Source organism: Stenotrophomonas sp. YJH_SMC_110, from assembly GCF_059369255.1.
In genome coordinates this window covers 1-57,671 of the sequence record NZ_JCAFSM010000006.1, presented here as the reverse complement: position 1 = coordinate 57,671, position 57,671 = coordinate 1, and the positions used below count along the sequence as shown (strand labels likewise).

The window sequence follows — 57,671 nt, the reverse complement described above, 5'->3', positions numbered from 1 at the left end:
AGATGGTCAAGGGCATGGGCGGGGCAATGGACCTGGTCGCCGGCGTGCAGCGGGTTGTGGTGCTGATGGAGCACACTGCCAAGAACGGCGAGCACAAGATCCTGGCCGAATGCACGCTGCCGTTGACCGGCGTGGGCGTGGTCGACCGCATCATCACCGATCTGGCGGTGTTCGACGTGACTGAAAAGGGCCTGTTGCTGGTGGAGGCCGCGCCGGGTGTCAGCGATGAAGAGCTGAAGGAAAAGACCGGCGTCGCGTTCCGGCGCGGCTGAGGCTGCAAGGGCGGCCAAGCGTGCCGCCCTGCTTCTTGAGGTGCCGCCATGCTGTTCCCCCACGACCTGTCCGATGCCGATGTCCTGCACCTGCCGGGATGGCTGGCTGCGGCCGAGGCCGACCAGCTCCTGTATTCGCTGCAGGCCGAAGTGCCCTGGGAAACCCATCGCATCCGCATGTTCGGCAACTGGGTGGACTCGCCGCGGCTGAGCTGCTGGATCGGCGACCCGCAGGCCCGCTATCGCTATTCCGGTGCCGAGTTCGTGCCGCGCCCCTGGCCACCGGTGTTGCAGGCCATGCGCGGGCGCCTGGAAGCCGAAGGCCACGGCCGCTTCAACAGCGTGCTGCTGAACCGCTACCGCGGTGGCGGTGACTACATGGGCTGGCACAGCGATGACGAGCCGGAGCTGGGTCCGGCCCCGGTGATCGCGTCGCTGAGCCTGGGCGCGGCGCGCCGATTCCTGCTGCGACGCCGCGACGACCCGGCACGCAAGGCTGAATTCGTGCTGGGCCACGGCGACCTGCTGCTGATGGCCGGACAGACCCAGCGCTTCTACCAGCACGCGCTGCCGAAGATGGCGCGGGTGCACGGCGAGCGGATCAACCTGACCTTCCGTTGGATTTCGCCGCGTTGACGAAGAAGGGGTCAGGTCCCTTTCCGGCCGGAAAGGGATCTGAGCCCGTAACCACACGCCCGGCGAATGCTGCGATCAGCGCGCAACGGTCGGCTGGTCGGCCTGCCCGCTCTGCAGCGTCCAGCCCACCACGTCCTGCGCCAGCTGCTGCAGGCCACGCTCGAACGCGGCGGTCACCGCCGGTACGTCGGTGCTGCCGACCGGCTGCGCCTGGCGGAAGGTGCGGTCAGCGACCACACGCTGGTCGGCGACATGGATCAGCTTGGCGTTGACCTCGATCACCACGGTGGGCGTGGCCTGGCCCTGGTAATCCGATTCGAAGCGGCGCACATCGGTGGACAGCTTGTAGTCGGCGCGGATGCCGGCGGTGCTGCGGGCCACGCCGCGGATGCGGCCGGAATCCTCGAAGCCACGCAGCAGGGTGTCCTCGATCATGTCGGTGGCCGGCTGCGCCCAGCTGGCGCCCTTGTAGATCTCAAGCTGCGACGGTGTCGGCCGCACATTGATGCGCGGGCTGTCGACCATGCGCGCGGCGCTGGGCTTGGCCAGTACCAGCTGCCAGCTGGCCTGCGGCCACGCCGGGTCCGCCTTGACCTGCACGGACGGCGAGTACAGCGTCACCGCGGTTTTCTCGCTGCTGCCGAGGATGGAGCAGCCCCCCAGCAGGGTGACCATCGAAGCGGCCAGCAGCAGGCGCGGAAGGGTGGTCGGGCTCATTTGGGTTCGAACTCCTTCGGTGCGTCGCGGCCCAGCAGGTAGCGCGCGGGGTTGTTCTCGAGGCGGTCGCTGACCCGGCGCAGGTCGCGGATCAGGCCGCGCAGTTCGGTCAGCGTCGGGCCCAGCTGGCCGAGGCCATCGTTGGCGAAGCTGTTGATCGCGGCGCGGTTCTCGCCAAGGATCGAATCGGCGTTGCCGGCGGCCGAGTCGAGCTTGGCCAGGGTCGCGTCGAGCTTGTCGATGATGCCGGGCAGCTGCTGCACCAGGTTCCTGTCCAGGCGCTCGATGGTGCCGTTGGTGGTCTTCAGCGTGGTGTCCAGGCTGCGGGCGGCATCGCGCGCGCTGAGCAGCAGCGCCTGCGTGCCCTGGTCACGGTCGGCCAGGCCGCCGCTGATCGTCTCCAGGTTGGCCAGCGTCGCGTTGATCGAGGCCACGTTGCGGTCGCTGAGGATCTGGTCCATGCGCTCGACGATGCGGTTGGCGACGTCGGTGATGTTCTGCAGCGCAGAGGGCGTGGTCGGGATGATCGGTGCCGGGTCCTTGTTGACCGTGGTCAGCGCCGGCGACTGCGGCGTGCCGCCGCTGAGCTGGATGATCGACGGGCCGGTCAGGCTGGTGATCGCCAGCTTGGCGCGGGTATCGGTCTTGACCGGCGTGTTGGAGTTCAGGCGGATGCGCGCGACTACCTGGCGCGGGTCGTCCGGCACCAGGTTCAGTTCGGTGATCGAGCCCACCGCGATGCCGTTGTACTGCACCGGGCTGCCCACCGACAGGCCGGTCACCGCTTCGCGGAACACCACGCGGTACTCCTGCCAGGTACGGTCGGAGGAGTATTTGGCGGCCCACAGGCCGAAGGCCAGCAGGGCCAGGCCGGTGATCAGGGTGAACGCGCCGATCAGCACGTAGTTGGCTTTGGTTTCCATGGCTCAGGCACTCTCGATCTGTTCGCCACGCGCGGCGCGCGCGCGGGGTCCGTGGAAGTATTCCTGGATCCACGGATGATCCAGTTTCTCGATGTCAGGCAAGGGTGCGTTGGCCACCACCCTGCGGTCGGCGATCACCGCGACCCGGTCGCAGATCGCGTACAGCGTGTCCAGGTCGTGGGTGATCAGGAACACGGTCAGCCCCAGCGCTTCCTGCAGGGTCTTGATCAGGCGGTCGAACGCGGCCGCGCCGATCGGGTCGAGGCCGGCGGTGGGTTCGTCCAGGAACAGCAATGGCGGATCCAGCGCCAGTGCCCGGGCCAGGCCGGCGCGCTTGCGCATGCCGCCGGACAGCTGCGAGGGCAGCTTGTTGATCGCATCGGCGGGCAGGCCGGCCAGCTTCACTTTCAGCAGCGCCAGTTCGTAGTGCCAGCGCTCGGGCAGCTCGCGATGGTGTTCCTTCAGCGGCACCTGCACGTTCTCGCCCACGGTCAGCGAGGAGAACAGGGCGCCATCCTGGAACAACACGCCGGTGTTGCGCTCGATGTGCAGCCGGCTCTCGGCGTCGTCGGCCCGCGCGTCGCGGCCGAGTACTTCGATCTGCCCGGCATCGGGCACGCGCAGGCCCAGGATCGAGCGCATCAGCACCGATTTGCCGGTACCGGAGCCGCCGACCACGCCCAGGATTTCGCCGCGGCGCACATCCAGGTCCAGGTCTTCGTGCACGGTCTGGCTGCCGAAGCGGTTGACCAGACCACGCACGCGGATGGCCAGTTCGTGGCCCTGGTCGTCGCGCATGTCGATGGGGTCGGGGAGGGCGGATGTGCTCATGTCACCAGTCCATGTGCATGAACCACAACGCCGCGAAGGCGTCGATGATGATCACCAGCGAGATCGTCTGCACCACGCTGGAGGTGGTGCGCTCGCCGACCGACTGCGCGGTGCCCTCGACCTTCAGTCCTTCCAGGCAGCCGATCAGGCCGATCACCAGCGCGAACACGGGTGCCTTGGACAGGCCGACCAGCAGGTGCCGCACTTCCATCGTCTCGTGCATGCGCGCGATGTACATCTGCGGCGGGATGTCGAGGTCGAACGCGCCGACGGTGATGCCGCCGGCCAGGCCCGCGATCATCGCGATGAAGGTCAGCAAGGGCAGGGTGACCAGCAGCGCCAGCAGTCGCGGCAGCACCAGCAGGTCGACCGGGTCCAGGCCCAGCGTGCGCATTGCATCGATCTCCTCGCGTGCCTTCATCGCACCAATCTGCGCGGTGAACGCACTGGCGGTGCGGCCGGCCAGCACGATCGCGGTCAGCAGTACCGCGAACTCGCGCAGGAAGGCGATGTTGACCAGCTCGACCACGTAGATCTCGGCGCCGAAGTCGCGCAGGATGGTCGAGCCGAGGAATGCGATCACCGCACCCACCAGGTAGGACAGCAGCGCCACCAGCGGTACCGCATCCAGCCCCACCTGCTCCATCTGGTGCACGGTGGCGGTCAGCCGGAAGCGGCGGGGTTCCTTGACCAGCCGGGCCGCCTTGACCAGGTTCTCGCCGAGGAAACTGCACAGCGCCTTGATGTTGTGGCCAGTGGCGTGGACGCTGACACCCAGCCGTTCCAGCGCGGCCAGCACGCCGAAATCCCGCTTGGGCTTGGGGCGGTCGTCGGCCACTTCCTCGATGGTGCACACCAGCGCCTGGTGGTCCGCGCGGAACTGCAGTGCGTCTTCGTGCAGATCGGCACGGTGGGCCACGCGCAGCACCTGCAGCACGCCGGCCGAATCCAGCTGCTCGATGCCGGTGGCATCGATGCCGGTCAGCTTGTCGGGAACGCCGTGCAGGACCTCGGCCGCGGCCAGCGCGGTCTTCAAGGTCCAGGTGCCGGACAGGTGGATCAGGCCCGGGTCATGGGCATCCTGTTCGAGCTGGGGGGCGAGGTTCGGGGTGACGTGGGCCATTCGGGTCGCAGCATAACCGTTCTGTATCGGGCTTCGCGTCGAACTCGGGTGAATTTCTCCGGTGGGCCCCAGCGTAGGTAATACTACGGCGCATGTCCGCAGACGCTCACACGATCCCCACGCCCCAGGCCACCTACGCACAGCGCGTGGCCTTTGTTTCCGAGATCGCCGGACGCCTGCACAGCTATGGCACCACGGCCCAGCGCCTGGAAACGGCGGTGGTGGCACTGGCCCGCCAGCTCGATCTGGATTGTGAACCGTGGTCGAATCCCACCGGTATCATCCTCAGCTTCAGCGATCCGGCGCAGGCGATCGGCTCCAGCGACATCACCCGCGTGATCCGCTTGGCGCCCGGTGAGAACGACCTGCACAAGCTCAGCGTCGCCGACCATATCGCCGAAGAAGTGTCCAACGGGCGGATGAGCATCGCCCAGGGCCATACCGCGCTGCGCCAGCTGGACAAGGATCCGGGCCGGCGCGGCAAGCTGCGCACCATCCTGTCATTCACCCTCGGCGCGGCCGGCGTGGCCGGCATGTGGAAGCTGCCGTGGCTGGACATCGCCACCGCCGGTGTCATCGGCCTGATGATCGGCCTGCTCGGCATGGTCACCGACCGCCGCCCGGCCACCCGCGAAGCGGCCGAGGCGCTGGCGGCGCTGCTGGCCGGCATGGTCGCCACCCTGGTGGCGTCCTTCATTGGCGCGCTCAACCTCAATACGGTGATCATCGCCTCGCTGGTGGTGCTGCTGCCCGGCATGTCGCTGACCAATGCGGTCAATGAGCTGGCCAGCCAGCACTGGGTGTCGGGCACCGCGCGCTTTGCCGGCGCGCTGACCACCATCATGAAGCTCAGCGTCGGCGCGATGATCGCGGTGACCCTGGCCGACGTGCTCGGGCTGGATCCGGTGATCCGCGCCACGCGGCCGCAGGGGCCGTGGGTGGAGTGGGGTTCGCTGCTGACCGCGGCCTTTGCGTTCGCGATGCTGTTCAAGGCCAACCGGCGCGATTACCCGTGGGTGATCGCCGCCTCGGTGGCCGGTTATGCGATCTCCAAGTTTGGCGGCCATGCCTGGGGCGCGCCGGCCGGCATCTTCCTGTCGGCGATGCTGCTGACCGCGGGCGGCAATCTGTTCGGTCGCCTGGTCGGGCGTCCGGGCGCGATCATCCGCCTGCCCGGCATCATCATGATGGTGCCCGGCAGCACCAGCCTGCGCGGCGTGCTGACCCTGGTCCAGCAACAGGATGTCGGCGCCGGCCAGAGCGTGTTCCTCACCGTGCTCAACGTGGTGATGGCGCTGGTCGCCGGCCTGCTGTTCGGCAACCTGCTGATGCCCGCTCGCAAGACCCTGTGATGATGTCGGTGGGTGTGGACCCCGGTCCACACACCGGAGAATGAAAAACGCCGGCGTCCGCCGGCGTCTTTCATTCCAACCTGATCCCGGCCTCAGGCCTTCTTGATCAGGAAATCTTCCGGCTTCTTGTTGCCCTTGGCGGTCAGTTCAGCCATCCAGCGCGGCTGCTTGCCACGGCCGGTCCAGGTTTCCTTCGGATTGGCCGGGTTGCGGTACTTCGGTGCAACCTTGCCCAGCTTGCGGCCGGCGGTCTTCGACGGGGCCTTGGCGGCCGGGGCGGCCTTGCGGGCACGCGTGGCCGGGGCGCTGCCGAACAGTTCTTCGATGGTGTAACCCTCGGTCTTGGCCAGCTTGGTCAGCTGGGCCCGGACCTTGGTGATCGGCCGGCGCTTGGCGACGATGGTCTGCTGCTTCTTGGCGGTACGGATCAGGGCGCCCAGCTCGCGTGCTGACAGGCCGGTCAGGTCAATGCTCATTTACGGTTACTCCGGAAACTAATGTGTGGACGGGACAAGCCAGTCCATGGCGTCGGCGGACAGAATAGAGATGAATTAATCACAGCACAAATGCAGGCGGGTCATGGCGTGGCGGCATGCAGACGCCGTCGCGGTGATTTTGACCGGATTATGTCCGCTGCAATATCGGGGAAGGGCGCGGGCAAAAAAAAAGACCGGGGCAGGCCCCGGTCTTTTCCTGATCAGCCCTGCAGACGCTGCAGCAGGGAGGCCTTGTCCAGGTTCTCCGCGTCGCTGGCGCGGCGCGAGCGGTACTCGTAGGTGCCAGCGGCCAGGCCGCGTTCGCTGACCACCACGCGATGCGGAATACCGATCAGCTCCATGTCGGCGAACATCGCGCCCGGGCGCAGGCCGCGGTCGTCGAGTGCAGCGTCCAGGCCCGCCTCGCGCAGCTCCTGCAGCAGGTTGGCAGCGGCGTCGGCCACGGCCGCATCGCCCTTCGGGTTGATCACACACACCACCACCTGCCACGGCGCCATCGCGTCCGGCCAGATGATGCCGGCATCGTCATGGTTCTGTTCGATCGCGGCAGCCACCACACGCGAGATGCCGATGCCGTAGCACCCCATCGCCATCACCGCGGCCTTGCCGTTCTCGTCCAGCACGGTGGCATCCAGCGCTTCGGCGTACTTGCGGCCGAGCTGGAACACATGGCCGACTTCGATGCCACGTGCGATCTTCAGTTCACCGCCGTCCACGGCACGGTCGCCGGCCCGCACGTTGCGGATGTCGGCCACTTCCGGTTCCGGCAGGTCGCGGCCCCAGTTGACGCCGGCCAGGTGGAAACCGGCTTCGTTGGCGCCGACGACGAAGTCGGCCATCGCCGCCACTTCGCGATCGGCGACCACGCGGATGGCCTTGGCCGGGGCGACCGGGCCAAGGAAGCCCGGCACGCTGCCCAGGTGCTCGGCGATTTCCGCCTCGCTGGCGAAGCGCTGCTCGTCCAGGCCGGCGACCTTGGCCAGCTTGATCTCGTTGACCTCATGGTCGCCACGCACCAGCGCCAGCACGAACTGCTGTGCCTTGCCTTCGCCGGCGATCAGCGCCACCGACTTCACCGTGCGCTGCAGGTCGATGCCGAGCAGCGCCGCGACGTCCTCGCAGGTCTTCTGGGTGGGGGTATCCACCTTGCGCATCGTTTCGGTGGCGGCCGCACGCGGCGCCGGATCGGCGGCAATCGCCGCTTCCATGTTGGCTGCGTAGTCCGAGCCGGTGGAGAACACCAGCGCGTCCTCGCCGGAATCGGCGATGACGTGGAATTCCTGCGACGCATCACCGCCGATGGCACCGGAGTCCGCCTGCACCATGCGGAAATCCAGGCCGAGGCGGGTGAAGATGCGGCTGTAGGCCGACTTCATGTTCTCGTATTCGCGCACCAGGCACTCATCGTGCAGGTGGAACGAATAGGCGTCCTTCATCAGGAACTCGCGCGAGCGCATCACGCCGAAGCGCGGGCGGATCTCGTCGCGGAACTTGGTCTGCACCTGGTAGAAGTTCACCGGCAGCTGCTTGTAGCTGGACAGCTCGCTGCGCGCGAAGTCGCAGGCGGCTTCTTCGGCGGTCGGGCTGTAGCAGAACACCTGGTCCTTGCGGTCCTTGATCTTCAGCAGCTGCGGGCCGAACTTCTGCCAGCGGCCGGTCTGCTCCCACAGTTCCTTCGGCTGGATGGTCGGGATCTGGAATTCCACGGCACCGGCCCGGTCCATTTCCTCGCGCACGATGCGCTCGACCTTGCGCAGCACGCGCAGGCCCAGCGGCGACCAGGTGTACAGGCCCGATGCCAGCTTGCGGATCATGCCCGCGCGCAGCATCAGCCGATGGCTGGTCAGCTCGGCGTCGCTGGGGGTTTCCTTGGTGGTGTGCAGGTGGAACTGGGAGAGGCGCATCGTCGGCTTCGGATAACGGCAGAGACCTCTATTCTGCCAGCCCGGCCGGGGGGAGGGGTATCGGCAGGGCTGCGCCCTGCACCTGCGGGTAGTGCCGGCCGCTGGCCGGCAACAGCAACAGCAAAAACGGGTTTCCTGGGAGATGGCGGGGTGGGTCCGGTTACAGGGGACGCCGTAAACCCATCCATGGGGGCTTGGTCGCGGCTTGCTCGTGTGCGCTGTCCTGCGCACACGGCAAGACCGGTGTTGAGCGTCCTGCCCAACCCGCCCGAGGCATGCCTCGGGCCCATGGCGCTCACACCCCTGCCGCCGGACCCACCCCGCCTTCGACAGTTTCCTGCGAGCTGTCGGAATGGCTCCTGGGGTCAGATCCGTTTTCCGCAGGAAAACGGATCTGACCCCGAATTCAATTCGAGATCTGACAGATTTCATCCACGTATGGCGTGGATCTACCACCGTCACCGGGAAACTGTCGAAGGCGGGGCGGTGTCGGATTGCGGGGTGTCCGCGGCATGGATGCCGCGGCCAAGCCCCCATGGACGGGTTTACGGCGTCCCCGCAATCCGACACCGCCCCGCCAAACCCACAGATAGCCCAGAGCCGGCTGTTGCCCTTGCTGTTGCCCTTGCTGTTGCCTCTGCAGGTGCAGGGCGCAGCCCTGCCGATACCCTTAACCGGCCGGTGGGCAGTACGCCTTGATGGCGGCCTCCGCCAATCCCCTCTGCGCGGTGTGCTGCTCCGGAGTCAACGGGGTATCGGCCTTGCCATCACCATCGGTGTCCTGCATCACCTGGCCACCACCGTCCAGCAGGGCCAGGTTGGCCCGGGCCGTGCTGCACTGCCCAGGGACCGGCGCGGCCGGGGTCTCGGTGCTGGCTGCGGCCTGCGGGGTGCGGGCCTGCTCGCGGGTCTCGAACTTCTTGCCCGCCGGCGGGGTCTCCGAATACTGGGTTACGCCATGGGCGTCCTTCCATTTGTAGACGGGGCCGGCCACGGCGTTGGCAGTGGCCAACAGCAGCAGGCATCCAAGGCAGGACAGGGCACGCATGGCAGACTCCACGGAATGGGCGCAGAACGTCGATTGCAGCATTGGCGCCGACCGCTGGCAAGTCGATTAAACTGGATTCCATGGACCCGATCACACCGCCGCCGCGCTCGCGCACGATTTACCTGCTGCCCAACCTGTTCACCACCGCCGGCCTGTTCGCCGGTTTCTACGCGATCATCGCCGCGGCCAACGGGGATTTCGTCAATGCCAGCATCGCCGTGTTCGTGGCGGCGGTGATGGATGGACTGGACGGGCGCGTGGCGCGCCTGACCGGTACCAGCAGCGAATTCGGCGTGCAGTACGACTCGCTGGCCGACCTGGTCAGCTTCGGCATGGCTCCGGCGCTGGTGATGTACCACTGGTCGCTGTCGTGGCTGAAGTTCGACGATCCGCTGCTCGGCCGCGTCGGCTGGGCCGTGGCCTTCCTGTATGCGGCCTGCGCGGCGCTGCGCCTGGCCCGCTTCAATACCCAGGTAGCGGTGGTCGACAAGCGCTGGTTCGTCGGCCTGGCCAGCCCGGCCGCAGCGGGCCTGATGATGTCCTTCGTCTGGGCGTTCGCCGATGGCAACCTGGGCTGGGACGGCAACCAGCTGCGGTACGTGGCGCTGGCGGTGACGATCATCGCTGCGCTGCTGATGGTCAGCCGCATCCGCTTCTGGAGCTTCAAGGGTGGCGCTGCCAAGGGCACCCGTTCGGACCGCGTGCCGTTCCTGGTGCTGGCACTGGTGCCGGTGGCGATCGCGATTGCGGTCATCGACCTGCCGCGCGTGCTGTTCGCGGTCGGCATCCTGTACGCCTTGTCCGGCCCGGTGATGTGGGCCGTGCAGCGCCTGCGCAAGAAGCCCGAGGCCGCGTGAGCCAGGACCTGCCCGTGCTGTGGTCACCGGCCCAGCAGGCCTGGCTGCAGGCCATGGGCTACACCGTCTATCACGATGGCCAGCTGGCTGCCGAGCTGGATGCCGCGCTGCAGTTGAGCGTGGCCGAAGCCGAGGCCAGCGTCGCCCCGCCGGAACCGGTGCGGGCCCCCGTGCCGTCGCGCGAACAGCATGCCGGGGTGGCGCCCGCAGCCCGCCCGGAACGGCCGGCACCGCCGCGCCGCGAAACGCCGGTCAGTGCCCCGGATACCGTGCCGGCGGCTGAGCGCCCGATGCCCAGCGGCAACGCGCGCCAGCCGGTGGTCCGCCTGCCGGATCGCCTGCAGATCGCGCTGCTGCGTGCGTCCGGCTGCAACCCGAACGACCCGGCTACGCAGCGGTTGATGGACAGCTGGCCGCTGGACCAGCTGCGCCACGACCCGGCCGCCAAGCGTGCGCTGTGGCCGCAGCTGCGTGCCCTGCGCAAGCGGGGCACGCCATGAGCGCGGTCACCCGGCCCGGCCCGGTCAGCCTGCGTGCGCTGCGCGAGAGCGACCTCAATGCGGTAATGGCGATCGAACTGCGCGGCTACCCTTTTCCCTGGACCCGCGGCATCTTCATCGACTGCCTGCGTGCCGGCTATCCCGGCCTGGCGATGGAGCGCGATGGCCTGCTGGTCGGCTATGGCGTGCTCAGCATCGCCGCCGATGAAGCGCACGTGCTGAACATCTGCATCGATCCGCTGGCACAGTCGCGCGGGCTGGGCCGCCAGCTGCTGCGCGCGCTGGTGCAGCTGGCCGCCGACCGTGGCGCACAGCGCGTCTTCCTGGAAGTGCGTCCGTCCAATACGCCGGCGCTGGCGCTGTATCACAGCGAAGGATTCAACGAGATCGGCCGCCGCCCGCGCTACTACCCGGCTGCACAGGGCCGCGAGGATGCGGTCGTGATGGCGATCGAGCTGGTCGACGGCGATCTGCAGGAAATGCCGCCGCTGTAACGCAGACGGGTTGCCGGCCAGCGGCCGGCACTACCGATGCGTCGCTCACGCCAGCCGCAACGCCAGCACGCCGCCCACGATGAGCGACGCTGCCAGCCAGCGCGTGCGCGGCACCCGCTCGCGCAGCAGGAACACCGAGATCAGCAGCGCGAACAGGATCGAGGATTCGCGCAGCGCCGAGATCATTGCCACCGGCGCCTGGGTCATGGCCCACAACGCCATCGCATAGGAGGCGGTGGTGCCGACGCCACCGGCCAGTCCCAGCGGCCAATGCTGCCGCGCATAGTCCAGTACCGCGCCGCCGCGCGTATACAACGCCCACAGCGGCAGCGGGATGCCCGACAGCAGGAACAACCACAACGTGTAGCTGAGCGCGCTGCCGGACTGGCGCGCACCCTGCGCATCGACCAGCGTGTAGGTGGCGATCATCGCCGCTGTCAGCAGCGGCAGGCGCAGCTGGCCGCCGCGCGCACCCAGTGCCATGCACAGGATGCCGGTGCTCACCAGCACCACGCCCAGCCACGCTGCGGCGGGCAATGGCTCACCGAGCAGGGTGCCGGCCAGTGCGACCAGGATCGGCGCGCTGCCACGCATCAGCGGGTAGGCCAGGCTCATGTCGACCTGCTGGTAACAACGCGCGACCAGCCCGTAGTAGGTCACCTGCAGCAGCACCGACGCAGCCAGCCAGGGCCAGCTGTGCGCGGCCGGGAAGGGCAGGAAGGGCAGGGCGGCGGCCGACAGCAACGCGGCACTGCCGGTCACCAGCACGGTACCGAGGAACTTGTCCGGGCCGCGCTTGACGATCGCATTCCAGCTGGCATGCAGCGCCGCGGCAGCGAGGACGAGCAGGAAGATGGAAAGCGGCATCCGCCGATGATGCCATGCGGGACAAATGGAAACGCCGGGCATCGCCCGACGTTTCCGATTCCGCTTCGGTGGGTGCCAACCTCTCCCGCCGTGGCAGGTGCCAATCCTCCCCTGCCGTGGCAGGTGCCAACCTTGGTTGGCACGCACCAGAGCGGCGTTACAGCTTCGCGCGCTGCTCGCGCAGGCCGGCCAGCTGGGTGTTCCAGTCGACCAGGCGCACGCGCTCCTGGTCGACCACCGCCGGTGGCACCTTGTCGGTGAACCTGGCCAGCTTGGTTTCGCTCTTTTCCTGCTCGCCTTCCACGCGCTTGATCTCCTTGTCCAGGCGCGCGCGCTCGGCATCGAGATCGACCAGGCCTTCCAGCGGCACCAGCAGCTTCAGCTCACCCACGATCGCGGCGGCCGCCGGCGGTGCGCTTTCGCCCTCGGCCAGCCACTGGATGCTGTCCAGCTTCAGCAGGAACGACAGCGAGGCGCTGAAGCGTTCGATGCGCACGCGGTCCTGCTCCAGGCCGGCCTGCAGGCGCAGCGGCACCTGCCTGGACGGCGCGACGTTCAATTCGCTGCGCACGCGACGCACCGCACTGATCACCGCCTTCAGCCATTCCACGTCGGCCTCGGCCTGGGCGAAATCACCGGCGAATTCGGCGGCGGTCGGGTAAGGGCGCAGCGACAGCGTGGTTTCGGCCAGGCCCAGGCGCGGGGCCAGCTGCTGCCACAGCTGTTCGGTGATGAACGGGGTGAGCGGGTGCAGCAGGCGCAGCAGCGCTTCCAGCACGTACAGCAGGGTGTGGCGGGTGCTTTCGGCATCAGCCGCGTCGGCACCGTTCAGTGCCGGCTTGCTCAGCTCCAGGAACCAGTCGCAGAACGCGTTCCAGGCGAACTCGTACAGGCACTGCGCCAGCAGGTCGAAGCGGTACGCGGCGAAATGGCCCTGCGCTTCGGCGGTGGTGGCGGCCAGGCGCGAAAGGATCCAGCGCTCGGCATCGGTGCGCGGGGTCGGCACGCCGGTGAACGCCGCACCTTCGGTGTTCATCAGCGCGAAGCGGCTGGCGTTCCACAGCTTGTTGCAGAAGTTCTTGTAGCCCTCGGCGCGGTTCATGTCGAACTTGATGTCGCGGCCGTGGGTGGCCAGCGCGGCGATGGTGAAGCGCAGCGCATCAGCACCGTGGGCAGCAATGCCGTCCGGGAATTCCTTGCGGGTGGCCTTCTCGATCTTCTCCACCATCTTCGGCTGCATCAGGCCGCCGGTGCGCTTGGCGACCAGGTCGTCGATGGTGATGCCGTCGATGATGTCCAGCGGGTCGAGCACGTTGCCCTTGCTCTTGGACATCTTCTGGCCCTGGCCGTCGCGGATCAGGCCGGTGAAGTACACGTCCTTGAACGGGATCTTCCCGACCAGGTTGTCGGTGGCCATGATCATGCGCGCCACCCAGAAGAAGATGATGTCGAAGCCGGTGATCAACACCGACGACGGCAGGTAACGATCGAAGCCGCGCTCGGCCATGGCCTGTTCGTTCGGCCAGCCCAGGGTGGAGAACGGCCACAGCTGCGAGGAGAACCAGGTCTCCAGCACGTCGCTTTCCTGGTTCAGCACCACCTCGCTGCCCAGGTTGTGCTTGGCCCGCACTTCCTCTTCGCTGCGACCGACGTAGCAGCTGCCGGTGGCGGCATCGAACCACGCCGGGATGCGGTGGCCCCACCACAGCTGGCGGCTGATGCACCAGTCCTGGATGTTGTTCATCCAGTGGCGGTAGGTGTTGATCCAGTTCGGCGGCACGAAGGCAATGCTTCCGTCCTCGACCAGGTCCAGGCCACGCTTGGCCAGGTCGTCCATCTTCACGAACCACTGGTCGGTCAGGTACGGCTCGATCACCTGGCCGGTTCGGTCGCCACGCGGCACCTGCAGCTTGTGCGCCTTGGTCTCGACCAGGATGCCCAGGTCTTCCAGCTCGGCCAGCACGGCCTTGCGTGCTTCATAGCGGTCCAGGCCCCGGAAGCGTTCCGGCGCGTTCTCGTTCAGCGCCGCCACCGGGGTGAACAGGTTGATCATCGGCAGGCTGTGGCGCACGCCCACTTCATAGTCGTTGAAATCATGTGCAGGGGTGACCTTGACCACGCCGGTGCCGAACGCGCGGTCCACGTAGTCGTCGGCGATCACCGGCACGCGGCGCCCGGTCAGCGGCAGCACTACGTTCCTGCCGATCAGGTGCGCGTAACGCTCGTCTTCCGGGTGCACCATCACCGCGGTATCGCCCAGCAGGGTTTCCGGGCGGGTGGTGGCAACGACCAGGTAGTCGCGGGTTTCGCGCAGGGTTTCCACGCCGTCGGCATCGCGCTCGACGTGTTCGTAGCTCAGGCCGTCATCCAGCGTGTAGGCGATCGACCACAGGAAGCCGTCCTCCTCGGCGCTCTCCACTTCCAGGTCGGAAATGGCGGTCTTCAGCACCGGGTCCCAGTTGACCAGGCGCTGGCCGCGGTAGATCAGGCCCTGCTCGTACCAGCGCACGAAGGCCTCGTTGACCGCCGCCGATGGCTGCGGGTCCATGGTGAAAGTGCTGCGCGACCAGTCGGCGGAGGTGCCGAGGCGGCGCATCTGGCGTTCGATGGTGTCGCCGGACTGCTGCTTCCACTCCCAGACCTTGCCGATGAAGCCTTCGCGGCCCAGCGAATCGCGGGTCTCGCCCTTGCCTTCCAGCGCCAGGTTGCGGCTGACCACCATTTCGGTGGCGATGCCGGCATGGTCGGTACCGACCTGCCACAGCGTGTCGTAGCCGCGCATGCGGTGGTAGCGCACCAGCGCATCCATCAGGGTCTGCTGGAAGGCATGGCCCATGTGCAGGGTGCCGGTCACGTTCGGCGGTGGCAGCAGGATGGTGTACGGCTCGCCCGTGCCGGACGGCTTGAAGTGGCCGGCCTTCTCCCAGGCCTCGTAGAGGTCGGTCTCGAAGGACGTCGGGTCGTAGCTGGAGGCGAGTTGGGTCATGCGGGGGAACCGGTAATCAAGGCGGAAGGGAGATCAGCGCGACCCGAGGGCGCGGCGGATCTTCTGGTCGGTGTGGTACTGGCTGACCGCGTAGGCGGCCCAGATGGCGGCGGGCAGCCAGCCGATCAGGGTGATCTGCAGGATCAGGCAGACGATCCCGGCCAGCGGCCGGCCGATGGTGAAGAAGGACAGCCAGGGAAGAATCAGGGCGATCAGCAGGCGCATCAAGGGGTCCTCGCCGGGCTCACATGTCGTGCTTGTTGAGGTCGTAACCGGCGGCCTTGTACTGGCGCCAGCGCTCGCGCAGCGGTTCGCGCGCTTCCGGATCGGCCGGGACCACTTCCAGCACACGCTCGCACTGGCCCAGCCAGGGCTCATCGCGCAGGTTGATCACCAGCGGGCGTGCCGGCGCGTCGGTGCCGGGTACCGCGATCAGCACCAGGGCCTCTTCCTCGTCCATGTCTTCGCCGGCAATCTGGTGCGGGATGTAGGCATCGTTGTCGAACGCCCACAGCAGCTCGTCCAGTTCCTCGGCCTGGGCCTGGTCACGGGCCAGCACCAGGGTGAACAGCCCTGCGTCGTTGGCCTTGCGCGCCAGTTCGCAGACCAGGCGCAACGGCTCGGTCAGGAAGCGGGGCTTGGCGATCAGGTAGAAGTCGGCGCGGGGCATGGCAGGGTCCGGGTCAGGCAAGGGCCCGGCAGTGCCGGGCGAGGCCCCGGCCGGCGTCTGCCGGCCAGGGTCGGGTACGGCATCAGGCGCGGGCGACCTGGTCCAGCAGCCACTGGCTCAGCAGGCCGACCGGGCGGCCGGTGGCCATGCCACGCTTGCCTTCATCGCTGGCGACGCCGGCGATGTCCAGGTGGGCCCAGCGCTGGCCTTCGGTGAAGCGCGACAGGAAGCAGCCGGCGGTGATCGCGCCGGCCCAGCGGCCGCCGATGTTGTAGACGTCGGCGAAGGTCGAATCCAGCATCGGCTGGTACTCGTCCCACAGCGGCAGGCGCCAGGCGCGGTCGAACACGTGCTCGCCGGCGGCCAGCAGCTCGTTGGCCAGGTCGTCGTGCTTGCTCATCAGGCCGGCGGTCTGGTGGCCCAGGGCGACCATGCAGGCACCGGTCAGGGTGGCGACGTCGACCAGCGCGGCCGGCTCGAAGCGCTGTGCGTAGGTCAGCGCGTCGCACAGGATCAGGCGGCCTTCGGCGTCGGTGTTGCCGACTTCGATGGTCTTGCCCGACATCGAGGTGATCACGTCGGAAGGACGGTAGGCGTTGCCGTCGATGGCGTTTTCCACCGCCGGCACCACCACCACCAGGTTCAGCGGCAGCTTGGCCTTGACCGCCGCGACGAAGGTGCCGATGACGTTGGCGCCGCCGCACATGTCGTACTTCATCTCTTCGATGCCGCCCTGGGTCTTCAGGTTGACGCCACCGGTATCGAAGGTGATGCCCTTGCCGACCAGCACGTAGGGCTTGGCGTCGCCGCCATTGTTCCACTTCAGCACGACCAGGCGCGGGCGGTTGGCCGAACCGCGGGCCACGGCCAGCAGCGAGCCCATGCCCAGCGCTTCCATCTGGTGCTCGTCGAGGATCTCGGCTTCGGCACCCTCGTGCTCGCCGGCGAACTTCACGCCCACGTCGGCCAGATAGGCCGGGGTGCAATAGTTCGGCGGCAGGTTGCCCAGCTCGCGGGCGAACTCGACACCGGCGGCGATGGCCTGGCCCTGGGCCAGGGCCTGGGCGTCGTCACCGGCCACGGCCAGCTGGGCCAGGCCGGCATCGTCGGCCTTCTTCTTGCCCAGGGTGGCGGTGTAGCGGTAGGCGGCGTGATCGGCGGCGATCACTGCCTGGCGGATCGCCCAGGCCGCGTCGCGGTCCTTGATGGCCACTTCGGACAGGGTGAACAGCGCGCTGCGGACGGCGCCGGCCTTCAGCGCGCGCACCGCGTCGCCCACGGCCTTCAGGTACTGCGGCACGCCGAAGCGGGCGGCGTCGCCGAGGCCGACCACCAGCACGCGCGGCGCGGTCACGCCCGGCAGGTCGTGCAGCAGGGTGGTCGCGCCGGTCTTGCCGGACAGGTCGCCACGCTGGGCCAGGGCGGCCAGGCGGCCACCGCTGGCGGCGTCCAGGGCCTGCGCGGCCGGGGTCAGGGTATGGTCGGCATACGCGCCGACCACCAGGCAATCAACGGTGGCGGCGGCCGGAGCAACGTGGTTCAGGGTGAATTCGAGGGCCATTGAGCAGATTCCATTGGCGAGTCCGTACAATCGCAGGCCGTTTACGCCCAGACAGTAGACTGGGCGGCACCGCGAACGAACCCCAGAGTTTAAACCACCGCCCCATGCTGAAGCTCGACCGATACCTGCTGGGCGATTTCGTCCAGAGTTTCCTGGCTACCCTGATCGTCCTGCTGGTGGTCAGCGTGGGCGGCGTGCTGGTGGACATCCTCGGCAACATCGCCGACGGACGCCTGCCGGCCAAGCTGCTGTTCTCCCAGCTGGGCCTGCAGTTCATCGCCTACCTGCCGCTGATCCTGCCGCTGGCGCTGATGCTGGGCCTGCTGCTGGCCGTGGCCCGGCTCTACCGCGACTCGGAGATGGCGGTCATCACCGCCATTGGCGTGGGGCCCAAGCGGCTGCTGCGGCCACTGCTGATGCTGGTGGTGCCGGTGGTGCTGCTGGTCGGCGCCTGCTCGCTGTGGCTGGGCCCGTGGGCCGGCCGGATGGCCGAGCAGATGATCATCGAGGCCAACCGCAGCGTGCTGATGGCCGGCCTGGAGCCGGGCCGCTTCACCCCGCTGCCCAATGGCGGCGTGGTGTACCTGTCCTCGATCTCGCCCGATGGCACCCAGCTGGGCAAGGTGTTCCTGCAGCGCCAGAAGGATGACCGCCTGGAAGTGGTATCCGCCAATGGTGGCCGCATGTTCTTCGAGGGCACCCGCCAGCGCTTCCTGGAGCTGGATGATGGCCACCAGGTGGAAGGCCCGGTGGCCGGCGCGCTGGATTACCGGCTGGCGACCTTTGCCCGCAACGACGTGGCCCTGCCCGACGGTGCACAGACCCGCACCGAGGACGACCCGGAACTGATGCCGACCCTGCAGCTGATCGGCGATGAGCGCCCGCAGGCGCAGGCGCAGCTGCACCGCCGCCTGGCACCGCCGCTGATCGCGCTGGCCTTCGCCCTGCTGACCGTGCCGCTGGGCCGCAGCTCGCCGCGCCAGCAGCGCTACGGCCGCATGATGCTGGCCCTGATGGCCTACATGGTGGGCACCAACCTGATGTTCATCGGCAGTGGCTGGATCGCCAACGGCAAGATTCCGGCCGCGCTCGGCCTGTGGTGGTTGACCGTGCCGCTGCTGGCGCTGGCGATCTGGATGTATGCACGTGATGGCCGCCTGGGCCGCTCGAAGGGAGCCCGCGCATGAGGCTGCGCCCGATGCGTTTCGATCTGTACCTGGGCCAGTCGGTGTTCACCACGGTGCTGCTGACCTGGGCGGTGCTGGTCGGCCTGGACGTGGTGATGGCGTTCTCCGGCGAGTTCAAGGACATCGGCAAGAACGGCTACACCCTGGGCCATGCCGCCGCCTGGGTGCTGTACACGGTGCCGCGCCGCGCCTACACGATGTTCCCGACCGCCGCGGTGATCGGCGCGCTGATGGGTCTGGGCCAGCTGGCCGCGACCTCGGAGCTGACCGCCCTGCGTGCGCTGGGCCTGTCGCGCAAGCGCCTGAGCGTGTCGGTGGCGATCGCGCTGTCGCTGCTGACCGCAGTGATGGTGCTCAGCGCCGAGACGCTGGGCCCGTGGGGGCAGGACCGTGCCGATGCATTGAAGGCCAGTGCCAAGTGGGGGCGGGACATCTCCACCACCCGCTACTCCGGCCTATGGGCACGCGAAGGCGACACCTTCCTCAACGCCCAGAGCGGCGAGGAACAGCTGGTGGGCGACAAGGGCACGCGGCTGATCCTGCGTGACGTGCGGCTGTACCGGATCGCCGAAGACGGCAATATCGCCTCGTTGACCCATGCCGCCACCGCCGAGCACGACAAGGACGGTTGGGTGCTGACCGGGGTGCGTCGCGACACCTTTGGCGAGCGCTCGGCCACCCGTCAGGAAGTGGCGCGTGAGCCGTGGAACTCGAAGCTGGATCCGGCGGCGCTGGCCACCGGCATCGCCAAGCCGCGAAACCTCAGCGTGGCCGAGCTGAGCACCAGCATTGCCTACCGCCAGCGCAACGGGCTGGATGCGCGCGATTTCGAGGATGTGTACTGGAGCCGCTGGTTCTACCCGGTGAACGTGCTGGCGCTGTGCCTGGCCGCGGTGCCGTTCGCGTTCGGGTCGCTGCGTAGCGGCGGCATGGGCAAGCGCCTGTTCCTGGGCATCCTGTTTGCACTGGGCTTCTGGCTGCTGCAGCTGTTCTTCGGCCGCATGGCCGGTGCGCTGAAGTTCGATTACCGCATTGCCTATGCGCTGCCGCCGATCGTCATGCTGGCCGTGTCCGGACTGTTGTTCCGGCGCAAGTCGGGCTGATTCTGGTAGCGCGGGGCCATGCCCGGCGCTACCGGGGCAATCCACCGCTTCGGCATCCGTGCCACGACCACCAGCATCCCGGCCCAGCGTGCTGGATTCTGTAGAGCCGAGCCCATGCTCGGCTGCTTTTTGCGCACCGCCTGCCAGCCGAGCATGGGCTCGGCTCTACAGATCGTGCATCACCGCTTGGGCATGCGCACCAGGCGGGTGCCGCTGGCGCGGTCGTGCCAGGTCAGGCGTTGGCGGTCGACCCAGGCCCACCAGAATCCCAGGCCGCCCAGCAGCAGCGACAGCGTCCCCACCGCGAAGCGCAGCCACAGCTGGCCGTGCCGCAACGGCGTGCCATCGCGCGACTGCAGTTTCAGCCGCCACGGCCGCATGCCCAGCGTCTGCCCGCCGCGGCGCCAGCTGGCCGTGGCATACCACCCCGTGATCGCCCAGCACACCGCCCACAGCAGCCACTGCCAGATACTGAACGGTGCGATGTTCTCGCGCTGCGCGTGGCCGCTGAAGGTGTAGGCGAGGGTGAACAGCGTGCCGGCCAGCATCCACAGCGCCAGCACCGGCAGCGCGTCGTAGACCATCGCCAGCATGCGCCAGGACAGCAGCGCGCGCGGACGGGGGGTTTCGGTAGCGGCCGCAGGGGCCGTGTCGTTGGCAGGGCGGGACATGCGCCGAGGATACGCAAAGCTGGCCGTGCCCGCAGTGGCCCTCGTATCCTGCATGCATGGCCCTTGTTTCCACCCCCGCCGAACGCCGCCAGCTGGTCCAGCAACTGCCCGAGCTGCGCGCCGACGACAGTGTGCGCATCCAGCGCTTCCTCGATGCGATCTGGGCCGAGAACGGCCTGGCCCGCGCCACCCTGGACAGCTACCGGCGCGACCTGGAAGGGCTGGCGCGCTGGATGGATGGACGCGACGGTGGCCTGGCCGGCATCGAACGTCCCGGGCTGTTCGACTACCTGGCCTGGCGCACCCGCCACGGCTGGTCGCCGCGCAGCAACGCGCGCCTGCTGTCGGCGCTGCGGGCGTTCTTCGCCGATGGCGTGCGCCGTGGCGAACGCAGCGAAGACCCCAGTGCGCTGCTCGACCCCCCGAAGCTGCCGCGGCTGTTGCCCAAGGCGCTGGCCGAGAGCCAGATCGATGCGCTGCTGGCGGCACCGGACATCGACAGCCCGCTGGGCCTGCGCGACCGCGCCATGCTGGAACTGATGTATGCCGCCGGCCTGCGCGTGAGCGAGCTGGTGCTGCTGCCGGCCACGGCGGTCAACCTGCGCCAGGGCGTGTTGCGGGTCACCGGCAAGGGCAGCAAGGAACGGCTGATGCCGCTGGGCGAGGAATCGCAGCACTGGCTGGAGCGTTACCTGCAGCAGTCGCGCCCGCTGCTGGTCGGCAAGGGCAAGGTGCATGCCCTGGCGGATGGTCAGACCCCGTTGTTCATCGAGCCGACGCTGCATGCGCTGACCCGGCAGGCGTTCTGGCACCTGGTCAAGCGCCATGCGCAGGTGGCCGGCATCGACCCGGCGCGGATCAGCCCGCATGGCCTGCGCCACAGCTTCGCCACCCATCTGCTCAACCGCGGTGCCGACCTGCGCGCGCTGCAGATGCTGCTCGGCCACAGTTCCTTGTCGACCACCCAGATCTACACCCTGGTAGCGCGCGAGCATCTGCAGAAGCTGCACGCCCGCCACCATCCGCGCGGCTGAGCGCCGGGCTGAATCGCTGCCCGGGGCCGTGCCGGGCGTCGCGGCCCGGTACCGGCGGCTGTGTCAGAATCCGGGGTCTTCTTCTGCTGCGGATCGCTCCATGCTCCGATTTGCCATCGCCGCCGTGTTCGGTGCGCTCAGCCTGACCGCCTGCGCCCAGCCGGCTCCGCCGGCCGCCAAGGCGCCTGCTGCCGCTGCGACCAAGGCCAGCCCGGCCGCCAACGCGCCGGCCGACCAGGCGGTACGTGCCGCGTTGACCGCGCTCAATCCGGGTTTCCAGGTCGATTACATCGGTGCCGCGCCGTTCCCCGGCTTCCGCGAGGTCGTCGTTTCCGGCCAGCTGCTGTACGTGTCCGATGACGGGCGCTACCTGTTCCAGTCGCAGCCTTACGACACCCGCGCCAAGGGCCCGGCCAACAGCGAGGGCCTGCTTGGTTACCGCCGCGGCCTGCTGGCCAAGGCCAACCACGGCGATCGCATCGTGTTTGCCGCGCCGAACGCCAAGTACACCATCAGCGTGTTCACCGACATCGAGTGTGGTTACTGCCGCAAGCTGCACCAGGACATCGCCGAACTCAACCGCAACGGCATCACCGTCGAGTACCTGGCGTTTCCGCGCATGGGCCTGGGCAGCAAGGACTACACCGACATGATCTCGGTCTGGTGTGCAGCGGATCGTCGCCAGGCGCTGACCAACGCCAAGCGCGGTGGCAGCGTGCCGGCCAGGAACTGCACCAACCCGGTGGCGATGCAGTACGCGCTGGGCCAGCAGCTGGGCGTGAATGGAACGCCGGCGATCTTCGCGCCGGATGGCACCCAGCTGGGCGGCTACCTGCCGCCGGCGCAGCTGCGTGCCGCGCTGGAGAAGCTGTCGGCCAAGCGCTGATCGTCGCTGGTCTTTTCCTGTAGAGCCGAGCCCATGCTCGGCTGCGGAAACAGCAGCCGAGCATGGGCTCGGCTCTACAGGCAGGGAGCCGGGGATGCGTGTCGCATCCCCGGCCTTTTGCTTACTTCAGGCCATCACTGACCGCCTTGGTCAGCGTGCCCTGCGCATCGTCACCGCTGAACTCCCAGACGAACGCGCCGCCCAGGCCCTGGGTCTTCACGTAACCCATCTTGCGGGTGATGTTGGCCGGGGTGTCGAAGCTCCACAGCGTGCTGCCGTTGTAGATCCAGGTGGCACCGGCGGTGTTGTCGGTGTAGCCCGGCCACGCCAGGTTCTTCAGCACCTTCCAGTCCTCGATGCCGGCTTCATACGTACCCGGGGCGGCGCCGGTCGCGGTCTGGTACAGGCCGTTGTTGGCGTTGGCCACACCCGTCCAGCCACGCCCGTAGTAGCCAATGCCCAGGTTGAGCTTGGCGGCGGGCACGCCACGGCTGATGAAGGCCTCGATGGCGTCGTTGCTGTTGTACAGCTTCTGGTCGCCGGTGGACGGATCATTCGGCGAATCGAACAGCGCCGACTGGTGATTGGTCTTCGCATCCCACGCGCCGTGGAAGTCGTAGGTCATCACGTTGATGTAGTCCAGGTACGGGTGGTATGCGGCCGGATCGGTGACACGGATCTTGTCGATGCCGGCACCCACCGCCACCGTCAGCAACAGGCCCGGCCGCACCGCATCGAGCTGGCGGCGGAACTCGGCCATCAGCGCGGTGAAGTTGGCGTTGTCTTCCGGCTTGCCGCATTCGATGCCACAGGCCACCGGGTATTCCCAGTCGATGTCGATGCCGTCGAACACGCCCAGCGCGGCACCGGCACCGCCGGCACCGTCGGTCACCGGCAGGTTGCCCTTGATGTAGGCATCGATGCACGAGGCGACGAAGGCCTGGCGGTTCTCCGGGCGCGCCGCGCTGGAGAAGCCGCGCGACCAGGTCCAGCCACCCAGCGAGATCAGCACCTTCAGGTTCGGGTATTTGGCCTTGAGCTGCTTGAGCTGGTTCCAGTTGCCGCGCAGCGGCTGGTCCCAGGTATCGGCGCTGCCGCTGACGCTCTCGGCGGCACTGAAGGCCTTGGTGTAGTCGGCGAAGGCATCGCCACCGGCACCGCTGTTCGGATCCGACGGCTGGGTGATGCCGACTTCGCATCGGTTGTTGCGCACGTTGCCGAACGCGTAGTTGATGTGGGTCAGGCGTGCGGCCGAGCCGCTGCTGTCGATGTTCTTGACCCGGTAGTTGCGGCCGTAGATGCCCCACTGGGTGAAGTAACCGATGACCCGCTTGCCGGTGGTGCCGCCGTCACCGGCCAGCGTGGTGGCGCTGATTTCGGTGCCCTGCGCCGACGCGTTGCCGGCGTTGTCGCGCGCCCGCACGCGGTAACGGTAGGTGGTCGATGCGGTCAGCCCGCCATCCACATAGCTGGCGCTGGACGGCGAACCGACCAGGCTGCCGTTGCGGTACACGTCATAGCCAGCCAGGCCACTGCCACCGGTGTTGTCGGTGGACGGGCTCCAGCTGAGCGCGATGCTGTTGGCGGTACGGGTGCCGACCGCCAGCCCGCCCGGCACGCTCGGTGCGGTGGTGTCGCCACCGGCGGCGTTGACGGTGATGGTGATGGTCGGGGTGCTGGTGGTGGCGTTGTTGTTGTCGGTCGCGACCGCACGCAGGGTGTGGCTGCCGGCGCTGGCATTGGCCCAGCTGGCCGCATACGGCGCACCGGTGGCCACGCCCAGCGAGCTGCCGTCGCGGAAGAACTCGACCTTGGCGACGCTGCCGTCCGGGTCACTGGCGGTAGCGGTCACGTTGACCGTGCTGCCGGCGCTGAAGGTGGCGCCGTTGGCCGGCGAGGTGAGGCTGATCACCGGCGGCTGGTTGCTGCCGCTGCCATCGCAGGCACCAAGGTTGGTGTAGTAGGGCGCACCGGCCGGATGGTCCGGCGGCGCGTTCCAGATGTCCTGGTTCGCCCGATAGAGGACGCCTCCTTTCTGCAGGGTATCGCCGGCCCGGTAGATCCTGGCCTGGTCCCACTGGGCCACGCCGGCACAGCTGGCAGCCTGCGCCAGGCCGGGCAGGGCGGCGGTACCGGCGGCCAGGGCAAGCAGCCAGGCCAGGTGGCGGGGACGACAGCTTCGGGTCGAACGTTCGGCACTGCGCACAATCGGGTCGTACATGGGTAAGTCTCCGATCAAAGGGCGCGCGGGCCCCGATGGCGCCGCGCGTGACGCAGGTCCGGGCGTCGCCCGGGAAGGCGACGGAGGGGGCGGACGGGGTACCTGGGGGGCCGGGGAGAGAGTCCGGCGCCAGGTGGGGACAACGTTGTCATCAATCGCGTGGTCAATCCGTGAGCAAGCGCATGGTTCCGGGATTCGGGCGGAGAGCGGCGCTGCGCGCGGTCGGCGGCCATCAGCGGAGCCCCCTCGTGGCTGGGGGCTTTCCGCGAAAAGCAGATTTCTGGGGTTGGCCGGGTGGGTGGGCTGCGCAGGGGACGCCGTGAATACGTCCCTGTAGGCTCGGGCGCGCCATCCATGGCGCTTACGCCCCTGCGCAACCCACCCGCCCGGCCACGGACAGGTTCCTGCGCGGCCAGCCACGAAAGACAGAACAAAAAATCAAAAGCAAAAGCCGGTCGCTTCGCTCTTCAATGCCTGACTTCTGAGATTTCCCTGGTTGCCGGCCAGCGGCCGGCACTACCGCAGAGCATGCACGCATGGCGTGGATTTACCGCAGATCGCGGAAATCTGTCGAAGGCGGGGTGGGTCCGGTGGCGGGGGTGTCCGCGGCATGGATGCCGCGGCCAAGCCCCCAGGGACGGGTTTACGGCGTCCCCCGCCACCGGACCCACCCCGCCACCCCACGGGAACCCCGCTTTTGCTTTGGCCGTTGCTGTTGCCGTTGCCCTGGCCTCGGCGGGTGCCGGGCGCCGCCCGGCCAGAGCCCTTCCCCCGCTTCCGGTACAATGTCGGGCCCGTTTCCCAACTACGGTTCCCCGGACATGATGGTCCTCGAGGGCGCGCCCGCCCTGTCGCCGTTCCGCCGCGAACGTCTTGAATCCCGCCTGCAGTCCATCGCTCCCTCCCTGCGCATCAGCGGTGCCTGGCACGTCTATTTCGTGCAGCCCGAAGGCAGCGCCGCCCCCGACCTGACCACCCTGTGCCGCATCCTCGAAGCGGCGCCGCAGGCCGAAGCCGTGGCCGACGGCGCGGTCAGCCGCATCGTGGTGCCGCGCCTGGGCACGCTGTCGCCGTGGTCGAGCAAGGCCACCGAACTGGTCCGCGGTGCCGGCCAGCCGGTCAGCCGGGTCGAACGTGGCCTGCGCATCGACGTGCAGGGCTGGCCGGCCGATGCCGCCGCCCAGCAGGCGTTGGTCAAGGCGCTGCACGACCCGATGACGCAGTCGGTGCTGGAGACCGTGGAACAGGGCCAGGCGCTGTTCTCGGCACCGGCCCGGGGTGAACTGGAGCGCGTGCCGGTGGACCAGCTGGAGGCCGCCAACCAGCGCCTCGGCCTGGCCATGGCCCAGGACGAGATCGACTACCTGCGCGAGCGTTTCACTGCGCTGGGCCGGTCGCCGTCGGACGTGGAACTGATGATGTTCGCGCAGGCCAATTCCGAGCACTGCCGCCACAAGATCTTCAACGCCAGCTGGACCATCGACGGCCAGGAGCAGGACCGCTCGCTGTTCCGGATGATCAAGAACACCCACCAGCAGACTCCGCAGCACACGCTCAGCGCGTACAGCGACAATGCCGCGGTGATCGAAGGCCATCCGGCCTCGCGCTATCGCCCCGATCCGGCCAGTGGCGAATACCGCCGCGAGCCGCAGGTGCCCAGCGCGTTCCAGATCAAGGTGGAAACGCACAACCATCCGACCGCGATCGCGCCGTTCCCGGGTGCCTCGACCGGTGCCGGTGGCGAGATCCGCGACGAGGGCGCGACCGGCCGTGGCGGCAAGCCGAAGGCGGGCCTGACCGGCTTCTCGGTCTCGCACCTGCGCATCCCCGAGCTGCCGCAGCCGTGGGAAGCGCCGCGCGCGCTGAACCCGCGCATGGCGCCGGCGCTGGAAATCATGACCGACGGCCCGCTCGGCGGCGCCGCGTTCAACAACGAATTCGGCCGCCCGAACCTGCTCGGCTACTTCCGCAGCTTCGAGCTGCCCGAAGGCGCCGATCTGGTGCGTGCGTACGACAAGCCGATCATGCTGGCCGGCGGCCTCGGCGCGATTGATCGCGTGCAGGTCGACAAGATCCCGCTGCAGGCCGGTGATGCGGTCATCGTGCTCGGCGGGCCGGCGATGCTGATCGGCCTGGGCGGTGGCGCCGCCAGTTCGGTGGCCTCCGGCGAGAGCGCCGAGGACCTGGACTTTGCCAGCGTGCAGCGCGACAACCCGGAAATGGAGCGCCGCTGCCAGGAGGTCATCGACCGCTGCGTGGCGATGGGCGCCAACAACCCGATCAAGTTCTTCCACGACGTCGGTGCCGGTGGCCTGTCCAATGCCATCCCCGAACTGCTGCACGACTCCAAGGTTGGCGGTGTCATCGACCTGGGCAAGGTGCCCACCGATGATCCGTCGCTGTCGCCGATGCAGCTGTGGTGCAACGAGTCGCAGGAGCGCTACGTGCTGGGCGTGGCCCAGGAGCGCCTGGCCGAGTTCGCCGCGCTGTGCGCCCGCGAGCGCTGCCCGTTCGCTGCCGTCGGCGTGGCCACCGCCGAGGAGCACCTGGTGGTGGCCTACGGTGCCGTGCCGGGCCACACCCCGGCCGATGCGCCGATCGACCTGCCGATGGACGTGCTGTTCGGCAAGCCGCCGAAGATGCACCGCGACACCGCGCACCCGCCGGCACCGCGCTGGCCGGCGCTGAAGACCGGCGGCCTGGACCTGCAGGAAGCCGGCCTGCGCGTACTCGCGCACCCGACCGTCGCCTCGAAGAACTTCCTGGTCACCATCGGTGACCGCAGCGTCGGTGGCCTGACCGCGCGTGAGCAGATGGTCGGCCCGTGGCAGCTGCCGGTGGCCGACGTGGCGATCACCCTGGCCGACTTCGATGGCGTGGCTGGCGAAGCGATGTCGATCGGCGAGCGCACCCCGCTGGCCCTGCTCGATGCGGCGGCTTCGGCACGCATGGCGGTGGGCGAAGCGCTGACCAACCTGTGTGCGGCCCCGGTCGATGCGCTGGATGAAATCAAGCTGTCGGCGAACTGGATGGCCGCGGCCGGTCATCCGGGCGAAGACGCACTGCTGTACGACGCGGTGAAGGCGGTGGGCATGGAACTGTGCCCGCAGCTGGACATCAGCATCCCGGTGGGCAAGGACTCGCTGTCGATGCAGGCGCAGTGGCACGACCAGGGCGAAGCGCACAAGAGCGTGTCGCCGGTGTCGCTGGTGATCTCGGCGTTCGCGCCGGTCGCCGACGTGCGCCAGCAGCTGACCCCGCTGCTCGACCGCGACGTGGACAGCGAGCTGTGGCTGATCGGCCTGGGTGCCGGCAAGCAGCGCCTGGGCGGTTCGATCCTGGCCCAGGTGCACGCCGACCATGGCGACCTGCCGGCCTTCGCCGGTGCCGCTCCGGACCTGGACGATCCGCAGCGCCTGCGTGGCTTCTTCGAGCTGATCCGCGATGCGCGCCAGTCTGGCCTGCTGCTGGCCTACCACGACCGCAGCGACGGTGGTGCCTTCGCCGCGCTGTGCGAAATGGCCTTCACTTCGCGCCTTGGCCTGGACATCACGCTCGATGCCTGGGGCGATGATCCGTTCCGCAGCCTGTTCAACGAAGAACTGGGTGCGGTGGTGCAGATCGCGCGCGAAGACCGCGCTGCGTTCGCCGACCTGGTCGAACGCCACGCACTGACCGAATGCGCACAGCGCATCGCCAAGCCGACCACCGCGCCGGTGGTGCGCGTGTCGCTGGGTGGCGAGAACCTGGCCGAATGGCGTTGGGACGCACTGTTCGACGCCTGGTGGTCGGTCACCCACGCGATGCAGAAGCGCCGCGACAACCCGGCCAACGCCGATGCCGAGCGCGAGGTCGCCCGTGCCTTCAACGCACCGGGCCTGAAGCCCAAGCTCAGCTTCGACCTGAACGAGGATGTGGCGGCACCGTTCATCAGCACCGGTGCGCGTCCGCGCGTGGCGGTGCTGCGCGAGCAGGGCGTCAACGGCCAGATCGAAATGGCCAACGCCTTCGAACGTGCCGGCTTCCGCGCCTTCGACGTGCACATGAGCGACCTGATCGAAGGCCGCGTGGCGCTGCAGGATTTCACCGGCCTGGTCGCCTGCGGCGGCTTCAGCTACGGCGATGTGCTCGGTGCCGGCCGTGGCTGGGCCACCTCGATCCTGGAGCGCAGTGCGCTGCGTGATGCCTTCGCCGCGTTCTTCGCGCGCGAAGACAGCTTCGCGCTGGGCGTGTGCAACGGCTGCCAGATGATGAGCCAGCTCAAGAACATCATCCCCGGTGCCGGACACTGGCCGCAGTTCCGCCGCAATGCCAGCGAGCAGTTCGAAGCCCGCACCGCGCTGCTGGAAGTGGTGGAATCGCCGTCGATCCTGCTGCGTGGCATGGCCGGCTCGCGCCTGCCGGTAGCGGTGGCGCACGGCGAAGGCCAGGCCGTGTTCGACAACGCCGTCGACCAGGCTGCCGCCCGCGTCTCGCTGCGCTACATCGATGGCCATGGCAACGTCGCCAGCCAGTACCCGCTGAACCCGAACGGTTCGCCGGACGGCATCACCGGCCTGACCAGCACCGACGGCCGCGTCACCATCATGATGCCGCACCCGGAGCGCACCCCGCGCGCGCTCAACCTGAGCTGGGCACCGGCTGAATGGCAGGGTGAGTCGCCGTGGATGCGCATGTTCCGCAACGCGCGGGTGTGGTGCGGCTGATCGCATCGTTCCGCGCAGGCCGCAATGCCACCGCGTATGGAAAAACCCGCCGCTTTGTCGGCGGGTTTTTCTTTGTGTGCGTGAAATTGCTGATCTGGCCGCTAGTTACATCCGTTTTTCATGCGCCAGCAGTTCGTCACGTATGTCTAACAAAATGCCTTTATAAACACGTGAAATAGTGAACTGCTTCACGGCAATAGGATTTGTCGTGTCAAAGTCTTGACGATCTGCAAAGTTGCCGTTAACACTTGAACCCCGTTTCAGAATCATTCATTTCGCAGTAACCGGTTGGCGCACGCGCTCGGTTTTCTGTCGCTGCGCGCCGTTCGGCAATACCCCGCAGTAAATCACGCGAATAAACGCCCCCAGGGGACGTTGGGCCGGAAAGCCCAGCGGTGGCGTTGCTTTGCCCAAAACCAGTCCAATCAGGAGCCGTACCGATGAATCGGATTTATCGCAAGGTCTGGAACAAAGCACTGGGTCAGTTGGTGGTGGCCTCGGAACTGGCCTCCTCCGACAGCAGCAGTGGCGGGGTCGTCGACCAGCGCCGCGATGCGACACAGGCCACGCCCGCACTGCTGGCGGTGGCACTGGGCCTGGTATTGGGGTTGGGCATGAGCGGCAGCGCGACGGCACAGTCGGTGCAGATCGGCGGCAGCGCCACCTGCGTTGCATTCAGCGGCAAGCTGCTGGAAAAGTGCCTGATCGAAGGCTCGGCCACGGCCAAGGGCAGCAACGCGGTGGCGATCGGCAGCAACAGCAATGCCAGCGCCGCCAACAGCGTGGCGCTGGGCGCTGGCTCCAAGGCCACGCGGGCCAATACCGTGTCCATCGGCGATGCCGGCAAGGAGCGGCAGATCACCAATGTGGCTGCTGGCACGCAGGGCACCGATGCGGTGAACAAGGCGCAGCTGGACGCGCAGGCGCGCGCCACGCAGGCCGCGCTGGCTGATGTCGCCGCCGATGGAAACCGCTATTTCAAGGCCGACGGCGCAGGCGATGACAGCGACGCGGCGAAGATCGAGGGGCAGGGCGCAGTCGCGGCCGGCGCCGGTGCACAGGCGCTGGCCAACGCCACCACCGCCATCGGAACCCAGGCCATTGCCGCCGGTCTCGGCGCCAGTGCCTTCGGCCAGGGCGCCCTGGCCATCGGCGATGCCAGCGTGGTGGTCGGGCAGAGCGCGGCCGCGTTCGGGCTTGGCGATACAGCCGTCGGCGCCAGCGCGTACGCAGCCAGCGAGAACGGCGCGGCCACCGCACTCGGTGCGTTGTCCGAAGCCACTGCCGATGGCGCGACGGCCGTCGGCGGTGGTGCCGTGGCGATGGGCCCGGGCAGCACCGCACTGGGCCGCGGCGCCACTGCCGCCAATGAAGCATCGATCGCGGTGGGGGCGTTCAGCACTGCCGTGGGTGAGTACAGCACCGCGCTGGGGTCCAACTCGGCGGCGGTCGCCACCGGCAGCGTGGCGCTGGGCGCCGGCTCGCTGGCCGACCGTGTCGACACCGTGTCGGTCGGCGCCGCCGAATACGGCCTGACCCGGCAGATCACCAGCGTCGCGGCGGGCACCGAAGACACCGACGCGGTCAACGTCGGCCAGTTGAAGGGCGTCGCCGCCGTGGCCGATGCCACCGCCAAGCGTTTCCAGGCCACTGGCAGCAGCAACAGTGATGCGGGTGCATTGGCCGAGGGCGACGAGGCGCTGGCGGCTGGCGAGGCGGCCAACGCCATCGGCAACGGCACCACCGCCGTGGGCGCGGGCGCCAATGCCGTCGCACAGAACGCGACCGCGGTGGGCAACAACGCACTGGCCTCAGGTCAGAACAGTGCCGCGTTCGGCAACAACGCGCAGGCCAACGGCCCAGGCAGTGTCGCCGTCGGTGGTGCTGCGGTGGATGCCGATGGCAATCCGCTGATCACCAGGGGCGGCGTGCCGGTGGAAACCGGCGCCACCAGTGCCGGTGTCGGTGGTACTGCGGTGGGTGCGAGTGCCGAGGCCGGCGGTTTCGCCGCGTCTGCCTTTGGCGTGGGCGCATATGCCGCCGGCGCGCAGTCGTCCGCGTTCGGTGCGGTTGCCAATGCCATCGGTGATTACTCCACCGCGCTGGGTACGCAGAGCAATGCCACCGGCACCAGCAGCGTGGCCATCGGCGGCCCGGCCGATCTGATTCCAGGCCTGGGCTTCTTCGTGCAGACCCAGGCCAGCGGCGAAGCGTCGACCGCCGTCGGCGCCGGTGCCATCGCCAGCGGTGATCGCGCGGTGGCCAACGGCAGCCTGACCGAAGCGTCCGGCGCCGAAGCGACTGCGGTCGGCTACTTCGCCTACGCACCGGGCGAGAACGCCAGCGCGCTCGGCGCGCAGACCTGGGCCAGCGGCGCGCAGAGCACCGCCGTGGGCTACTACGCCACCGCACGCGGTGCCAACAGCGTTGCGCTCGGCGCCAACTCCGAAGCGGTGCGTGCCAACAGCGTAGCCGTGGGCAGTGCCGGCAACGAACGGCAGATCACCAGCGTCGCCGCGGGCAGTGAAGCCACCGATGCAGTGAACAAGGCGCAGCTCGACGCGGTGGCCAGCACCGCCGACAGCACAGCGCGCTTCTTCCAGGCCCAGCCGGAAGCAGGCAGCGATGCGGGTGCATTGGCCGAGGGCGAAGGTGCGGTTGCGGCGGGTTCGTCGAGCAATGCGATCGGCGCCGGCGCGGTTGCACAGGGCGCAGCAGCCTCGGCCATCGGTGACGACGCCGTGGCGGTGGGTCGCAACAGCAACGCCACCGGCAATGGCGGTGTTGCCATCGGTGGCCTCGGCCAGGCCTACGACGAGTACAACCAGCCGATCATCGGTGCCGACGGTACGGCACAGCAGGTCGGCACCACTGCCGTCGCCGACGCCACAGCGGTCGGCAGTGGTGCGCAGGCGACCGGTGCTGCCAGCAGTGCGTTCGGCAACGCCGCCAGGGCCAGCGGAGACAAAAGCTTCGCGGCCGGCGGCAAGTCGCGTGCGGCCGGCAGCTACGCGGTTGCGGTTGGCGACAGCGCCTTCGCCAGCAGTGACGACAGCACCGCCGTCGGTGGCTACAGCTGGGCTACCGCAAGCGGGGCGAGTGCGTTCGGTTCCGGCGCCTGGGCAACGGCCACCAATGCCTCGGCATTTGGCAACGCGGCCTGGGCCAGTGGCAGTGGTGCGACCTCCATCGGTTACAACAGCTGGGCCAACGGCACCAGCTCCACCGCCGTCGGTCGCGGCGCATTCGGTTATGGCGACAACAGCGTGGCGCTGGGCTTCCAGGCGCTGGGCAACAGCCTCAACAGCATCGCCATCGGCACCAACACGGTGGCCGGTGGTGAAAGCGCGATCGCGCTCGGTGCCGGCAGCAACGCCAGCGCCAGCAACGCCGTCGCACTGGGCGCCGGCTCGGTCGCCAACCGCGCCCGCAGCGTTTCGGTCGGCAGCACCGGCAACGAACGCCAGGTGACCAACGTCGCCGCCGGTACCCAGGCCACCGACGCGGTGAACAAGGCGCAGCTGGATGCCGTGGCGGGCGCGGCAGCCACCACCAGCCGCTTCTTCCAGGCCAGCGGCAACGGCGGTGATGTGGCCGGTGCACTGGTGGACGGTGACAACGCGCTGGCCGCCGGTGATGCGGCCAACGCCATCGGCAACGGGGCCACCGCACTCGGCAGTGGCGCCAACGCGCTGGCCAGCAATGCGCAGGCACTGGGCGTCAACGCCCTGGCCAGCGCCGCCAACGCCAGCGCGGTCGGTGCAAATGCACAGGCGACCGCTGAATACGCAACCGCGCAGGGTGCGGAAAGCGAGGCCAGTGGCGAGCAGAGTGCGGCGTTCGGTGCGGCCAGCATCGCCAGCGGTGCTGGCAGCACCGCGACCGGCGTGCTGTCCGAAGCCTCCGGCGAGGAGGCGGTGGCAGTGGGGTACTTCAGCAATGCCAGTGGCAGCGGCGCCACCGCGGTCGGCAGCGAGAGTGTCGCAAGTGGCACCGCGTCGGCAGCGTTCGGCATCGGTGCCGAGGCGACCGGCGGCTACAGCACCGCCATCGGTGGCTATGCACAGGCCTCGGCCTTCAATGCCACGGCCTTCGGCAACTTCGCCAATGCCTCCGGCTCCAACAGCGTGGCGCTGGGCGGTGATTCGGAAGCCTCCGGTGCCTACAGCACCGCCACTGGTCAGGGCAGCCTGGCCACCGGCACCAACAGCGTCGCCGTCGGCGGATCGCTGTTCGGCGTGCTGGCCACCGAAGCATCGGGCAACTACTCCACCGCCGTCGGTGGCGGCGCCTGGTCCGGTGGCATCAACAGCACCGCGCTGGGCAACGCCGCCGAATCGCGCGCTGCCAACAGCGTGGCGCTGGGTGCCGATTCGATCGCCGACCGCGACAACACCGTGTCGGTCGGCGGCGGTGGCAACACCCGCCAGATCACCAACGTGGCCGATGGCACGCAGGGCAATGATGCGGTCAACAAGAACCAGCTCGACGCCGTAGCCGCCGCAGCGGAAAAGACCAGCAGGCAGTTCCAGGCCAGCGGCAACGCCGATGGCGAAACAGGGGCACTGGTCGAGGGCGACAACGCGCTGGCGGCCGGCGATGCGGCCAACGCCATCGGCAACGGGGCCACCGCGCTGGGCAGCGGTGCCAACGCGCTGGCGGCCAACGCCACGGCCGTGGGCATCGATGCATTGGCCACCGGCAACAATGCGGCGGCGCTGGGCAGCACAGCGCAGGCCAGCGGTGAAGACAGCCTTGCGCTCGGCACCGGTGCCAGCGCCAGCGAGCTCGGCGCCAGCGCGGTCGGTGCGCGTGCACAGGCCAGCGGTGCGTACAGCACGGCAACTGGCACCGAATCCAACGCCAGCGGCACGCAGGCCCTGGCCAGCGGCTTCCGTAGTGCCGCCTCTGCCGATGGCACCACTGCCGTCGGTGGCTATGCCGAGGCCAGTGGACGCCTCGGCACCGCATTGGGCTACGGCTCGGCGGCCAGTGGTGCCAACACGACCGCCGTCGGCTTCGGTGCTGCTGCAGCCGGTACCGGTGCCGTGGCGGTGGGTCAGTCCAGCGAGGCCAGCGGCGAGGAGAGCGTGGCCATCGGTGGCAGCACCTTCTTCGGCCTGATCCCGTCGCGTGCCAGTGGCACCGGTGCGGCGGCGTTCGGTGCCGGCGCATGGGCGACCGAAGACTACGCCACGGCAATCGGCTGGAACTCGTGGGCCGCCGGCAGCAATGCCACGGCCCTGGGCGCCAACGCCACCGCCAACGGCAGCAACAGTGTCGCCCTCGGTGCCGGCTCCAAGGCCGACCGTGACAACACCGTGGCCGTCGGCAAGGCCGGTGGCGAACGCCAGGTGACCCATGTGGCAGCCGGTACCGAAGCCACCGACGCGGTGAACAAGGGCCAGCTGGATGCCGTTGCCAGCGTCGCCGACAGGACCAGCCGCCAGTTCCAGGCCAGCGGCAATGCCGATGGCGAGGCCGGTGCCCTGGTGGACGGTGACAACGCCTTGGCCGCCGGCAACGCGTCCAACGCCATCGGCAACGGTGCCACCGCGCTGGGCAGTGGCGCCAACGCGATGGCCGCCAACGCCACGGCGGTAGGCGCCGACGCCCTGGCGACCGGCAGCAACGCGGCGGCACTGGGTACCAACGCACAGGCCAGTGGTGTCGACAGCGTGGCCGTGGGCAGCGCTGCCCGCGCCAGTGAACTCGGCGCCAGCGCTACCGGCGCCGGCGCCCAGGCCAAGGGCGCCTACAGCACCGCCAGCGGCGCGCAGGCCACGGCCAGCGGCACGCAGTCGCAGGCCAGCGGTTTCCGCGCCACTGCCTCGGCCGATGGCGCCTCGGCGCTGGGCAGCTACGCCGAAGCCAGTGGTCGACTGGGTACTGCGGTGGGCTACGGCAGCAAGGCCACCGGTGCGAACGCCACCGCGGTGGGTGTCAGTGCCAACGCTTCGGCGGCCGGCAGCATCGCACTGGGCGCAGGCTCGGTGGCTGATCGTGCCAACACCGTGTCGGTCGGCAGTGCCAGCAGTGATCGACAGATCACCCGTGTCGCCGCCGGTACCGAGCGCACCGATGCAGTCAATCGTGGCCAGCTCGATGCGGTCGCGGCGACCGCCGATGGCACCGCACGCTACGTCAAGGCCAGCGGCGCGGGTACCGCCAGTGCCAGCGGCAGCGATGCCGCAGCGATCGGTTCGGCCGCCAGTGCCAGCGGCGCACGCAGCAATGCGCTGGGTGCCAATGCGATGGCCATCGGCAACGGTGCGCTTGCACTGGGCAACAGTGCCGGCGCGTCCGGTGCGAACTCGGTGGCACTGGGTGCGGGCTCGCGTGCGCTCGATGCCAACGTGGTGTCGGTCGGTGGTGGCAACGGCACCGATGGCCCGGCCGCGCGCCGCATCGTCAATGTGGCCGACGGCCGCATCGCCGCCGGCAGCAGCGACGCGGTCACCGGCTCGCAGCTCAACGTCACCAACCAGCGCGTGGGCGCCGTGGAAACCCGTGTCGGTGATTTCGACTCGCGCATCGCCACGGTCGAGACCACGGCGGCCAGCGCCGTCGGCTATGACGACGCCAGCCGTGACCGCCTGACCCTGTCCGGCTTCCAGGGCACCACCATCGACAACGTCGGCGCGGGCAACATCGCCGCCGGCAGCCGCCAGGCGATCAATGGCGGGCAGCTGTTCCAGTCGCTCAGTGATGCCGCCAGCTTCCTCGGCGGTGGTGCCAGTGTCGGCATGCAGGGTGTGTTCGTGGCGCCGAACTACGTGATCCAGGGCGCCACCTACAGCAATGTCGGCGATGCGCTGGGCGCGCTGGACCGCAAGGTCAGTGAGATTGACCGTCGCACTGCCGGTGGCACGCGAGCAGGCGCGTCCAGCCTGCGCGCAATGAGTGCTTCGCTGGATGAAAGCCCGCTGGCCAGCGTGGCCGACGCACCGGCAACGGCCGATGCCGCGCCGGCCAGTACCGCACGCGTGCAGGGCACGCCGACGGTGGCCGCGGCGGGGGCGGGCATTCCGGTCGGCACCCCGGCTACCGGCTTCAACGCCGTGGCCATGGGCGATGGCGCGGTAGCCAGCGGCGCTTCGTCCACGGCCATCGGCCAGGGCGCCAGTGCAACGGCGGCAAATGCCGTGGCGCTGGGCCAGGGCTCGGTTGCCGATCGTGCCAACACGGTCTCGGTGGGCAGCGAAGGCAACGAACGCCAGGTCACCAACGTCGCCGCCGGCACCACCGCCACCGACGCCGTCAACAAGGGCCAGCTGGACCGTGGCATGGCGACGGCGAACAGCTACACCGACAGCCGCGTCCAGGCCGTTGCCGACAGCTTCGATGTGTTCAAGGGCGAGATCGACGGACGCCTGCGCCACATGGACCGCCGCATCGACCGCCAGGGCGCGATGAGCGCAGCGATGCTCAACATGGCCACCAGTGCCGCCGGTATCCGCACCCAGAACCGTGTCGGCGTCGGCATCGGTTTCCAGGGTGGCGAGTCGGCGTTGTCGCTGGGTTACCAGCGTGCGATCAGCGATCGCGCCACGGTCACCTTCGGCGGCGCCTTCAGCAGTGACGACAGTTCGGTCGGCGTCGGTGCCGGCTTCGGCTGGTAAGCCACTCCATCGCGCCGGCGGCCACCCACGCCGGCGCCGTACCTGCAGTGAGGGCCTGGGGGGAGGTCACGGCAATCCCGGCTGGGCCGGCCGGGAGTCGTCAAGGAATGATGGCCGCAGTGTTGGTTCGATCCATGACCCAGAAGAGGAATTCGACGTGATCAAGAAGCAGAACCTTCGCATCAATGTGCTTGCCGCCGCCGTGCTGTCGATGACGGCGGTCGGTGCCGTCCACGCCGCCGGGTTGCCGACCCGTGAACCGGTGCGCCAGGCCAGCACCGCCCAGCCGGGTACCGAGCGCATCATCGTCAAGTACCGGGCCGGCGCTGCTGCCGCCACCGACCGCTCGGCGAAGCTGTCCACCGTGCAGTCCGCACTGACCCGTGCCAGTCTCTCCGGCGGCACGTCACGCGCCAGCACGCTCGGCCCGCAGGTGGTCCGCAAGCTGTCTACCGGTGCGGACCTCATCCGTGTGCAGGGCCGCCTGGCACCGGCCGAACTGCAGCGCGTGCTGAAGGAACTGAAGGCCGATCCGTCGGTGCAGTACGCCGAAGCCGACGTGAAGCTGCGCCGCAGCGAACTGCGTGCCGGCAACGTGCAGCCGGCGCTGGTGCCGAACGATCCCTTCTACCAGCAGAACCAGTGGCATCTGCACAATGCGGTCGGCGGCATCAACGCACCGGCGGCGTGGGATGTCTCGCAGGGCGAGGGCATCGTGGTGGCAGTGATCGACACCGGCGTCCTGCCGCAGCATCCGGACCTGGTCGGAAACCTGCTGGAAGGCTACGACTTCATCAGCGATGCGGAGACCTCGCGGCGCCCGACCAACGATCGCGTGCCGGGTGCGCAGGACTACGGTGATTGGGTCGAGAACGACAACGAGTGCTATGACGGCTCGCTGGCCGACGACAGTTCCTGGCACGGCACCCACGTCGCCGGCACCGTGGCCGAGCAGACCAACAACGGCGTCGGCATGGCCGGTGTCGCCTACAAGGCCAAGGTGCTGCCGGTCCGCGTGCTGGGCAAGTGCGGCGGCTACCTGTCCGACATCGCTGATGCGGTGACCTGGGCCTCCGGCGGTACCGTGACCGGCATCCCGGCCAACACCAATCCGGCCGAGATCATCAACATGAGCCTGGGGGGCGGTGGTTCCTGCGCCAGCACCTACCAGGACGCGATCAACGGCGCGATCTCGCGCGGTACCACGGTGGTGGTGGCTGCCGGCAATGAAGCCGACAACGCGTCCAAGTACCAGCCGGCCAGCTGCGAAGGCGTGGTGACCGTGGGTGCCACCCGCATCACCGGTGGCATCACCTACTACTCCAACTATGGAGCCCGCGTGGACCTGTCCGGTCCGGGCGGTGGCGGCAGTGTCGACGGCAACCCGGGCGGCTACATCTGGCAGACCGGCTCCAATGCGGCCACCACGCCGGAATCGGGCACGCCGGGCTACATGGGCATGGGCGGTACCTCGATGGCCTCGCCGCATGTGGCCGCCGTTGCGGCACTGGTGCAGAGCGCACTGATCGCCAAGGGCAAGGATCCGTTGACCCCGGCCGCGATGCGTACCCTGCTGAAGGAAACGGCGCGTCCGTTCCCGGTCGCCATCCCGGCGGCGACCCCGATCGGTACCGGCATCCTTGATGCCAAGGCCGCGCTGGCCAAGGCACTGGAAGAACCGTGCACCGAAAACTGCGGGCCGGTGGCCACGCCGCTGACCAACAAGGCCGCAGTCGGCGGCCTGAACGGTGCTGCCGGCAGCAGCAAGCTGTACAGCTTCGAAGCCGTTGCCGGAAAGCAGCTCAGCGTGATCACCTACGGTGGCACCGGCAACGTCTCGGTCTACATTGCCCAGGGGCGTGAGCCGAGCGCCAGCGACAACGACGGCAAGTCGACCCGTCCCGGCACGTCCGAAACGGTGCGGGTGAACAAGCCGGTGGCGGGCACCTATTACATCAAGGTGGTGGGCGAAGCGGCATACAACGGCGTGAGCATTCTCGCCACGCAGTAATCACCTCGTGTCGTAGTTGAACGGCCGACGCCCGTCACCCTGTGTGACGGGCTTCGTCTTTTTACGAAAGGTGGCCGCAGGGCGGCGGAAATCACGGCTTAACTGCTAAAGTCGGGCCGATTGACAGGAGAGTCACGTGAACGCGCTCGCTGCAACCGTTACCGACGACGCCGAAGGCCGCATCCTGGATGCGTTGCTGGCGCGCGGCCGGCTCAAGGAAGGAGACCTGGCACGCGCGCGGCCATTGCATGCCGAGGCCGGCGGCAGTCTGCTGGGCCTGCTGGTGCGCCTGGGCCTGGTGTCTGAACGCGACCAGGCACAGGCCAGCGCTGAGGTGCTGGGCCTGCCGCTGCTGGAGGGCAAGCAGGTGCCGGAGGCCCCGCCGCAGGCGCTGGCCGAGGGACTTCCGCTGTCGCTGCGCTTCCTGAAGCAGTTCCATGTGTGCCCGCTGGAGTTGGATGAACACGGGGTGCGGCTGTGGCTGGCCGATGCCCACGACGCCTATCCACAGCAGGCCGTGCAGTTGGCCCTTGGGGTTCCGGTGACACCGGTGCTGGGCATGCGCGCGGAGATCGATGACCTGGTCGAGCGCTGGTTCGGCCAGGGCCGCAGCGCGATGGGCGCGATCGTGGAAACCGCGGATGGCGAGGGCGGTGCGGTCGACGACATCGAGCACCTGCGCGACCTTGCGTCGGAAGCACCGGTGATCCGCCTGGTCAACCTGGTGATCCAGCGTGCGGTGGAGCTGCGCGCTTCGGATATCCATGTCGAACCGTTCGAGAGCCGGTTGAAGGTCCGCTACCGCGTCGATGGCGTGCTGGTGGAGGGCGAAAGCCCGCCGGCCAACCTCACCGCTGCGGTGATCAGCCGCATCAAGATCATGGCCCGGCTCAACATCGCCGAGCGCCGCCTGCCGCAGGACGGCCGCATCATGCTGCGCGTGCAGGGCAAGGAGCTGGACCTGCGCGTGAGCACGGTACCGACCGCGCATGGCGAAAGCGTGGTGATGCGCCTGCTGGACCGCGAAACGGTGGTGTTCGATTTCCACCGGCTCGGCTTCACCGATGCCTTCCTGCCGCAGTTCCGCAAGGTGCTGGAACAGCCGCATGGCATCCTGCTGGTCACCGGCCCGACCGGCTCGGGCAAGACCACCACGCTGTACACCGCGCTGAGCCAGCTCAACACCGCCGACGTCAAGATCATCACGGTCGAAGACCCGGTGGAATACCAGATCGAAGGCATCAACCAGATCCAGGCCAAGCCGCAGATCGGCCTCGACTTCGCCAATGCCCTGCGCAGCATCGTGCGCCAGGATCCGGACATCATCATGATCGGTGAAATGCGCGACCTGGAAACCGCGCGCATCGCCATCCAGTCGGCGCTGACCGGCCACCTGGTGCTGTCCACCCTGCATACCAACAACGCCGCCGGTGGCATCACCCGCCTGCTCGACATGGGCGTGGAGGACTACCTGCTCACGTCCACCATCAACGGCATCCTGGCCCAGCGCCTGGTACGCCGGCTGGAGCCGACCCACGCCGAGCGCTACGAAGCCTCGCCGGAAGAGATCGAGCGGTTCGAACTGCGCCGCCTGCAGCCGGAAGGGCCGATCCACCTGTACCGCCCGAAGCCGTCTGCGCTGGCACCGACCGGCTACCTGGGGCGTACCACCATCATGGAATTCCTGGTGATGAACGATGCGCTGCGCCGTGCGGTGATGCGCCGCGATGGCATGGGCGAGATCGAGCGCATCGCCCGCGAGGCCGGCATGCGCACCATGTACGAGGATGGCCTGTCCAAGGCGTTGAGCGGGCAGACCACCATCGAGGAAGTGCTGCGCGTGACCGAGGAAAGCTGATGCGTGCAGGACGCCGGGGCTGACATGCCGAACTATCGCTACAAGGCGCTCAATCCGCATGGCGAGGTCTTCGATGGGCAGATGGAAGCGGCCAGTGAGGCCGAGCTGATCGCGCGCCTGCAGGACCAGGGCCACCTGCCGATGGAGACGCAGCTGGCCGACGCCGGCGCGATCGGCGGCAGCAGCTGGCGCAACCTGCTGCAGCAGCGCCCGCTGCAGGGGGCGGCGCTGCTGCAGTTCACCCAGCAGTTGGCGACCCTGCTCGGTGCTGGCCAGCCGCTGGACCGCGCGCTGTCCATCCTGCTGGGGTTGCCCGAGGACGAACGATCGCGCCGCGCGATCACCGACATCCGCGACGTGGTGCGCGGTGGCGCACCGCTGTCCACCGCGCTGGAGCGCCAGCATGGGCTGTTCTCGCGCCTGTACGTGAACATGGTGCGCGCCGGCGAAGCCGGTGGCAGCCTGCATGAAACCCTGCAACGCCTGGCCGACTACCTCGAGCGCAGCCGCGCGCTGCAGGGCAAGGTCATCAACGCGCTGGTCTACCCGGCGATCCTGCTGGTGGTGGTCGGTGGCGCGCTGTTGTTCCTGCTCGGCTACGTGGTGCCGCAGTTCGCGCAGATGTACGAAAGCCTGGACGTGGCGCTGCCGTGGTTCACCAACGCGGTACTGCAGCTGGGCCTGTTCGTGCGTGACTGGTGGGTGCTGCTGCTGGTGGTGCCCGGCGTGCTGGTGCTGTTCTTCGAGCGCAAGGCGCGGCAACCGGCGTTCCGGTTGGCGCTGGATGGCTGGCTGCTGCAGCGGCGTGGCATCGGTCGCCTCATCGGCGAGCTGGAAACCGCCCGGCTGGCGCGCACGCTGGGCACACTGCTGCGCAACGGCGTCCCCTTGCTGGGGGCACTGGGCATCGCGCGCAACGTGCTGGGCAACCGCGCCCTGGCCGCTGACGTCGAAACGGCCGCCGATGAAGTGAAGAACGGCGCCGGCCTGTCGCTGGCCCTGTCGCGCGGCAAGCGGTTCCCGCGCCTGGCGCTGCAGATGATCCAGGTCGGCGAGGAATCCGGCGCACTCGATACCATGCTGCTCAAGGCCGCCGACACCTTCGAACAGGACAGCGCCCGGCGCATCGACCGCATGCTGGCGGCGATGGTGCCGGCGATCACCCTGGTGCTGGCCTCGGTGGTCGGCGCGGTGATCGTGGCCGTGCTGGTGCCGTTGTATGACCTGACCAATGCCATCGGTTGACGATGGCACTCCCTGCAACCCCGACACTCCGCAACTGAAAGGACCGTCCATGATTGCCCGTCGCCGACCGATCCGCCTTTCCTTCACCGCCGCGCGCAACCAGTCGGGCATGAGCCTGCTGGAAATCATCATCGTCATCGTGCTGATCGGCGCGGTGCTGACCCTGGTCGCCAGCCGCGTGCTGGGCGGCGCCGACCGTGGCAAGGCCAACATCGCCAAGGCGCAGGTGCAGACCGTCGCCTCCAAGATCGACAACTACCAGATCGACACCGGCAAGCTGCCGGCCACGCTCAACGACCTGGTGACGGCGCCGGCCGGTGTCGGCGGCTGGCTCGGCCCGTACGCCAAGCCCGCCGACCTGAATGACCCGTGGGGCCACGCACTGGAGTACCGGGCGCCGGGCGAAGGCCAGCCGTATGAGCTGGTCAGCCTGGGCAAGGATGGCAAGGCTGGCGGCAGCAGCGTCGACGCTGACATCCGCTACCAGCCGTAACCGCGCATGACGCACTTCCTGCCGCGCCGGTTGCCACGCCCGCGCCTGCACGGCAGGCGCGCGGCTGGACTGTCGTTGCTGGAAATGCTGCTGGTGATCGCATTGATCGCGGCGATCGGCCTGATCACCGCCGCCGGCCTGTCGCGCGGGTTCGCCGGCATGCAGCTGCGCAGCGCCGGCAAGGACATCGCCAGCCAGCTGCGCATGGTGCGCGCGCAGGCGATCGCCCGCGGCGAACCGCAGCGCTTCGTGATCGAACCGGCACGGCGCCGCTGGGAGGGGGCCAACCAGCGCCACGGTGAGGTGCCGGCACAGCTGCAGGTGCAGTTCGAAGGTGCCGCACAGCTGGCCACCGCGGCGGGGCAGGGCGTGATCGAGTTCCATCCCGATGGTGGCTCCAGCGGCGGCCGTATCCGGTTGCAGCGCGACGGTGCCGAATGGCGCGTCGACGTCGGCTGGCTGACCGGCGAGGTCCGCTCCGGCCCCTGGCGGGCGCAATGAAGCGGCGCGCGCGTGGCTTCACCCTGCTGGAAGTGATCGTCGCTTTCGCCCTGCTGGGCCTGGCGTTGACCCTGCTGCTGGGCAGCCTGTCCGGTGGCGCGAAGCAGGTACGTGACGCCGAGCTGCGCACGCGTGCGGTGCTGCATGCACAGTCGTTGCTGGCCCAGGCCGGTGTCGACGCGCCGCTGCAGGTGGGCAGCCAGCAGGGTGACTGGGAACAGGGGCGCTATCACTGGGAGCTGCAGGTCCAGCCGTGGGTCGAGCCACGCGCCGGCAACGTCGTGCAGGCCACGTCAGCGGGCACCCCATGGCTGGCCGAGCTGCAGCTGCGGGTGCGCTGGGGCGACAGCGAGCGCGAACAACTGCACTGGCGCAGCCTGCGCCTGTTGCCGCCCGACCTGGAGAACGCGCGATGAAGCGGCGCGCCGCGGGCTTCACCCTGGTCGAAGTGATGCTGGCCACCGTGCTGCTGGCCGGTGGCCTGGCACTGGCCTTTGCCAGCGTGCGCTCGGCGATGGCGGTCAGCCAGCGCGGCGAGCAGATCGCCGCTGAAAGCGAACGCATGCGCGCGGTCGAGTCGTTGCTGCGCAGGCAGCTGGCGGGTGCACTGCGCACCCCGCTGGAGGCCCCGGACCCCACCCGCGAACCCATCTTCTTCCAGGGCGAGGAGCAACGCATGCTGTTCGCCGCCGACCTGCCCGGTTACCTCGGCCGTGGCGGCCCCTACCTGCACGCGCTGCAGGTGGACGGACGCGGTGGCCAACAGCGCCTGCTGCTGGACCTCGTGCTGCTGCAGGAAGGCGAGCGCATCGCCGAGAATCCGCCGCGCCCGCCGGAGGTGCTGGTGGACAACCTGAAGTCGGTGCAGCTGCGCTATCGCGGCATCGATGCCAGCACCGGGCAGGTGACCGACTGGCTGCCGCGCTGGGATGACACCCGCCGCCTGCCGATGCTGGTGGAAATCCAGATCGTGCCATCCCGGGGCGCGCCGTGGCCGCCACTGGTGGTGGCGCTGCGTGCCGGTGGCAGTGGAGGCACGCGATGAGCCGTCAGCGCGGGGCGGCATTGGTGCTGGTGCTGTGGCTGATCGCATTGATGACGGCGCTGGTCGGTGCGTTCGCGCTGAGCGCACGGGTCGAGCACCTGCAGCAGCGCGTGCTGGATGACGATGCACGCGGGCAGGAACGTGCGCGCGCCGGCCTCGAATATGCCCTCCTGCGCCTGTCAGCCGATCCGCAACGGGCGCCCTGGCGTGCCGATGGCCGTACCTACCGCTGGCAGTTCGACGACGCCAGCATCGAGATCAAGGTGCTGGACGAGAACGGCAAGATCAACCTGAACCTGGCCGACGCCGCACTGCTGACCGCCTTCCTCAAGGCGCTGGGCGAAGACGATGCACAGGCCCGGCAGTTGGCCGGCGCCATCATCGACTGGCGCGACGAGGACAGCCTGCTGCAACCGGGCGGTGGCGCCGAAGCGCCGGACTACGCCGCAGCCGGATTGCCCTACGGCCCACGCAACAAGCGCTTCGAGACCCTGGGCGAGCTGCAGCGGGTCTTGGGCATGCGCGGACCCCTGTACCGGGCGATGCTGCCGCACCTGACCCTCTACAGCCGCCAGGCACGGCCGGATCCGCAGTTCGCCAGCGCGCCGGTGCTGACCGCGCTGGGCCTGGATGCGGACAGTGTGATGGCGCAGCGCGCACAGCAGGAGCGTGATGCAGATTCCGCTGGCGGCACGACAACGCTTGCCAGCAGCAGCGGCACCTATAGTATCGAGTCCGGTGCCATCGACGGCAGTGGACGCAGGTCGGTGTTGCAGGCAGTGGTACGCAGTGGCTCGGGCGGGGTTCCCGGGCGGACTTACACAGTGCTTCGCTGGGAGCAGGGAATGACAGCAAGATGACGGCGTGGCAGGACAGTCTGCGGCAGGTGCAGGGCCGGATCGGCCCGGGCGCCGGCCGTTTCCTGCGCTGGTGGCGGCAGTCGCTGCTGGCCTGGGTGCCGGTGCGCTGGCAATGGGCATTGGGCTGGGGCCAGGCACGCCTGCTGCTGCAGCACGAGGGCGACCAGCTGCAGGTCTGGCGTGAAGCCGGCGAACGCCGCGAAGCGGTGGCGCGCCTGCCGTGGCCGCTGTCGCCGGTGGAGCTGGACCGCGTGCTGGAGCCTCGCCTGCGTACTCTGCCGCGGGTGTGGCTGCTGCCGGCGACGGACGTCCTGCGGCGTAGCCTGCGCCTGCCTGCCGCAGCGGCCGACCGCCTGCGCGCCGTGGTCGGTTTCGAGATCGACCGGCAGACCCCGTTCGAATCATCCCAGGTCAGTTATGACGTGCGTGAGCTCGGCGCGGGCGGCGAGGGCCAGCTGCAGGTCGAACTGGTGGCGTGGCCGTTGCGGCAGCTGGACGCATGGCGCACTGGTGTGGGCCCATGGGCCGATGCGCTGGCGGGCGTCGATGCCATCGATGCGCAGGGCAACGTGCTGCAGGTGAACCTGCTGCCTCCCGCGCAGCGCCAACTGCGGCCAGACCCGATGCGACGCTGGAACCTGCTGCTGGCAGTGGCTGCCGTCGTGATGCTGGTACTGGCCGCGGTGCAGCTGCTCGACAACCGCCAGGCCGCCGCCGATGAGCTGCGTGCACAGGTCGAGCGCAGCGCGCGCAGTGCGCGAGGTGTGGCCAGCGAACGCGCGCAGCTGCAGGCGCTGATCGATGGCGCCGCATTCCTGGAGAAGCAGCGCAGCCAGCGCGCCGGCACCGTTGAAATCTGGAACGAACTGACCCGGCGCCTGCCGGAAGGTACCTACCTGGAGAAGCTGGCGATCGAGAACAACAACCTGCAGCTGATCGGCCTGAGCCGCGAGGCGTCGCAGCTGGTGCAGCTGCTGCAGGACGCACCGCAGTGGCGCAAGGTCAACCTGACCGGGGTGCTGCAGGCCGATGGCGCGGCCAGTGGCCGCGACCGCTTCACCATGACCGCCGAACTGCAGCCGTTGCCGGCCGCCGCACCAACTCCGGAGGCGGCCGATGCCGATGCCAAGCGCACGCCGTGACCGCTGGCTGGCGCTGGCACTGCTGCTGGCAGTGCTGGGCCTGGCCTATCTGCTGCTGGTGCACCCCTGGTTCACCCAGCCGCTGCGTGCGATCGATGCCGATGTCGCCGCCCTGCGCGAACGCGAGTCGCGCGTGCAGGCGCAGCTGCAGCAGCAGCCGCAGATCGAACAGCACCTTCGCGCTACCCGCGAGGCACTGCAGCAGCGGCCAGGCTTCCTGCGCGAAGCCACTGCCGAAGCTGCCGCCGCTGCATTGGGCGCCCGGCTGCAGGATGCGGTGGCGATGGCCAGCCCGGGCAACCGCAGCTGCACCATCAGCAACCGCACGCCGCTGACCGACAACCGGCGCGACGCCGAGTTCGTGCGCGTCGCCATGCAGGTGCGCCTGCGCTGCGGGGTGGCCGAACTGGCCACCGTGCTGCACAGCCTGGAAACCGGCAGCCCACGCCTGTTCGTCGACAACCTCAACCTGATCGCGCAGCGCTTCCAGCAATCACCGAACGAATCGGGGCTGGGCCTGGACGTGTCCTTCGAGCTGGCCGGCTATCTGCTGCCGGGCGCTGCCGCCGATGGCACGGTTCCGGCGCCCGCTGCGACACCGGCACCGTCCGCGTCGCCGGCCGAGGCCGTACCTGCGCCGCAGCCGGCGCCCCCGTCCGAAGGGCAGGAGGTGGCCGATGAAGCTTGAGCAGATCAGCCTGCGTACCGGCTTCCTGCTGGCGCTGGCCGGTTGGGCGGCCGCCGTCTGGCTGGCGACCGGCTTCGGGCTGGGCAGCCAGCTGCCGGGTGCCGGCGGTGATGCCGACGCCGCGCCATCGCTGCCATCGCTGCCGCCGCTGGCGGCCGAGCGCATGGCCAGCGCCGACAGCTACAGCGCGATCGGTGAGCGCCCGTTGTTCGCCGAAGACCGCAGGCCGCGGCCTTATCTGCTGGGTGGCAGCGAACCGGCGGCCAGCGCCGCGTTGCGCCTCACCGGTGTGCTGCTGACCGGCGATTTCGGCATGGCCACGTTCACCACCGAACAGAACCGCTCGCTGCGCCTGCGCCTCAACGGCGAAGCCGTGGATGGCTGGCAGCTGGTGGCGCTGCAGCCGCGCCAGGCGACGGTGATCGGCCCCGGTGGCAACCAGGTCCTGGAACTGGCGGTGTTCAACGGCCAGGGCGGTGAGCCGCCGACGGTGCTGCGCGGTGCCAACGGCGCACCGCCTGCAGGTGCGATCGTGGTGCCGCCCTCGGCGGGCGCTCCGCCGGCGCCGCCACCGCCCGCGGCAATCCCATCGCCGTCGCCCGCTGGCAATGCACCAGCGCCTGCGGCGGCCGCTGCAACAACCCCACCGGCCAACAACAACGGTCCCAGTGAAGCGCAGATGCAGGCCATCCGCGAGCGCATCCAGGCCCGCCGCCGCCAGCTGCAGCAACAGCAGCAACAACCGTCGCCGCCCCCGGGCGATGGCACCAACCGATAGAGTGAATGCATGAACCTGCGTTTTCTTCCCTGGTCCTTTGCCCTCGCGCTGCTGGTCGGCTGCAGTACGGTGTCCGCGCCGCACGTGCAGCGCAACGGCAATCTGTCGCCCAGCGCCGACGCCGGCCAGGCGGCCGATGTCGCTGCCGATGCCGCCCGTGAAAGCCAGGGGGCACCGCAGGCGGTGATCCGCCGCGGCACCGGCACCATGATCAACCGCGAGGCCGCGCGTGCGCCGGCACCGGCGCTGCACGGTGCCAGTACCGGCGAGGCGACCTTCAACTTCGAAGGCGAATCGCTGCATGCGGTGGTCAAGGCCATCCTTGGTGACATGCTTGGCCAGAACTACGTGATCGCGCCAGGCGTGCAGGGCACGGTCACCCTGGCCACGCCCAAGCCGGTATCGCCGGCGCAGGCACTGAACCTGCTGGAGATGGTGCTGGGCTGGAACAACGCGCGGATGGTCTACAGCGGTGGGCGCTACAACATCGTCGCCGCCGACCAGGCGCTGGCCGGCACGGTCGCGCCAAGCACGGCACCCGCGGCCAGCGCACGCGGCTTCGAAGTCCGTGTGGTCCCGCTGCAGTTCATCTCCGCCACCGAAATGAAGAAGGTGCTGGAGCCGTACGCGCGCCCCAACGCCATCGTCAACGTGGACAGTGGCCGCAACGTGATCACCCTGGGGGGTACCCGCGCGGAACTGGAAAACTACCTGCGCACCGTCGAGATCTTCGACGTCGACTGGTTGTCGGGCATGTCGGTGGGCGTGTTCCCGATCCAGTCGGGCAAGGCCGAGCAGGTCGCGGCCGACCTGGAAAAGGTGTTCGGCGAAGAGAGCAAGACGCCCAGCGCCGGCATGTTCCGTTTCCTGCCGCTGGAGAATGCCAACGCGGTGTTGGTGATCACGCCGCAGGTGCGCTACCTGGACCAGATCCAGCAGTGGCTGGATCGCATCGACACCGCTGGTGGCAGCGCCCGCCTGTTCTCCTACGAGCTGCGCTACATCAAGGCGCGCGACCTGGCCGAGCGCCTCAGCGAGGCCTTCGCCAGCAGTGGCAACCGCGGCGGCTCCAGCCCGGCCTCGCTGGCACCGGGCGCCATTCCGTCGCAGCTGGGCGGCGACGGCGACCGTGGCATGGACAACAGCAGCAGCAACCTGGGTTCGACGCTGGGCGGAACCAGTGGTAGTGGCAGTGGCAGCAGCAATGGCAGCCTGAACCTGCCGCAGCGCCAGCCCGGCAACGTCAGTGTCAGCCTGGAAGTGGAGGGCGACCGCGTCGGCGTGTCGGCGGTGGAGGAAACCAACACCCTGCTGGTGCGCTCGACGCCGCAGGCGTGGCGCTCGATCCGCGAGGTGATCGAGAAACTGGACGTGATGCCGCTGCAGGTGCACATCGAGGCACAGGTGGCCGAAGTCGCGCTGACCGGTGACCTGAAGTACGGCGTGAACTGGTTCTTCGACAATGCCGTGGCCGGTCGCGCGCTCACCGGAGCCCTGGCGGGCCTGACCCTGCCGCCGGCTGCAGGTGGTTCGTGGAACACCTTCGCCGGCGGCGTCACCGGCAATGACGGTGTGGGCTGGGCCTTCACCGGCCACAACGCGGCCGCGGTGGTCAGTGCACTGGACAAGGTGACCGACCTGCGCCTGCTGCAGACGCCGTCGGTGTTCGTCCGCAACAACGCCGAGGCCACGCTCAACGTCGGCGACAAGGTGCCGATCAACACCACCACGGTGAACACCGGCGTGGGCACCAGCACCTACAGCTCGGTGCAGTACATCGACACCGGCGTGATCCTCAAGGTGCGCCCGCGCGTGACCCGCGACGGCACCGTGTTCCTGGACATCGTGCAGGAAGTCAGCAGCGCCTCGGACGTGCCGGAGGCCTGCAACCCGACCGAGCGCAACTGCAACCCGCGCATCTCGACCAAGAAGCTGTCTACCGAAGCGGCGGTGCAGAGCGGTGACACCATCATGCTGGCGGGCCTGATCACCGATTCGGCCACCGACGGCAGCAGCGGCATCCCGGGGCTGAGCAGGATTCCGGTGGTCGGTGCGTTGTTCGGGCAGAAGACCCGCACCAGCCGTCGTTCGGAAGTGATCGTGCTGCTGACCCCGACCATCGTCCGCAACAGCCAGGAATCGCGCAACCTGACCGACGAGTACAGCAAGCGCTTCCGCGCGATGGAGCCGCTGAACCAGCCGCGCGCGAAGAAGTAAGGGGTTACGGCCGGGCGGCGCCCGGCACCCGCCGAGGCCGGAGCAACGGCAACGGCCAAAGCAACAGCAACAGCAACAGCAACAGCAACAGCGGGTTTACTGAGGGAGGGTGGGTCGGCGTGGGGTGGCAGGACACGCCGTAAACCCGTCCCTGGGGGCTCGATGGCGCCATTCATGGCGCCAACGGTCCTGCCACCCCACGCCGACCCACCTCTGACAGACTCCCGCGGCTGTTGGTAGGTGTCGACCTTGGTCGACACGATCCACGCCATGCGTGGATGACTGTCTGTCAGATTTCGAAATCAGAAAATGGGGTCAGATCCGTTTTCCTCTGGAAAACGGATCTGACCCCAGGCTTTGCCCACAGATCGCAGAAATCTGTCGAAGGCGGGGGGGGTCTGGTTGCGGGGGCGTGAGCCGCATGGATGCGGCGACCGAGCTTACATGGACGTACTTGCAGCGTCTCCCGCAACCGGACCCCCCCCGCCATCCCACGGATAGCCGGCTTCTGCTGTTGCTTCGGCTTCGGCTCCAGCTCCAGCCTCCGCGGGTGCCGGGTGCAACCCGGCCGATACCCTCCCGGTGCTACGCTGTGGCCACCGACAACCACGGAGGCGGGATGGGGGCGATCGTGTTGTTGCCGCTGTGCGTGGACGATGCCGCACTCGACCGCTGCCTGGCCGCGCTGGATGTCGGCACGGCGCCAGGGACTGCGGTCTGGTTGGCCGATGACGCACAGACCGGGCCACGCGCGCAGGCGGTGGTGGAACACTGGCTGGCGCATACGCCGCTGCAGGCCGAGTACACCCGGCGCGCGCGGCCACTGGGCGAAGTCGCCCATCTGGACGAGATGCTGCGCGCCTGCGATGGCCTGGACGTGGCCGTGCTGGCGCCGGACAGCGTGCCATCACCCGGCTGGTTGCAGCAGTTGCAGGATGCCTTCGCCCGCGATGCCGCGATCGCCACCGCAACCCCCTGGTGCAATGCCGGCGAGACCGCCGCGTGGCCACGGCTGGGCGAGATCAATCCCGAGCCGCAGGACCCGGTCCTGCTGGCGCACACCTGCGCGACGCTGCCGACGCTGCACCCGGAGCTGCCATCGGCGGTCACCCACGCGGTGCTGGTGCGCGGCAACGCGCGCCGTCGCGCCGGCGGCCTGGACGTGGACAGCTACGCTGGCTGGAACGCGGCACTGGTCGACCTCAGCCTGCGCATGGCCGGCCTTGGCTGGCGCAACGTGCTGTGCGAGACCGCCTTCGTCAGCCGGGCAGGGGAGGCGGTCAGCCGCGATGGCGATCTGGAGGCCCTGGCCGCGCGCTGGCCGGCCTGGGTACCGCGGCTGGCCGATTTCCTGATGCACGACCCGCTGCACGGGCTGCGCGCCGACCTGCAGCAGCGCATGCGGCAGGCGATAATGCCGAAGGAACAGGGCGACCTGTTCGTCCCGTCAGTGCCGGAGCCACCCGTTTGAATGTTGCCATCGCCGCCATCGTCGTCACTTACCAGAGTGGGAGCACCATCGATGCCTGCCTCTCGCGCCTGCGCCAGGCGCAGGATGTGGCCGAGATCCGGGTGATCGACAATGGTTCGCTGGATGGCACCCTGGACATCGTGCAGCGGCATGCCAGCCACGATCCACGCGTGCGCTTCGTCGGCAACCCGGACAATCCCGGCTTCGCCGCCGCCAACAACCAGGGCGTGGCCGACTCGCACAGCCCGTGGCTGGCCTTCATCAACCCGGACCTGATGGTCGAGCCGGACACGCTGGCCGAACTGCGCTCCCGCGCCGAAGCGCTGGGCGACTGCCTGCTGGGCGTTGAACAGGTGGACGAGCATGGCCATGCCGACGAGGCGGTGCGCCGCCGCGACCCGGATTTCCTGAGGATGCTGCGTTCGCCCGGCAAGGGCTCGAAGCTGGCGGTTCCGCGTGAGCCGCACCAGGCACTGCAGCGGGTGCCGGCACTGTCCGGCGCACTGCTGATGATGCCGCGCGCGCTGTTCGACCGTATCGGTGGCTGGGACGCGGGCTATCGCCTGCACGCCGAGGACCTGGACCTGTGCCGGCGCGCGCGCGAAGCCGGCGCGGTGGTAGCGATCGCCAACGACCTGCAGGTTACCCATGTGCGCGGTGTCTCCAGCCGCTCGCGGCCGTTCTTCGTGGAATGGCACAAGCACAGGGGGCTGTGGCGTTACTTCCAGAAGTTCGAGGCCAGGCAGCGTTCGCTGCCGGTGCGCGCGGCGGTATGGGCTGCGATCTGGGCGCATGCGCTGATGCTGGTGCCGCGCCTGCTGCGCAGGTCGTTGTAGAGCCGAGCCCACGCTCGGCTGCATGGATAGGGGCATCCACGCGTGGTGTGGCTCCACTCGCCGCGCCCACGGTTCACTCCGCCGGGCGCATAATCCGCCCCATGCCTATCATCCAGTCCCTGCTCGACACCGACCTGTACAAGTTCACCATGATGCAGGCGGTGCTCCACCAGCACCCCGGCGCCCAGGTGCAGTACCGGTTCAAGTGCCGCACCCCCGGCATCGACCTGGCAAGCTACATCGCCCAGATCGATGAGGAAATCGACCACCTGTGCAGCCTGCGTTTCAGCGACGCGGAACTGGACTACATGCGTGGCCTGCGCTTCGTGAAGCCGGACTTCGCCGATTTCCTCGGCCTGTTCCATCTGGACCGCAAGTACATCCAGCTGCGTGCGTCGACGGCCGTGCCCGGCGAGATCGAGCTGGACATCACCGGCCCGTGGCTGCACACCATCCTGTTCGAAGTGCCGCTGCTGGCGATCATCAACGAAGTCTGGTTCCGCAACACCACCACGGCCGACTTCGCCGAAGGCGAGCGCCGCCTGCAGGCCAAGGCCGCGCTGCTGCGCGATACCCCCGGTTTCGAGCACTGCCGCATCGCCGACTACGGCAGCCGCCGCCGCTACTCGCGTGACTGGCATGCCCGCCTGCTGCCGCTGCTGCGCGACGCGCTTGGCCCGCAGCTGGTCGGTACCAGCAACGTCCACTTCGCGCGCCTGTATGGCATGACCCCGCACGGCACCATGGCCCACGAGTACCTGCAGGCGTTCCAGGCGCTCGGCCCGCGCCTGCGTGATTCGCAGGTGGCAGCACTGGAATCGTGGGCGCGCGAGTACCGCGGCGATCTTGGCATCGCGCTGTCCGACGTGGTCGGCCTGGACGCGTTCCTGCGCGACTTCGACATGTATTTCTGCAAGCTGTTCGACGGTGTGCGCCATGACTCCGGCGATCCGTTCGACTGGGGCGACCGCATGCTGGCGCATTTCCAGCAGCGCCGGGTCGATCCGCGCAGCAAGGTGCTGGTGTTCAGCGATGGGCTCGACATCGCCAAGGTGATGCGGCTGTACGACTACTTCCGCGGTCGCTGCCAGGTCGCGTTCGGCGTTGGCACCCACCTGACCAATGACCTGGGCCCGACGCCGCTCAACATCGTCATCAAGATGGTCCGCTGCAACGGCCAGCCGGTGGCCAAGCTCAGCGATTCGCCGGGCAAGAGCATGTGCGACGACCCGGGTTACCTGGCCTACCTGCGCCAGGTGTTCGAATTGCCGCAGCCGGAGTAATACTGGCCTGCAGGGCTTACAGGTAGTCGACGACCACCAGGTAGGCGCCCTGCAGCGGCTGCTGCTTCGAAGCCTGCACGCTGTAGCGCTCGGAGAAGGCGATATCGCCGGCGCGCATCGCGCTGGCCGACACCGACAGCTTCTGGCCCTGGCGCTTGCCGTCACGCAGCGTCGCCGCCTGGCCATCGGCCAGTGCCGTCACGGCCACCGTCGAACCCTTGGCCGACGGCGGGCAGGCCGCCAGGCTCAGCTCACCCTGGGACAGGTTCGTCGTGCAGCCCGGCTCGGCGATACGGCCGCTGAAACGGATGCTGCCGCTGCTGGCCTGGGCCAGCGCACTGACGGACATCAGGGCCACGCACAGCAGAATGGAGTTCCTCATGACACGTTCTCTGGTTCGGTGTGTCCTAGTTAGCGACAGGATCGATCAACCTTTAATAGGACGATTCCGAATCTGCTAGGGCCATCACCAAGAAAGAGTGATGCGCATCAAAGAAGCCAAATTCCCCTGAAAAATGCCTGTTTCCGCGCGTGCCGAACGCGTCGCGCAATGCGACATCCCCAGTCGTTTGTAGCGTGACCGGGCCCCGCGTCAAATCCCCCGCACCCCGAGGCTGTGATTTCGCATAGCACGTCACATTTAATGCGTCAATGAATTGGCGTTCAGAAAAATAATGAGACTTTCATCACAGTTGTGCCTATACTTGCGTCACGGATTCAGGGAGGGGTATGTCCGAGTCCGGCCACAGGTGAGACGCAAGGATGGGTCTTGTTAGCCCGGCAGTGCTCCTTGCTTCCTCCTCTACTTCTCATCTCTTCAGTAGGGTTAGGTAAAAGCGAATGCACAAGATGAACCTCATTGCCGCTCTGATGCTGGCCGCCGCTCCGCTGGCCGCCAACGCCGCCGACGGCACCATCACCTTCAATGGCAAGGTGACCGACAAGACCTGCACCATCTCGACCCCGGGCGGCAAGGACTTCGCCGTGACCCTGCCGACCGTGTCCAAGAACACCCTGGCCACCGCCGGTGCCGTTGCGGGCCGTACCCCGTTCGCCATCAACCTGACCAAGTGCAGCGCCGGCAACGTCGCCACCTACTTCGAGCCGGGTTCGACCGTCGACTTCAACAGCGGCCGCCTGGTCAACCAGGCCTCGGCCAACGCTGCCACCAACGTGCAGCTGCAGCTGCTGGGCTCGAACAACCAGTTCCTGCCGATCAAGGCTGCCGGCGCTGGCCTGGCGCAGACCAACTCGCAGTGGGTCACCGTCGGCACCGACGGCTCGGCCGATCTGAACTACTACGCTGAGTACTACGCCACTGCCGCCGCCACCCCGGGCGACGTCACCAGCAGCGTCAAGTACACGATCATCTACAACTGATCGTCGTCGTACCCGCACTGGCCGGCGTACGCGCCGGCCAGTGCTTCGCGGCCCCTGGCCACACCCCTCGAGCGTAGTACTTCCGATGAAAGCAATCTTTCCCCGGGCGCTGCTGCTGGCAGCGTTCACGCTGCCCTTCTGCCAGAACGCTCTGGCCGGCGTGGTGGTCAACGGCACGCGAGTGATCTATCCGGCGCAGGCGCGCGAAGTGACCGTGCAGGTCGACAACGTGGGCGATTCGCCGGCGCTGGTCCAGGCCTGGATCGACAGCGGCGACGCCAACCAGACCGCCGACAACAGCGACGCCCCGTTTGTACTGACGCCGCCGATCGCGCGTGTCGAGCCGGGCCGCAGCCAGGCGCTGCGCGTGATCTTCTCCGGTGCGCAGCTGCCGACCGACCGTGAGTCGGTGTTCTGGCTCAACGTGCTGGATGTGCCGCCGTCGCCCGACAACGCCGACAGCGGCGACCAGAATTACCTGCAGGTCGCGTTCCGTTCGCGCCTGAAACTGTTCTACCGGCCGCAGGGCCTGAAGGGCGTCGCCAACGACGCGCCGGCAGCGTTGCGCTGGACCCGCACGGGCGATCGCCTGCGGGTGGAAAACCCCAGCCCCTTCCACGTCACGCTGGCCGAAGTGCATGCCGTGACCGGCAGCAGCGAGAAGACCGTCGAGGACAAGGGCGCCATGGTCGCGCCGAAGCAGAGCCTGGAGTTCACCGCACCGGCGGGCTCCGACCAGGTGCGCTTCATCACCATCAACGATTACGGCGGTCGGGTGGAGCACACGGTCCGCCTCGGCAGTACCGGGGGCTGAACGCGCCGCGCCGGCCATGGGCCTGCGCATCCCGCCACCGCCGCCGTGCGGCGAATTGAAGGAATGTCAGTGTGATCGGAAACAGATTGACATTGTCGATCCACCAGGCGATCTGCCTGCTGGTTGCTGGCGTGGCCTGCCCAGGATGGGCGCTGGCTGCGCCGGCCAATCTCGGCGAACAGGCGCTGATGGCGCAGAGCGGTGCGGCCAATGCGCGTGCACCCGAGTCGGCCCAGTTCAACTCCAGCTTCCTCTCCGGCCAGGCCAAGCAGGTCGACCTGGCCTCCTTCACCAATGGCAACCCGATGGTGGCTGGCACCTACCGTGTCGACGTCTACGTCAACGGTGGCTGGCAGGGCCGTCGCGATCTGCAGTTCAAGGCCGATGAGCAGGGCCGCGTCGACGCCTGCCTGCCGCTGCCGATGCTGGAAGAAATGGGTGTGGACAGCGAGGCCGTGCTGCTGCAGCAGGACCCGACGCTGCCGACCGACACGAACAGCTGCGTGCCGGTACAGCGGCGCATGGCCAATGCCTATGGCATCTATGACAGCGGCAACCTGCGCTACGACCTCAGCATCCCGCAGGTGTTCCTGCGCCGCGAGGCGCGCGGCTACGTCAATCCGTCGCTGTGGGACCGCGGCATCAACGCTGGCTTCGTCGGCTACAGCTTCAACGCCATCGACAGCGACAGCCGTGTTGAAGGGGGGCAGCGCAATCGCAGCGCCTACCTCGGCCTCAACGCCGGCCTGAACCTGGGAGGCTGGCAGTTCCGCCACGATTCCAACCTGACCTGGTCCGAAGGCAACGGCCGCCACTGGCAGAGCATTGCCACCTATGCGCAGCGCGGCATCCCGCAGGTGCGCGGCATGCTCACCATTGGTGAGGCCTACACCACGGGCGAGCTGTTCGATTCGATCGGCTACCGGGGTGCCAGCCTGGCCAGCGACGACCGCATGCTGCCCGATTCGCTGCGCGGTTACGCGCCGGTCGTGCGCGGCATTGCCGAAACCAACGCGCGCATCGAAGTGCGCCAGAACCAGCAGCTGATCTACTCCTCCACCGTATCGCCGGGCAGCTTCGTCATCGACGACCTGTACCCGACCGGCTACGGCGGCGACCTGGAAGTGAGCGTGATCGAGGCCGACGGCCGCCGCCGCGAATTCAAGGTGCCGTTCGGTTCTGTGCCGCAGATGCTGCGCGAAGGCGTGTCGCGCTACTCGCTGACCGCCGGCCAGGTGCGCAACAAGCTGCTGGCCGATGAGCCGTGGCTGGTGCAGGGTACCTACCAGCGCGGCATCGGCAACCAGTTGACCCTGTACGGCGGCAGCGCGCTGAGCGAAGGCTACCTGTCGCTGCTGTACGGTGTCGGCCTGTCCACGCGCGTCGGTGCCTTCGCTGCCGACGTCACCCATGCACGGACCTCGTTCGACCACTACGGCAGCCATACCGGCGCCAGTGTGCGGCTGAGCTACAGCAACATGATCGGCGAGACCGGGACCAACCTGACCCTGGCCGCCTACCGCTACTCCACTGAAGGCTTCTACAGCCTGCAGGACGCGCTGTATGGCCGTGATTCGGACAAGCGCGGCATCGATCCGACCACCCGTGGCCGTCAGCGCAGCCAGTTCCAGGTAACGCTGAACCAGCCGCTGGGCCGACGTGGCGGTGCGCTGTACGTGACCGGCTCGGTGCGTGACTTCTACGACCGTTCCGGCACCTCCAAGCAGTACCAGGTGGGCTACAACAACGCCTGGCGCTCGGTGAACTACGGTTTCTCGGCGCTGCGCACCGAAGAAGGCGTGCTCGGCCGTTCCGATACCCAGTACCTGCTGTCGATGAGCGTGCCGCTGGGCCGGGGCACCCACCCGGTGTCGTTCAGCGCCGACCTTGGCGCGCGCGACCGCGGTGGCTACGACAACAGCCGCGTCGGCATCACCGGTTCGGCCGGCGTCGACAACAACTTCAGCTACGGCGTGGCCCTGTCCGATTCCCGCGAGGGTGGCACCACTGCGGTCGGCAATGCCGAGTACCGCAGCCGCTACTCGGCGTTGAACGCCACCTTCAGCCACTCGCGTGATTTCCGCCAGGCGTCGGTCGGTGCCAACGGCAGCGTGGTCGTGCATCCGGGCGGCTTCACCTTCACCCCGCAGCGCGGCGACACCATGGTGCTGGTCGAAGCGCCGGGCGCGCGCGATGCGATCGTCAGCAACGCGCCGGGCCTGCGCGTCGATGGCCGCGGCTACGCCGTGGTGCCGTACGTGTCGCCGTACCGCCTCAACACCGTCACCCTCGATCCGCAGGGCATGGCCCACGACGTCGAACTGGAAAGCACCAGCCAGTCCATCGCGCCGTTCGCCGGTGCCATCAGCTACCTGCGCTTC

Annotated in this window: 45 protein-coding genes (1 of these 45 running past the window's edge); 30 read left to right on the top strand and 15 right to left on the bottom strand. The window is 68.5% G+C overall.

Annotated elements, in window-relative coordinates; genetic code table 11:
- Both AC5P6H_RS12550 and AC5P6H_RS12545 read left to right on the top strand, forming a co-directional pair.
- Positions 1-272 carry the final stretch of a CoA transferase subunit B gene (locus tag AC5P6H_RS12550; RefSeq protein ID WP_329857858.1) on the top strand. Its footprint begins 361 nt before the window's first position, so 272 of the gene's 633 nt are visible here — the last part of the coding sequence; the start codon falls outside the window, past its left edge; it ends in the stop codon at positions 270-272.
- Positions 273-320: 48 nt separating this feature from the next.
- A complete protein-coding gene (locus AC5P6H_RS12545) occupies positions 321-908 on the top strand; it encodes an alpha-ketoglutarate-dependent dioxygenase AlkB family protein (RefSeq protein ID WP_495202694.1) in 588 nt (195 codons plus the stop codon).
- A 75-nt stretch (positions 909-983) separates the two neighbouring features.
- Here the strand turns inward: AC5P6H_RS12545 and AC5P6H_RS12540 are convergent, their stop codons facing one another.
- Genes AC5P6H_RS12540 through AC5P6H_RS12525 form a run of 4 tightly spaced genes read right to left on the bottom strand, consistent with a single transcriptional unit; the run spans position 984 to position 4,502 of the window.
- The gene (locus tag AC5P6H_RS12540) at positions 984-1,625 is read right to left on the bottom strand and encodes an ABC-type transport auxiliary lipoprotein family protein (protein WP_014645864.1); all 642 of its coding nucleotides are present in this window, start codon (positions 1,623-1,625) and stop codon (positions 984-986) included.
- Positions 1,622-2,548, bottom strand: a complete 927-nt coding sequence (locus AC5P6H_RS12535) for an MlaD family protein (protein WP_014645865.1) — start codon at positions 2,546-2,548, stop codon at positions 1,622-1,624. The genes AC5P6H_RS12540 and AC5P6H_RS12535 overlap by 4 nt, the downstream gene beginning before the upstream one ends.
- A 3-nt stretch (positions 2,549-2,551) precedes the next feature.
- Entirely contained in the window at positions 2,552-3,379 is an 828-nt protein-coding gene (locus tag AC5P6H_RS12530; protein WP_142235417.1) for an ABC transporter ATP-binding protein, read from the bottom strand.
- A 1-nt stretch (position 3,380) separates the two neighbouring features.
- Positions 3,381-4,502, bottom strand: coding sequence for an MlaE family ABC transporter permease (locus AC5P6H_RS12525; protein WP_014645867.1), 1,122 nt, complete (start codon positions 4,500-4,502; stop codon positions 3,381-3,383).
- A gap of 92 nt (positions 4,503-4,594) precedes the next feature.
- On the opposite strand from AC5P6H_RS12525, the gene AC5P6H_RS12520 reads away from it, so the two are divergent.
- On the top strand, positions 4,595-5,854 hold the full coding sequence (locus AC5P6H_RS12520; protein WP_014645868.1) for a threonine/serine exporter family protein: 1,260 nt from the start codon (positions 4,595-4,597) through the stop codon (positions 5,852-5,854).
- A 92-nt stretch (positions 5,855-5,946) separates the two neighbouring features.
- On the opposite strand, the gene AC5P6H_RS12515 is transcribed toward AC5P6H_RS12520, so the two are convergent.
- From AC5P6H_RS12515 to AC5P6H_RS12505, 3 genes are all read right to left on the bottom strand, one after another.
- Entirely contained in the window at positions 5,947-6,330 is a 384-nt protein-coding gene (locus AC5P6H_RS12515) for an H-NS histone family protein (protein ID WP_010480700.1), read from the bottom strand.
- Between the two features lie 221 nt (positions 6,331-6,551).
- Positions 6,552-8,255 (bottom strand): proline--tRNA ligase, encoded by a 1,704-nt coding sequence (locus AC5P6H_RS12510; protein ID WP_014645869.1) that lies wholly within the window; start codon positions 8,253-8,255, stop codon positions 6,552-6,554.
- A gap of 670 nt (positions 8,256-8,925) precedes the next feature.
- Positions 8,926-9,303 (bottom strand): DUF4124 domain-containing protein, encoded by a 378-nt coding sequence (locus tag AC5P6H_RS12505; RefSeq protein ID WP_142235419.1) that lies wholly within the window; start codon positions 9,301-9,303, stop codon positions 8,926-8,928.
- Positions 9,304-9,383: 80 nt separating this feature from the next.
- On the opposite strand from AC5P6H_RS12505, the gene pssA reads away from it, so the two are divergent.
- The 3 genes from pssA to rimI are packed head-to-tail and all read left to right on the top strand — an operon-like array spanning position 9,384 to position 11,154.
- Positions 9,384-10,160: a CDP-diacylglycerol--serine O-phosphatidyltransferase gene (gene pssA / locus AC5P6H_RS12500; RefSeq protein WP_005415206.1), complete on the top strand. Its 777-nt coding sequence runs from the start codon at positions 9,384-9,386 to the stop codon at positions 10,158-10,160.
- A complete protein-coding gene (locus AC5P6H_RS12495; protein ID WP_014645872.1) occupies positions 10,157-10,660 on the top strand; it encodes a hypothetical protein in 504 nt (167 codons plus the stop codon). The genes pssA and AC5P6H_RS12495 overlap by 4 nt, the downstream gene beginning before the upstream one ends.
- On the top strand, positions 10,657-11,154 hold the full coding sequence (gene rimI, locus AC5P6H_RS12490) for a ribosomal protein S18-alanine N-acetyltransferase (protein ID WP_014645873.1): 498 nt from the start codon (positions 10,657-10,659) through the stop codon (positions 11,152-11,154). The genes AC5P6H_RS12495 and rimI overlap by 4 nt, the downstream gene beginning before the upstream one ends.
- 45 nt (positions 11,155-11,199) lie before the next feature.
- Here the strand turns inward: rimI and AC5P6H_RS12485 are convergent, their stop codons facing one another.
- From AC5P6H_RS12485 to AC5P6H_RS12465, 5 genes are all read right to left on the bottom strand, one after another.
- Positions 11,200-12,021 (bottom strand): EamA family transporter, encoded by an 822-nt coding sequence (locus AC5P6H_RS12485; protein ID WP_032962266.1) that lies wholly within the window; start codon positions 12,019-12,021, stop codon positions 11,200-11,202.
- Positions 12,022-12,178: 157 nt separating this feature from the next.
- Entirely contained in the window at positions 12,179-15,007 is a 2,829-nt protein-coding gene (locus tag AC5P6H_RS12480; RefSeq protein ID WP_032962264.1) for a valine--tRNA ligase, read from the bottom strand.
- Positions 15,008-15,040: 33 nt separating this feature from the next.
- Entirely contained in the window at positions 15,041-15,232 is a 192-nt protein-coding gene (locus AC5P6H_RS12475) for a YqaE/Pmp3 family membrane protein (protein WP_014035920.1), read from the bottom strand.
- Between the two features lie 19 nt (positions 15,233-15,251).
- Positions 15,252-15,677 (bottom strand): DNA polymerase III subunit chi, encoded by a 426-nt coding sequence (locus tag AC5P6H_RS12470; RefSeq protein WP_014645876.1) that lies wholly within the window; start codon positions 15,675-15,677, stop codon positions 15,252-15,254.
- Positions 15,678-15,759: 82 nt separating this feature from the next.
- Positions 15,760-17,238 (bottom strand): leucyl aminopeptidase, encoded by a 1,479-nt coding sequence (locus tag AC5P6H_RS12465; RefSeq protein ID WP_075076732.1) that lies wholly within the window; start codon positions 17,236-17,238, stop codon positions 15,760-15,762.
- A 104-nt stretch (positions 17,239-17,342) separates the two neighbouring features.
- Between AC5P6H_RS12465 and lptF the strand changes: the two genes are divergently transcribed.
- Both lptF and lptG read left to right on the top strand, forming a co-directional pair.
- The gene (gene lptF, locus AC5P6H_RS12460; RefSeq protein ID WP_032962260.1) at positions 17,343-18,425 is read left to right on the top strand and encodes an LPS export ABC transporter permease LptF; all 1,083 of its coding nucleotides are present in this window, start codon (positions 17,343-17,345) and stop codon (positions 18,423-18,425) included.
- Entirely contained in the window at positions 18,422-19,528 is a 1,107-nt protein-coding gene (lptG, locus tag AC5P6H_RS12455; RefSeq protein ID WP_032962258.1) for an LPS export ABC transporter permease LptG, read from the top strand. The genes lptF and lptG overlap by 4 nt, the downstream gene beginning before the upstream one ends.
- A 179-nt stretch (positions 19,529-19,707) precedes the next feature.
- Here lptG and AC5P6H_RS12450 read toward each other — a convergent pair whose 3' ends face one another.
- Positions 19,708-20,199, bottom strand: coding sequence for an RDD family protein (locus AC5P6H_RS12450; protein ID WP_495202693.1), 492 nt, complete (start codon positions 20,197-20,199; stop codon positions 19,708-19,710).
- 56 nt (positions 20,200-20,255) lie between these two features.
- Here AC5P6H_RS12450 and xerD point away from each other — a divergent pair, with 56 nt between their 5' ends.
- Together xerD and AC5P6H_RS12440 are read left to right on the top strand one after the other, a co-directional pair.
- Positions 20,256-21,233 (top strand): site-specific tyrosine recombinase XerD, encoded by a 978-nt coding sequence (gene xerD, locus AC5P6H_RS12445; RefSeq protein WP_495202692.1) that lies wholly within the window; start codon positions 20,256-20,258, stop codon positions 21,231-21,233.
- A 100-nt stretch (positions 21,234-21,333) separates the two neighbouring features.
- A complete protein-coding gene (locus tag AC5P6H_RS12440; protein WP_032959951.1) occupies positions 21,334-22,119 on the top strand; it encodes a thioredoxin fold domain-containing protein in 786 nt (261 codons plus the stop codon).
- 121 nt (positions 22,120-22,240) lie between these two features.
- On the opposite strand, the gene AC5P6H_RS12435 is transcribed toward AC5P6H_RS12440, so the two are convergent.
- Positions 22,241-24,340 carry a glycosyl hydrolase family 18 protein gene (locus tag AC5P6H_RS12435; RefSeq protein WP_049442160.1) on the bottom strand — a complete coding sequence of 700 codons (2,100 nt, stop codon included), beginning with the start codon at positions 24,338-24,340 and terminating at the stop codon, positions 22,241-22,243.
- 821 nt (positions 24,341-25,161) lie between these two features.
- Here AC5P6H_RS12435 and purL point away from each other — a divergent pair.
- From purL to pncB, 17 genes are all read left to right on the top strand, one after another.
- Positions 25,162-29,046 (top strand): phosphoribosylformylglycinamidine synthase, encoded by a 3,885-nt coding sequence (purL, locus tag AC5P6H_RS12430; protein WP_495202691.1) that lies wholly within the window; start codon positions 25,162-25,164, stop codon positions 29,044-29,046.
- Positions 29,047-29,486: 440 nt separating this feature from the next.
- Positions 29,487-36,668: an ESPR-type extended signal peptide-containing protein gene (locus AC5P6H_RS12425; protein ID WP_495202690.1), complete on the top strand. Its 7,182-nt coding sequence runs from the start codon at positions 29,487-29,489 to the stop codon at positions 36,666-36,668.
- Positions 36,669-36,825: 157 nt separating this feature from the next.
- Positions 36,826-38,679, top strand: a complete 1,854-nt coding sequence (locus AC5P6H_RS12420; protein ID WP_014645887.1) for a S8 family peptidase — start codon at positions 36,826-36,828, stop codon at positions 38,677-38,679.
- 136 nt (positions 38,680-38,815) lie between these two features.
- Positions 38,816-40,537 carry a type II secretion system ATPase GspE gene (gspE, locus tag AC5P6H_RS12415; protein WP_014035931.1) on the top strand — a complete coding sequence of 574 codons (1,722 nt, stop codon included), beginning with the start codon at positions 38,816-38,818 and terminating at the stop codon, positions 40,535-40,537.
- A gap of 24 nt (positions 40,538-40,561) precedes the next feature.
- Entirely contained in the window at positions 40,562-41,782 is a 1,221-nt protein-coding gene (gene xpsF / locus AC5P6H_RS12410) for a type II secretion system protein XpsF (protein WP_032956504.1), read from the top strand.
- 49 nt (positions 41,783-41,831) lie between these two features.
- Complete coding sequence (gspG, locus tag AC5P6H_RS12405) at positions 41,832-42,275, top strand: type II secretion system major pseudopilin GspG (RefSeq protein WP_014645890.1); 444 nt, start codon at positions 41,832-41,834, stop codon at positions 42,273-42,275.
- Positions 42,276-42,281: 6 nt separating this feature from the next.
- Entirely contained in the window at positions 42,282-42,776 is a 495-nt protein-coding gene (gene xpsH, locus AC5P6H_RS12400) for a type II secretion system protein XpsH (protein WP_014645891.1), read from the top strand.
- Positions 42,773-43,192: a type II secretion system protein XpsI gene (xpsI, locus tag AC5P6H_RS12395; RefSeq protein WP_075076486.1), complete on the top strand. Its 420-nt coding sequence runs from the start codon at positions 42,773-42,775 to the stop codon at positions 43,190-43,192. The genes xpsH and xpsI overlap by 4 nt, the downstream gene beginning before the upstream one ends.
- A complete protein-coding gene (locus AC5P6H_RS12390; protein ID WP_049404741.1) occupies positions 43,189-43,821 on the top strand; it encodes a type II secretion system protein J in 633 nt (210 codons plus the stop codon). The genes xpsI and AC5P6H_RS12390 overlap by 4 nt, the downstream gene beginning before the upstream one ends.
- Positions 43,818-44,681, top strand: coding sequence for a type II secretion system minor pseudopilin (locus tag AC5P6H_RS12385; RefSeq protein WP_046428741.1), 864 nt, complete (start codon positions 43,818-43,820; stop codon positions 44,679-44,681). Before AC5P6H_RS12390 ends, AC5P6H_RS12385 begins: the two co-directional genes overlap by 4 nt.
- Complete coding sequence (locus AC5P6H_RS12380; RefSeq protein WP_288496491.1) at positions 44,678-45,823, top strand: PilN domain-containing protein; 1,146 nt, start codon at positions 44,678-44,680, stop codon at positions 45,821-45,823. Before AC5P6H_RS12385 ends, AC5P6H_RS12380 begins: the two co-directional genes overlap by 4 nt.
- Complete coding sequence (gene gspM / locus AC5P6H_RS12375; RefSeq protein WP_288496538.1) at positions 45,804-46,511, top strand: type II secretion system protein GspM; 708 nt, start codon at positions 45,804-45,806, stop codon at positions 46,509-46,511. The genes AC5P6H_RS12380 and gspM overlap by 20 nt, the downstream gene beginning before the upstream one ends.
- Positions 46,501-47,289 carry a type II secretion system protein, XpsN-like gene (locus AC5P6H_RS12370; protein WP_014645897.1) on the top strand — a complete coding sequence of 263 codons (789 nt, stop codon included), beginning with the start codon at positions 46,501-46,503 and terminating at the stop codon, positions 47,287-47,289. Before gspM ends, AC5P6H_RS12370 begins: the two co-directional genes overlap by 11 nt.
- Positions 47,290-47,298: 9 nt before the next feature.
- Positions 47,299-49,506: a type II secretion system secretin GspD gene (gspD, locus tag AC5P6H_RS12365; RefSeq protein ID WP_014645898.1), complete on the top strand. Its 2,208-nt coding sequence runs from the start codon at positions 47,299-47,301 to the stop codon at positions 49,504-49,506.
- A 619-nt stretch (positions 49,507-50,125) separates the two neighbouring features.
- Entirely contained in the window at positions 50,126-50,977 is an 852-nt protein-coding gene (locus AC5P6H_RS12360; protein ID WP_049442169.1) for a glycosyltransferase family 2 protein, read from the top strand.
- Positions 50,974-51,813, top strand: coding sequence for a glycosyltransferase family 2 protein (locus AC5P6H_RS12355; RefSeq protein WP_014645900.1), 840 nt, complete (start codon positions 50,974-50,976; stop codon positions 51,811-51,813). Before AC5P6H_RS12360 ends, AC5P6H_RS12355 begins: the two co-directional genes overlap by 4 nt.
- A 101-nt stretch (positions 51,814-51,914) precedes the next feature.
- On the top strand, positions 51,915-53,096 hold the full coding sequence (gene pncB / locus AC5P6H_RS12350) for a nicotinate phosphoribosyltransferase (RefSeq protein WP_014645901.1): 1,182 nt from the start codon (positions 51,915-51,917) through the stop codon (positions 53,094-53,096).
- A 16-nt stretch (positions 53,097-53,112) separates the two neighbouring features.
- Here pncB and AC5P6H_RS12345 read toward each other — a convergent pair whose 3' ends face one another.
- Positions 53,113-53,478 carry a hypothetical protein gene (locus tag AC5P6H_RS12345; RefSeq protein ID WP_014645902.1) on the bottom strand — a complete coding sequence of 122 codons (366 nt, stop codon included), beginning with the start codon at positions 53,476-53,478 and terminating at the stop codon, positions 53,113-53,115.
- Between the two features lie 458 nt (positions 53,479-53,936).
- Here AC5P6H_RS12345 and AC5P6H_RS12340 point away from each other — a divergent pair, with 458 nt between their 5' ends.
- The 3 genes from AC5P6H_RS12340 to AC5P6H_RS12330 form a co-directional block, all read left to right on the top strand.
- The gene (locus AC5P6H_RS12340; protein ID WP_014645903.1) at positions 53,937-54,476 is read left to right on the top strand and encodes a fimbrial protein; all 540 of its coding nucleotides are present in this window, start codon (positions 53,937-53,939) and stop codon (positions 54,474-54,476) included.
- Between the two features lie 85 nt (positions 54,477-54,561).
- The gene (locus AC5P6H_RS12335; RefSeq protein WP_014645904.1) at positions 54,562-55,290 is read left to right on the top strand and encodes a fimbrial biogenesis chaperone; all 729 of its coding nucleotides are present in this window, start codon (positions 54,562-54,564) and stop codon (positions 55,288-55,290) included.
- A gap of 92 nt (positions 55,291-55,382) precedes the next feature.
- The coding region (locus tag AC5P6H_RS12330; RefSeq protein ID WP_495202759.1) for a fimbria/pilus outer membrane usher protein at positions 55,383-57,671 on the top strand (2,289 nt) is incomplete at its 3' end.

Excerpts from the sequence above, each read along its gene's own strand:
- AC5P6H_RS12360 (WP_049442169.1), top strand. The coding sequence starts at position 50,126 with ATGGGGGCGATCGTGTTGTTGCCGCTGTGCGTGGACGATGCCGCACTC.
- AC5P6H_RS12390 (WP_049404741.1), top strand. The coding sequence starts at position 43,189 with ATGAAGCGGCGCGCCGCGGGCTTCACCCTGGTCGAAGTGATGCTGGCC.
- AC5P6H_RS12425 (WP_495202690.1), top strand. The coding sequence starts at position 29,487 with ATGAATCGGATTTATCGCAAGGTCTGGAACAAAGCACTGGGTCAGTTG.
- gspM (WP_288496538.1), top strand. The coding sequence starts at position 45,804 with ATGCCAAGCGCACGCCGTGACCGCTGGCTGGCGCTGGCACTGCTGCTG.
- AC5P6H_RS12340 (WP_014645903.1), top strand. The coding sequence starts at position 53,937 with ATGCACAAGATGAACCTCATTGCCGCTCTGATGCTGGCCGCCGCTCCG.
- AC5P6H_RS12535 (WP_014645865.1), bottom strand. The coding sequence starts at position 2,548 with ATGGAAACCAAAGCCAACTACGTGCTGATCGGCGCGTTCACCCTGATC.
- AC5P6H_RS12540 (WP_014645864.1), bottom strand. The coding sequence starts at position 1,625 with ATGAGCCCGACCACCCTTCCGCGCCTGCTGCTGGCCGCTTCGATGGTC.
- AC5P6H_RS12385 (WP_046428741.1), top strand. The coding sequence starts at position 43,818 with ATGAGCCGTCAGCGCGGGGCGGCATTGGTGCTGGTGCTGTGGCTGATC.
- AC5P6H_RS12520 (WP_014645868.1), top strand. The coding sequence starts at position 4,595 with ATGTCCGCAGACGCTCACACGATCCCCACGCCCCAGGCCACCTACGCA.
- AC5P6H_RS12440 (WP_032959951.1), top strand. The coding sequence starts at position 21,334 with ATGCTCCGATTTGCCATCGCCGCCGTGTTCGGTGCGCTCAGCCTGACC.
- xerD (WP_495202692.1), top strand. The coding sequence starts at position 20,256 with ATGGCCCTTGTTTCCACCCCCGCCGAACGCCGCCAGCTGGTCCAGCAA.
- AC5P6H_RS12485 (WP_032962266.1), bottom strand. The coding sequence starts at position 12,021 with ATGCCGCTTTCCATCTTCCTGCTCGTCCTCGCTGCCGCGGCGCTGCAT.
- AC5P6H_RS12450 (WP_495202693.1), bottom strand. The coding sequence starts at position 20,199 with ATGTCCCGCCCTGCCAACGACACGGCCCCTGCGGCCGCTACCGAAACC.
- AC5P6H_RS12380 (WP_288496491.1), top strand. The coding sequence starts at position 44,678 with ATGACGGCGTGGCAGGACAGTCTGCGGCAGGTGCAGGGCCGGATCGGC.
- pssA (WP_005415206.1), top strand. The coding sequence starts at position 9,384 with ATGGACCCGATCACACCGCCGCCGCGCTCGCGCACGATTTACCTGCTG.
- AC5P6H_RS12480 (WP_032962264.1), bottom strand. The coding sequence starts at position 15,007 with ATGACCCAACTCGCCTCCAGCTACGACCCGACGTCCTTCGAGACCGAC.
- pncB (WP_014645901.1), top strand. The coding sequence starts at position 51,915 with ATGCCTATCATCCAGTCCCTGCTCGACACCGACCTGTACAAGTTCACC.
- AC5P6H_RS12335 (WP_014645904.1), top strand. The coding sequence starts at position 54,562 with ATGAAAGCAATCTTTCCCCGGGCGCTGCTGCTGGCAGCGTTCACGCTG.
- xpsI (WP_075076486.1), top strand. The coding sequence starts at position 42,773 with ATGAAGCGGCGCGCGCGTGGCTTCACCCTGCTGGAAGTGATCGTCGCT.
- AC5P6H_RS12505 (WP_142235419.1), bottom strand. The coding sequence starts at position 9,303 with ATGCGTGCCCTGTCCTGCCTTGGATGCCTGCTGCTGTTGGCCACTGCC.
- AC5P6H_RS12515 (WP_010480700.1), bottom strand. The coding sequence starts at position 6,330 with ATGAGCATTGACCTGACCGGCCTGTCAGCACGCGAGCTGGGCGCCCTG.
- gspG (WP_014645890.1), top strand. The coding sequence starts at position 41,832 with ATGATTGCCCGTCGCCGACCGATCCGCCTTTCCTTCACCGCCGCGCGC.
- AC5P6H_RS12435 (WP_049442160.1), bottom strand. The coding sequence starts at position 24,340 with ATGTACGACCCGATTGTGCGCAGTGCCGAACGTTCGACCCGAAGCTGT.
- AC5P6H_RS12530 (WP_142235417.1), bottom strand. The coding sequence starts at position 3,379 with ATGAGCACATCCGCCCTCCCCGACCCCATCGACATGCGCGACGACCAG.
- AC5P6H_RS12510 (WP_014645869.1), bottom strand. The coding sequence starts at position 8,255 with ATGCGCCTCTCCCAGTTCCACCTGCACACCACCAAGGAAACCCCCAGC.
- lptF (WP_032962260.1), top strand. The coding sequence starts at position 17,343 with ATGCTGAAGCTCGACCGATACCTGCTGGGCGATTTCGTCCAGAGTTTC.
- gspD (WP_014645898.1), top strand. The coding sequence starts at position 47,299 with ATGAACCTGCGTTTTCTTCCCTGGTCCTTTGCCCTCGCGCTGCTGGTC.
- AC5P6H_RS12370 (WP_014645897.1), top strand. The coding sequence starts at position 46,501 with ATGAAGCTTGAGCAGATCAGCCTGCGTACCGGCTTCCTGCTGGCGCTG.
- AC5P6H_RS12345 (WP_014645902.1), bottom strand. The coding sequence starts at position 53,478 with ATGAGGAACTCCATTCTGCTGTGCGTGGCCCTGATGTCCGTCAGTGCG.
- xpsF (WP_032956504.1), top strand. The coding sequence starts at position 40,562 with ATGCCGAACTATCGCTACAAGGCGCTCAATCCGCATGGCGAGGTCTTC.
- lptG (WP_032962258.1), top strand. The coding sequence starts at position 18,422 with ATGAGGCTGCGCCCGATGCGTTTCGATCTGTACCTGGGCCAGTCGGTG.
- AC5P6H_RS12475 (WP_014035920.1), bottom strand. The coding sequence starts at position 15,232 with ATGCGCCTGCTGATCGCCCTGATTCTTCCCTGGCTGTCCTTCTTCACC.
- rimI (WP_014645873.1), top strand. The coding sequence starts at position 10,657 with ATGAGCGCGGTCACCCGGCCCGGCCCGGTCAGCCTGCGTGCGCTGCGC.
- purL (WP_495202691.1), top strand. The coding sequence starts at position 25,162 with ATGATGGTCCTCGAGGGCGCGCCCGCCCTGTCGCCGTTCCGCCGCGAA.
- AC5P6H_RS12545 (WP_495202694.1), top strand. The coding sequence starts at position 321 with ATGCTGTTCCCCCACGACCTGTCCGATGCCGATGTCCTGCACCTGCCG.
- xpsH (WP_014645891.1), top strand. The coding sequence starts at position 42,282 with ATGACGCACTTCCTGCCGCGCCGGTTGCCACGCCCGCGCCTGCACGGC.
- AC5P6H_RS12465 (WP_075076732.1), bottom strand. The coding sequence starts at position 17,238 with ATGGCCCTCGAATTCACCCTGAACCACGTTGCTCCGGCCGCCGCCACC.
- AC5P6H_RS12525 (WP_014645867.1), bottom strand. The coding sequence starts at position 4,502 with ATGGCCCACGTCACCCCGAACCTCGCCCCCCAGCTCGAACAGGATGCC.
- AC5P6H_RS12470 (WP_014645876.1), bottom strand. The coding sequence starts at position 15,677 with ATGCCCCGCGCCGACTTCTACCTGATCGCCAAGCCCCGCTTCCTGACC.